At 57.6% G+C, this 55082-nt stretch carries 53 protein-coding genes, 2 tRNA genes and 1 pseudogene (1 of these 56 running past the window's edge); 22 read left to right on the top strand and 34 right to left on the bottom strand.

Annotated features, from left to right (window positions below):
- The 6 genes from ACF8EA_RS25165 to ACF8EA_RS25140 form a co-directional block, all read right to left on the bottom strand.
- Nucleotides 1-970, bottom strand: partial view of a cupin domain-containing protein gene (locus ACF8EA_RS25165; RefSeq protein WP_019750912.1) — the 5' portion only. The gene continues 197 nt to the left of window position 1, outside the view; 970 of the gene's 1167 nt are visible here — the first part of the coding sequence; it begins with the start codon at nt 968-970; its stop codon lies off the left edge, out of view.
- Between the two features lie 81 nt (nt 971-1051).
- Nucleotides 1052-2422: an adenylosuccinate lyase gene (purB, locus tag ACF8EA_RS25160; protein ID WP_003251234.1), complete on the bottom strand. Its 1371-nt coding sequence runs from the start codon at nt 2420-2422 to the stop codon at nt 1052-1054.
- A 216-nt stretch (nt 2423-2638) separates the two neighbouring features.
- Nucleotides 2639-3265 carry a high frequency lysogenization protein HflD gene (gene hflD / locus ACF8EA_RS25155; protein ID WP_086978344.1) on the bottom strand — a complete coding sequence of 209 codons (627 nt, stop codon included), beginning with the start codon at nt 3263-3265 and terminating at the stop codon, nt 2639-2641.
- The gene (mnmA, locus tag ACF8EA_RS25150; protein ID WP_021782148.1) at nt 3262-4386 is read right to left on the bottom strand and encodes a tRNA 2-thiouridine(34) synthase MnmA; all 1125 of its coding nucleotides are present in this window, start codon (nt 4384-4386) and stop codon (nt 3262-3264) included. The genes hflD and mnmA overlap by 4 nt, the downstream gene beginning before the upstream one ends.
- A gap of 59 nt (nt 4387-4445) precedes the next feature.
- Nucleotides 4446-4886, bottom strand: coding sequence for an NUDIX hydrolase (locus ACF8EA_RS25145; protein ID WP_101196162.1), 441 nt, complete (start codon nt 4884-4886; stop codon nt 4446-4448).
- A gap of 202 nt (nt 4887-5088) precedes the next feature.
- Nucleotides 5089-7314, bottom strand: coding sequence for an NADP-dependent isocitrate dehydrogenase (locus ACF8EA_RS25140; protein ID WP_103469819.1), 2226 nt, complete (start codon nt 7312-7314; stop codon nt 5089-5091).
- Nucleotides 7315-7728: 414 nt separating this feature from the next.
- Between ACF8EA_RS25140 and icd the strand changes: the two genes are divergently transcribed.
- The gene (gene icd / locus ACF8EA_RS25135; protein WP_021782151.1) at nt 7729-8985 is read left to right on the top strand and encodes an NADP-dependent isocitrate dehydrogenase; all 1257 of its coding nucleotides are present in this window, start codon (nt 7729-7731) and stop codon (nt 8983-8985) included.
- Nucleotides 8986-9056: 71 nt separating this feature from the next.
- Here icd and cspD read toward each other — a convergent pair whose 3' ends face one another.
- The gene (cspD, locus tag ACF8EA_RS25130) at nt 9057-9323 is read right to left on the bottom strand and encodes a cold shock domain-containing protein CspD (RefSeq protein ID WP_103469817.1); all 267 of its coding nucleotides are present in this window, start codon (nt 9321-9323) and stop codon (nt 9057-9059) included.
- Between the two features lie 230 nt (nt 9324-9553).
- Between cspD and clpS the strand changes: the two genes are divergently transcribed.
- Complete coding sequence (gene clpS, locus ACF8EA_RS25125; protein WP_003251220.1) at nt 9554-9916, top strand: ATP-dependent Clp protease adapter ClpS; 363 nt, start codon at nt 9554-9556, stop codon at nt 9914-9916.
- Nucleotides 9917-9946: 30 nt separating this feature from the next.
- Nucleotides 9947-12217, top strand: a complete 2271-nt coding sequence (gene clpA / locus ACF8EA_RS25120) for an ATP-dependent Clp protease ATP-binding subunit ClpA (RefSeq protein ID WP_012051826.1) — start codon at nt 9947-9949, stop codon at nt 12215-12217.
- A gap of 86 nt (nt 12218-12303) precedes the next feature.
- Here clpA and infA read toward each other — a convergent pair whose 3' ends face one another.
- From infA to aat, 3 genes are all read right to left on the bottom strand, one after another.
- Complete coding sequence (gene infA, locus ACF8EA_RS25115) at nt 12304-12522, bottom strand: translation initiation factor IF-1 (protein WP_002553999.1); 219 nt, start codon at nt 12520-12522, stop codon at nt 12304-12306.
- Between the two features lie 101 nt (nt 12523-12623).
- Nucleotides 12624-13331, bottom strand: coding sequence for an arginyltransferase (locus tag ACF8EA_RS25110; RefSeq protein ID WP_392523637.1), 708 nt, complete (start codon nt 13329-13331; stop codon nt 12624-12626).
- 56 nt (nt 13332-13387) lie between these two features.
- Nucleotides 13388-14068: a leucyl/phenylalanyl-tRNA--protein transferase gene (gene aat, locus ACF8EA_RS25105; RefSeq protein WP_021782154.1), complete on the bottom strand. Its 681-nt coding sequence runs from the start codon at nt 14066-14068 to the stop codon at nt 13388-13390.
- Between the two features lie 395 nt (nt 14069-14463).
- Between aat and ACF8EA_RS25100 the strand changes: the two genes are divergently transcribed.
- The 6 genes from ACF8EA_RS25100 (at nt 14464) to cysG (ending at nt 22054) form a co-directional block, all read left to right on the top strand.
- Complete coding sequence (locus ACF8EA_RS25100) at nt 14464-16956, top strand: DNA translocase FtsK 4TM domain-containing protein (protein ID WP_392523635.1); 2493 nt, start codon at nt 14464-14466, stop codon at nt 16954-16956.
- Nucleotides 16957-17018: 62 nt separating this feature from the next.
- Entirely contained in the window at nt 17019-17642 is a 624-nt protein-coding gene (gene lolA / locus ACF8EA_RS25095; protein ID WP_021782156.1) for an outer membrane lipoprotein chaperone LolA, read from the top strand.
- 12 nt (nt 17643-17654) lie between these two features.
- The gene (locus ACF8EA_RS25090; protein WP_010954809.1) at nt 17655-18980 is read left to right on the top strand and encodes a replication-associated recombination protein A; all 1326 of its coding nucleotides are present in this window, start codon (nt 17655-17657) and stop codon (nt 18978-18980) included.
- Nucleotides 18977-19351 carry a fluoride efflux transporter CrcB gene (crcB, locus tag ACF8EA_RS25085; RefSeq protein WP_021782157.1) on the top strand — a complete coding sequence of 125 codons (375 nt, stop codon included), beginning with the start codon at nt 18977-18979 and terminating at the stop codon, nt 19349-19351. Before ACF8EA_RS25090 ends, crcB begins: the two co-directional genes overlap by 4 nt.
- Before the next feature lie 30 nt (nt 19352-19381).
- The gene (gene serS / locus ACF8EA_RS25080; RefSeq protein WP_101196159.1) at nt 19382-20662 is read left to right on the top strand and encodes a serine--tRNA ligase; all 1281 of its coding nucleotides are present in this window, start codon (nt 19382-19384) and stop codon (nt 20660-20662) included.
- Entirely contained in the window at nt 20663-22054 is a 1392-nt protein-coding gene (gene cysG, locus ACF8EA_RS25075; RefSeq protein WP_392523634.1) for a siroheme synthase CysG, read from the top strand.
- A gap of 33 nt (nt 22055-22087) precedes the next feature.
- On the opposite strand, the gene ACF8EA_RS25070 is transcribed toward cysG, so the two are convergent.
- The 7 genes from ACF8EA_RS25070 to ACF8EA_RS25040 all read right to left on the bottom strand — a co-directional run bounded on the left by ACF8EA_RS25070 (nt 22088) and on the right by ACF8EA_RS25040 (nt 26995).
- Entirely contained in the window at nt 22088-23047 is a 960-nt protein-coding gene (locus ACF8EA_RS25070) for a glutathione S-transferase family protein (RefSeq protein ID WP_392523632.1), read from the bottom strand.
- A 93-nt stretch (nt 23048-23140) separates the two neighbouring features.
- A complete protein-coding gene (locus tag ACF8EA_RS25065; RefSeq protein WP_392523630.1) occupies nt 23141-24142 on the bottom strand; it encodes a glycosyl transferase family protein in 1002 nt (333 codons plus the stop codon).
- Nucleotides 24139-24474, bottom strand: coding sequence for a TusE/DsrC/DsvC family sulfur relay protein (locus ACF8EA_RS25060; protein WP_021782162.1), 336 nt, complete (start codon nt 24472-24474; stop codon nt 24139-24141). The genes ACF8EA_RS25065 and ACF8EA_RS25060 overlap by 4 nt, the downstream gene beginning before the upstream one ends.
- A complete protein-coding gene (gene tusB, locus ACF8EA_RS25055; RefSeq protein WP_021782163.1) occupies nt 24471-24767 on the bottom strand; it encodes a sulfurtransferase complex subunit TusB in 297 nt (98 codons plus the stop codon). Before tusB ends, ACF8EA_RS25060 begins: the two co-directional genes overlap by 4 nt.
- The gene (tusC, locus tag ACF8EA_RS25050) at nt 24767-25126 is read right to left on the bottom strand and encodes a sulfurtransferase complex subunit TusC (RefSeq protein WP_021782164.1); all 360 of its coding nucleotides are present in this window, start codon (nt 25124-25126) and stop codon (nt 24767-24769) included. The genes tusB and tusC overlap by 1 nt, the downstream gene beginning before the upstream one ends.
- A gap of 1 nt (nt 25127) precedes the next feature.
- The gene (tusD, locus tag ACF8EA_RS25045) at nt 25128-25520 is read right to left on the bottom strand and encodes a sulfurtransferase complex subunit TusD (RefSeq protein WP_021782165.1); all 393 of its coding nucleotides are present in this window, start codon (nt 25518-25520) and stop codon (nt 25128-25130) included.
- A 95-nt stretch (nt 25521-25615) separates the two neighbouring features.
- On the bottom strand, nt 25616-26995 hold the full coding sequence (locus ACF8EA_RS25040; protein ID WP_392523629.1) for a nucleobase:cation symporter-2 family protein: 1380 nt from the start codon (nt 26993-26995) through the stop codon (nt 25616-25618).
- Between ACF8EA_RS25040 and ACF8EA_RS25035 the strand changes: the two genes are divergently transcribed.
- Nucleotides 26986-27162, top strand: a complete 177-nt coding sequence (locus ACF8EA_RS25035; RefSeq protein ID WP_392523627.1) for a hypothetical protein — start codon at nt 26986-26988, stop codon at nt 27160-27162. The genes ACF8EA_RS25040 and ACF8EA_RS25035 overlap by 10 nt on opposite strands.
- 542 nt (nt 27163-27704) lie before the next feature.
- Here the strand turns inward: ACF8EA_RS25035 and ACF8EA_RS25030 are convergent.
- Complete coding sequence (locus tag ACF8EA_RS25030; RefSeq protein WP_003251184.1) at nt 27705-28376, bottom strand: Bax inhibitor-1/YccA family protein; 672 nt, start codon at nt 28374-28376, stop codon at nt 27705-27707.
- A 133-nt stretch (nt 28377-28509) separates the two neighbouring features.
- On the opposite strand from ACF8EA_RS25030, the gene ACF8EA_RS25025 reads away from it, so the two are divergent.
- Nucleotides 28510-28595 (top strand) — tRNA-Ser (locus tag ACF8EA_RS25025).
- Nucleotides 28596-28632: 37 nt separating this feature from the next.
- Nucleotides 28633-28722, top strand: a tRNA-Ser gene (locus ACF8EA_RS25020).
- A 448-nt stretch (nt 28723-29170) separates the two neighbouring features.
- Here ACF8EA_RS25020 and ACF8EA_RS25015 read toward each other — a convergent pair.
- The 3 genes from ACF8EA_RS25015 to ACF8EA_RS25005 form a co-directional block, all read right to left on the bottom strand.
- On the bottom strand, nt 29171-29581 hold the full coding sequence (locus tag ACF8EA_RS25015) for a hypothetical protein (RefSeq protein WP_392523626.1): 411 nt from the start codon (nt 29579-29581) through the stop codon (nt 29171-29173).
- Between the two features lie 141 nt (nt 29582-29722).
- Nucleotides 29723-30067 carry a hypothetical protein gene (locus ACF8EA_RS25010; RefSeq protein ID WP_392523625.1) on the bottom strand — a complete coding sequence of 115 codons (345 nt, stop codon included), beginning with the start codon at nt 30065-30067 and terminating at the stop codon, nt 29723-29725.
- 742 nt (nt 30068-30809) lie between these two features.
- Entirely contained in the window at nt 30810-31424 is a 615-nt protein-coding gene (locus ACF8EA_RS25005) for a hypothetical protein (protein ID WP_392523623.1), read from the bottom strand.
- A gap of 315 nt (nt 31425-31739) precedes the next feature.
- Here ACF8EA_RS25005 and ACF8EA_RS25000 point away from each other — a divergent pair, with 315 nt between their 5' ends.
- Nucleotides 31740-32123 (top strand): hypothetical protein, encoded by a 384-nt coding sequence (locus ACF8EA_RS25000; protein ID WP_392523622.1) that lies wholly within the window; start codon nt 31740-31742, stop codon nt 32121-32123.
- Between the two features lie 891 nt (nt 32124-33014).
- Nucleotides 33015-34772, top strand: a complete 1758-nt coding sequence (locus tag ACF8EA_RS24995) for a hypothetical protein (protein WP_392523620.1) — start codon at nt 33015-33017, stop codon at nt 34770-34772.
- A gap of 45 nt (nt 34773-34817) precedes the next feature.
- Here ACF8EA_RS24995 and ACF8EA_RS24990 read toward each other — a convergent pair whose 3' ends face one another.
- Nucleotides 34818-35630, bottom strand: coding sequence for a hypothetical protein (locus tag ACF8EA_RS24990; RefSeq protein ID WP_392523618.1), 813 nt, complete (start codon nt 35628-35630; stop codon nt 34818-34820).
- A gap of 653 nt (nt 35631-36283) precedes the next feature.
- On the opposite strand from ACF8EA_RS24990, the gene ACF8EA_RS24985 reads away from it, so the two are divergent.
- Entirely contained in the window at nt 36284-36796 is a 513-nt protein-coding gene (locus ACF8EA_RS24985) for a hypothetical protein (RefSeq protein ID WP_392523617.1), read from the top strand.
- A gap of 245 nt (nt 36797-37041) precedes the next feature.
- Here the strand turns inward: ACF8EA_RS24985 and ACF8EA_RS24980 are convergent, their stop codons facing one another.
- The 3 genes from ACF8EA_RS24980 to ACF8EA_RS24970 form a co-directional block, all read right to left on the bottom strand.
- On the bottom strand, nt 37042-37815 hold the full coding sequence (locus tag ACF8EA_RS24980; protein ID WP_392523615.1) for a hypothetical protein: 774 nt from the start codon (nt 37813-37815) through the stop codon (nt 37042-37044).
- A gap of 7 nt (nt 37816-37822) precedes the next feature.
- Nucleotides 37823-38461, bottom strand: coding sequence for a hypothetical protein (locus tag ACF8EA_RS24975; protein WP_392523614.1), 639 nt, complete (start codon nt 38459-38461; stop codon nt 37823-37825).
- 152 nt (nt 38462-38613) lie between these two features.
- Nucleotides 38614-39753 carry a toll/interleukin-1 receptor domain-containing protein gene (locus ACF8EA_RS24970; RefSeq protein ID WP_392523613.1) on the bottom strand — a complete coding sequence of 380 codons (1140 nt, stop codon included), beginning with the start codon at nt 39751-39753 and terminating at the stop codon, nt 38614-38616.
- Between ACF8EA_RS24970 and ACF8EA_RS24965 the strand changes: the two genes are divergently transcribed.
- From ACF8EA_RS24965 to ACF8EA_RS24955, 3 genes are all read left to right on the top strand, one after another.
- Nucleotides 39752-40084 carry a hypothetical protein gene (locus ACF8EA_RS24965; protein ID WP_392523611.1) on the top strand — a complete coding sequence of 111 codons (333 nt, stop codon included), beginning with the start codon at nt 39752-39754 and terminating at the stop codon, nt 40082-40084. The genes ACF8EA_RS24970 and ACF8EA_RS24965 overlap by 2 nt on opposite strands.
- Nucleotides 40078-40476, top strand: coding sequence for a hypothetical protein (locus ACF8EA_RS24960; protein ID WP_392523610.1), 399 nt, complete (start codon nt 40078-40080; stop codon nt 40474-40476). Before ACF8EA_RS24965 ends, ACF8EA_RS24960 begins: the two co-directional genes overlap by 7 nt.
- A gap of 192 nt (nt 40477-40668) precedes the next feature.
- Nucleotides 40669-41670: a tetratricopeptide repeat protein gene (locus ACF8EA_RS24955; protein ID WP_392523609.1), complete on the top strand. Its 1002-nt coding sequence runs from the start codon at nt 40669-40671 to the stop codon at nt 41668-41670.
- Between the two features lie 1165 nt (nt 41671-42835).
- Here the strand turns inward: ACF8EA_RS24955 and ACF8EA_RS24950 are convergent.
- Entirely contained in the window at nt 42836-44617 is a 1782-nt protein-coding gene (locus tag ACF8EA_RS24950; protein ID WP_392523608.1) for an SIR2 family protein, read from the bottom strand.
- A gap of 276 nt (nt 44618-44893) precedes the next feature.
- On the opposite strand from ACF8EA_RS24950, the gene ACF8EA_RS24945 reads away from it, so the two are divergent.
- Both ACF8EA_RS24945 and ACF8EA_RS24940 read left to right on the top strand, forming a co-directional pair.
- Nucleotides 44894-45733: a hypothetical protein gene (locus ACF8EA_RS24945; protein ID WP_392523607.1), complete on the top strand. Its 840-nt coding sequence runs from the start codon at nt 44894-44896 to the stop codon at nt 45731-45733.
- Nucleotides 45734-45775: 42 nt separating this feature from the next.
- Nucleotides 45776-46357, top strand: coding sequence for a toll/interleukin-1 receptor domain-containing protein (locus ACF8EA_RS24940; RefSeq protein WP_102682625.1), 582 nt, complete (start codon nt 45776-45778; stop codon nt 46355-46357).
- A gap of 366 nt (nt 46358-46723) precedes the next feature.
- Here ACF8EA_RS24940 and ACF8EA_RS24935 read toward each other — a convergent pair whose 3' ends face one another.
- Genes ACF8EA_RS24935 through ACF8EA_RS24915 form a run of 5 tightly spaced genes read right to left on the bottom strand, consistent with a single transcriptional unit; the run spans nt 46724 to nt 50220 of the window.
- Nucleotides 46724-47140 (bottom strand): hypothetical protein, encoded by a 417-nt coding sequence (locus tag ACF8EA_RS24935; RefSeq protein ID WP_102682624.1) that lies wholly within the window; start codon nt 47138-47140, stop codon nt 46724-46726.
- A gap of 12 nt (nt 47141-47152) precedes the next feature.
- Nucleotides 47153-47908, bottom strand: coding sequence for a hypothetical protein (locus ACF8EA_RS24930; RefSeq protein ID WP_102682623.1), 756 nt, complete (start codon nt 47906-47908; stop codon nt 47153-47155).
- A gap of 11 nt (nt 47909-47919) precedes the next feature.
- Nucleotides 47920-48516 (bottom strand): hypothetical protein, encoded by a 597-nt coding sequence (locus tag ACF8EA_RS24925; RefSeq protein ID WP_392523604.1) that lies wholly within the window; start codon nt 48514-48516, stop codon nt 47920-47922.
- Entirely contained in the window at nt 48513-49667 is a 1155-nt protein-coding gene (locus ACF8EA_RS24920; protein WP_392523602.1) for a toll/interleukin-1 receptor domain-containing protein, read from the bottom strand. Before ACF8EA_RS24920 ends, ACF8EA_RS24925 begins: the two co-directional genes overlap by 4 nt.
- 34 nt (nt 49668-49701) lie before the next feature.
- Nucleotides 49702-50220: a TIR domain-containing protein gene (locus tag ACF8EA_RS24915; RefSeq protein WP_207238334.1), complete on the bottom strand. Its 519-nt coding sequence runs from the start codon at nt 50218-50220 to the stop codon at nt 49702-49704.
- A gap of 395 nt (nt 50221-50615) precedes the next feature.
- On the opposite strand from ACF8EA_RS24915, the gene ACF8EA_RS24910 reads away from it, so the two are divergent.
- Both ACF8EA_RS24910 and ACF8EA_RS24905 read left to right on the top strand, forming a co-directional pair.
- Nucleotides 50616-51590 carry a toll/interleukin-1 receptor domain-containing protein gene (locus ACF8EA_RS24910; RefSeq protein ID WP_392523600.1) on the top strand — a complete coding sequence of 325 codons (975 nt, stop codon included), beginning with the start codon at nt 50616-50618 and terminating at the stop codon, nt 51588-51590.
- 303 nt (nt 51591-51893) lie between these two features.
- Nucleotides 51894-52259: a histone-like nucleoid-structuring protein, MvaT/MvaU family gene (locus ACF8EA_RS24905; RefSeq protein WP_392523599.1), complete on the top strand. Its 366-nt coding sequence runs from the start codon at nt 51894-51896 to the stop codon at nt 52257-52259.
- An 83-nt stretch (nt 52260-52342) separates the two neighbouring features.
- On the opposite strand, the gene ACF8EA_RS24900 is transcribed toward ACF8EA_RS24905, so the two are convergent.
- The 3 genes and pseudogenes from ACF8EA_RS24900 to ACF8EA_RS24890 all read right to left on the bottom strand — a co-directional run.
- A complete protein-coding gene (locus ACF8EA_RS24900; protein ID WP_392523597.1) occupies nt 52343-53182 on the bottom strand; it encodes a hypothetical protein in 840 nt (279 codons plus the stop codon).
- A gap of 61 nt (nt 53183-53243) precedes the next feature.
- Entirely contained in the window at nt 53244-53741 is a 498-nt protein-coding gene (locus ACF8EA_RS24895) for a toll/interleukin-1 receptor domain-containing protein (RefSeq protein WP_392523595.1), read from the bottom strand.
- A gap of 685 nt (nt 53742-54426) precedes the next feature.
- Nucleotides 54427-55082 (bottom strand): annotated as a pseudogene (locus ACF8EA_RS24890) (hypothetical protein); the annotation flags it as partial.

Here is a 55082-nt window from a genome sequence, read left to right as displayed (position 1 = left end):
ATTCGGACCAGGCCAGGCGTGCGCTGGGGTTGCGGATCAGGATGGCGCCCTGCTCAAGAGCGTCGATCAGTTCTTCCTCGCTCAGCTCTTCGCCAACGATCTGCTCGGGGTAGCGCGGCTCGGTCATGAACTGGCCGAACCAGGTCAGCAGCAGGTCCTTGTCGCCCATGTGCTTGTCGAGCAGCGCCTTGAGGCGGTCGAGGGCATCGTGCTGGATCTGGTGCGGGTCGCTGACCGGCTGGGCGTCGGCGTCGCTGTAGCGCTCTTCGTCGGGCAGGAACTGGCCGAGGAAGTCGGTGAAGTGGGTCAGCACTTCGGCAGCGCTCGGTGCGCGGAAGCCGACCGAGTAGGTCAGGCAGTCATCCACGGCTACGCCGTAGTGGGCCAGGCGCGGTGGCAGGTAGAGCATGTCGCCGGGCTCCAGGGTCCACTCTTCACTCTGCTCGAACTCGGCCAGGATACGCAGGTCGGCGTGCTCCAGCAGCGGGCTGTCACTGCTGCACATCTGGCCGATCTTCCAGTTGCGCTGGCCGTGGCCTTGCAACAGGAACACATCGTAGTTGTCGAAGTGCGGGCCGACGCTGCCACCCGGGGTGGCGAAGCTGATCATCACGTCATCGATACGCCAGCTGGGCAGGAAGCGGAAGTTTTCCAGCAGTTCGGCCACTTCCGGAACGAACTGGTCAACGGCCTGTACCAGCAGTGTCCAGTCTTTTTCCGGCAGTTCGGCGAAGGTGTCTTCGCTGAACGGGCCGCGGCGCAGCTCCCACGGGTGCGCGCCGTGTTCCAGCACGATACGCGACTCGACTTCGTCTTCCAGGGCCAGGCCAGCGAGTTCATCGGGGTCGATCGGGCTGATGAAGTCCGGGAAGGCCTGGCGCACCAGCAGCGGCTTCTTCTGCCAGTAGTCGCGCATGAATTCGCGGGCCGAGATGCCGCCGAGCAGCTGCAGTGGAGTATCAGGATTCATGTTCAACCTATTGAAAAAACGTAATTTTCGTACGGGAATAAAAACGCCCGGCCAGGCCGGGCGTTGTACGCGACGCTCAGCTTAGATGCGTTTGGCCTGGGCTGCCGCGTTACCGATGTAGGTAGCGGGGGTCAGCTGCTTGAGCTCGGCCTTGGCTTCGGCTGGCATGTCCAGGCCGTCGATGAAGGTCAGCAGCGCTTCTGGGGTGATGCCCTTGCCACGGGTCAGCTCTTTGAGCTTCTCGTAAGGGTTTTCGATGTTGAAGCGGCGCATCACGGTCTGGATCGGCTCGGCCAGCACTTCCCAGCAGGCGTCCAGGTCGGCGGCGATGCGAGCCTCGTTGACTTCCAGCTTGCCGATGCCTTTCAGGCTGGCCTCGAAGGCGATCACGCTGTGGGCAAAGCCCACGCCCAGGTTGCGCAGCACGGTGGAGTCGGTCAGGTCACGCTGCCAGCGCGAGATCGGCAGCTTGCTGGCCAGGTGCTGGAACAGCGCGTTGGCGATACCCAGGTTGCCTTCGGAGTTTTCGAAGTCGATCGGGTTGACCTTGTGCGGCATGGTCGACGAGCCGATTTCGCCGGCGACGGTCTTCTGCTTGAAGTAACCCAGCGAAATGTAGCCCCACACATCACGGTCGAAGTCGATCAGGATGGTGTTGAAGCGGGCGATGGCGTCGAACAGCTCGGCGATGTAGTCGTGCGGCTCGATCTGGGTGGTGTACGGGTTGAACTGCAGGCCCAGTTCGTCTTCGATGAAGGCGCGGGCGTTTTCTTCCCAGTCGATCTGCGAGTAGGCCGACAGGTGGGCGTTGTAGTTGCCCACGGCGCCGTTGATCTTGCCCAGCAGCGGTACGGCGGCAACCTGGGCGATCTGGCGCTCCAGGCGATACACGACGTTGGCCAGTTCTTTACCCAGGGTGGTCGGCGAAGCCGGCTGGCCGTGGGTGCGCGACAGCATTGGCACTTCGGCGTGGGCGTGGGCCAGGGCGCGGATGGCGTCGGCGACCTGGCGCATCAGCGGCAGCAGCACTTCGTCGCGGCCGGCGCGCAGCATCAGGGCGTGGGACAGGTTGTTGATGTCCTCGCTGGTGCAGGCGAAGTGGATGAACTCGCTGACCTTGGCCAGCTCAGGCAGCTTGGCGGCCTGCTCCTTGAGGAGGTATTCAATGGCCTTGACGTCGTGGTTGGTGGTGCGCTCGATTTCCTTGACGCGCTCGGCGTGCTCCAGCTTGAAATCGTTGGCCAGGCTGTCCAGCAGGGCGTTGGCTTCGGCGGAGAACGCCGGCACTTCGCCGATTTGCGGGTGGGCGGCCAGGCGCTGCAGCCAGCGCACTTCGACCAGAGCGCGGAAACGGATAAGGCCGAATTCGCTGAAAATGGGGCGCAAGGCCTGGGTTTTGCCGGCATAACGGCCGTCTACAGGGGAAACCGCAGTGAGCGAAGAAAGCTGCATGGGGTGTTCTCGGACAGTCAGGCTTTTGGAAGGGCGCATATCATACATGAAAAATGCGCCCAGGTCGGGTGGCTGACCAAAGGTCGGCCCAAATTTGGATCGGGTGGCAGACCCTGTGGGAGCGGACATGCCCGCGAACACCGGCGTAGCCGGTGCCATACACCGCGTCGCCTGCTTCGCGGGCAAGCCCGCTCCCGCAACGGGCAGTTCAGCCCGTCAGCTGGGGCTGCGCATCATGTCGTACAGTTCGTTCAGCAACTTGCGCCGACTGAACACCAGCTGCCAGCGGTGCCCGCCCAGCTGCCGCCACAGGCGCGCGGCGCGGATGCCGGCCAGTAGCAGGGCGCGGATCTTCGAGGCGTTGTTGGGCTGCTGCAGGAAGCGCATGTCGCCGTGCACCTGGATACGTTGGCGCAAGGTGCTCAGGGTGTCCTGGTACAAGGCTCCACTGGAAGCGATGACGTTTTCGTGAACCAGGCCGAAATGATCGGCCTGCGACTGGATTTGCGGCAGGCGGTTGCCGATGGTGTCCAGCAGGTCGCCACGCTTGTTCAGCTGGCGCTCCAGGCCCAGCATCGACAGGGCGTAGCGCAGCGGCTCACGTTGCAGGCTGTTGGGGTCGCGCTCAAGGGCGCCGATCAGCGCTCGGTAGCCGTCGCGCAGGTTCAGGTCGTCACCGCCGAACACCTCCAGGGTGTCCTTGGGGTCGCGCACCAGCAGGCTGCCCAGCATGCAGCCGATATTGGCTTCACTGGCCTGGCCGGTGCGGGCGATGCGGTCGACCAGCACGGCGGCCTGGAACACGCCACCCAACGCAATCAGCTGCTCCTGCAGGTTGCTCATGCGCGCGGGCTCCACGGCTCGGCAGCCTCGATCACGCCGCCGCCCAGGCACACTTCGCCATCGTAGAACACCACGGACTGGCCAGGCGTAACGGCGCGCTGAGGCTCGTCGAACACGGCGCGGTAGCCGCTGGCGGTGCGCTCCAGGGTGCATCGCTGGTCGCTCTGGCGGTAGCGCACCTTGGCAGTCAGCTGACGTGGGTTGCCGAGGTCGACCGGGTTGACCCAGAAAATTTCCGAGGCCAGCAGGGCGCGGGAGAACAGCCATGGGTGCTCGTTGCCCTGGCCGACCACCAGCACGTTGCGAGCCAGGTCCTTGTGCAGCACGTACCACGGCTCGTCACTGGCATCCTTCAGGCCGCCAATGCCCAGGCCCTGACGCTGGCCGATGGTGTGGTACATGAGGCCATGGTGGCGACCGATCACTTCACCTTCGGTGGTTTCAATATCGCCCGGCTGGGCCGGCAGGTACTGCTTGAGGAAGTCGCTGAAGCGGCGTTCGCCAATGAAGCAGATGCCGGTGGAATCTTTCTTCTTGGCGGTGGCCAGGCCGTGTTTTTCGGCAATGGCACGCACTTCGGGCTTTTCCAGTTCGCCGACCGGGAACAGGGTGCGGGCAATTTCCTGGCCGCCGACGGCGTGCAGGAAGTAGCTCTGGTCCTTGTTCGGGTCCAGGCCCTTGAGCAGTTCGGTGAGCGCACCGGTATCGCGGCGGCGCACGTAGTGGCCAGTGGCGATCAGGTCGGCACCCAGCGACAGGGCGTAGTCGAGGAACGCCTTGAACTTGATTTCGCGGTTGCAGAGGATGTCGGGGTTGGGGGTGCGGCCAGCCTTGTATTCCTCAAGGAAGTGCTCGAACACGTTGTCCCAGTATTCGGCAGCAAAGTTGGCGGTGTGCAGCTTGATGCCGATACGGTCGCACACGGCCTGGGCGTCTGCCAGGTCTTCACGGGCGGTGCAGTATTCGGTGCCGTCGTCCTCTTCCCAGTTCTTCATGAACAGCCCTTCCACCTGGTAGCCCTGCTCGATGAGCAGAAGGGCTGAGACGGAAGAGTCCACGCCGCCGGACATGCCGACGATGACGCGGGTCTTGGCGGGGTCTTTAAGTGCTGGGCTGGTCATGGGTACCGGTGTGTATCAAGGGGGAAAAACGCCGATTCTATCAAACCCGTGGCGCCGCGTCAGTCGCGTAGCAGGTCGAGGCTGTGCAGCGGGCCGTTGAGGTAGTCATCCAGGCAGCGTGGCACCAGCTCGCTGCGCCAGCGGGTTGGGTCGGCCAGCAGTTCGTCGCGGGTCAGCCACACGGCGCGGACGATGTCGCTGTCCAGTGCCAGGTCGGCATGATGGCGCACGGGGCGGGCGGCGAAGCAGACGCGCTGGTAGGTCACGCCGTTGCTGGGGGCGGTGTACAGGTAGATGCCGACCACACCGGTCAGCTCGACTTCCCAGGCAGTTTCTTCCAGGGTTTCGCGCAGGGCGGCCTGGGGCAGGGTCTCGTTGGGCTCGAGGTGGCCGGCAGGCTGGTTGAAGACGTGCTGGTTGGCTTTGAACTCCTCGACGAAGAGGAACTTGCCTTCGTGCTCGACGATGGTCGCTACGGTGATGTGGGGTTGCCAGGTCATTTGCCATGTCCTTTCAGGTTGCCGGGACCGCCTTGCGGTCCTTCGCGGGCTCGCCCGCTCCCACAGGTGCTGTGCAGGTCTTGCTGGCAGCACCTTTCCTGTGGGAACGGGCAAGCCCGCGAAGGGCTGCGCAGCGGCCCCGATCCAGAAAGCACAAACCCCGGTGCGTGGCCGGGGTTTGTGCTGTTACTTCAAGCGAACCTTACAGGGCAGCAATGGCGCTGTTCAGGGTCTGGCTTGGGCGCATCACCTTGGCGGTCAGCTCGGCATCCGGGGCGTAGTAGCCGCCGATGTCGGCTGGCTTGCCCTGAACGGCGTTGAGCTCGGCGACGATGGTCGCTTCGTTCTCTGCCAGGGTTTTGGCCAGCGGTGCGAAGCGTGCCTGCAGGGCAGCGTCGTCCGACTGAGCAGCCAAGGCCTCGGCCCAGTACAGGGTCAGGTAGAAGTGGCTGCCGCGGTTGTCGATGCCACCGACTTTGCGCGACGGCGACTTGTTGGTGTCGAGGAACTTGCCGGTAGCCTGGTCCAGGGTGTTGGCCAGAACCTTGGCGCGCGGGTTGTCGTAGGTGTTGCCCAGGTGCTCCAGGGAAGCGGCCAGGGCCAGGAATTCACCCAGCGAGTCCCAACGCAGGAAGTTTTCTTCAACCAGCTGCTGTACGTGCTTCGGAGCCGAACCGCCGGCGCCGGTTTCGAACAGGCCGCCGCCGCTCATCAGCGGCACGATCGACAGCATCTTGGCGCTGGTGCCCAGTTCCATGATCGGGAACAGGTCGGTCAGGTAGTCGCGCAGCACGTTGCCGGTCACCGAGATGGTGTCCTTGCCTTCGCGGATGCGGGCCAGGGAGAACTTGATGGCATCGACCGGTGCCAGGATGCGGATGTCCAGGCCGGTGGTGTCGTGATCTTTCAGGTACTTCTGCACCTTCTCGATCATGACGCCGTCGTGGGCGCGGGCCGGGTCCAGCCAGAACACCGCCGGGGTGTTGCTCAGGCGAGCACGGTTGACGGCCAGCTTGACCCAGTCCTGGATCGGTGCGTCCTTGGTCTGGCACATGCGGAAGATGTCACCGGCTTCAACGCTTTGCTCCAGTACCACGTTGCCCTTGCCATCGACCACGCGCACGACGCCATCGGTGTTGATCTGGAAGGTCTTGTCGTGGGAGCCGTACTCTTCGGCCTTTTGCGCCATCAGGCCAACGTTCGGCACGCTACCCATGGTGGTCGGGTCGAAGGCGCCGTTGGCCTTGCAGTCTTCGATGGTGGCCTGGTAGATGCCGGCATAGCAGCGGTCCGGGATCACGGCCTTGGCGTCTTGCAGTTCGCCTGCGGTGTTCCACATCTTGCCCGAGTCACGGATCATGGCCGGCATCGAGGCGTCGACGATCACGTCGCTCGGCACGTGCAGGTTGGTGATGCCTTTGTCGGAGTTGACCATGGCCAGGGCCGGGCGCTCGGCGTACAGGGCCTGGATGTCGGCTTCGATCTCGGCCTGCTTGTCGGCTGGCAGGTCCTTGATACGGGCGTACAGGTCGCCGATACCGTTGTTGGCGTTGAAGCCTACTTCGGCCAGGGCAGCGGCGTGCTTGGTCAGCACGTCGTTGTAGAATTCTTCGACGATGACGCCGAACATGATCGGGTCGGAGACCTTCATCATGGTGGCTTTCAGGTGCACGGACAGCAGCACGCCGGCGGCCTTGGCATCGGCGATCTGCTCGGCGATGAAGGCTTTCAGGGCCTTGCGGCTCATGGTGGCGCAGTCGATGACTTCGGCGGCTTTGACGGCGGTCTTTTCTTTCAGCACGGTGGTGCTGCCGTCTTTGCCGACCAGCTCGATGCGCAGGCTGTCGTCAGCTTCGATCAGTGCGGCTTTTTCGCTGCCGTAGAAGTCGCCCTGGGTCATGTGGGCAACGTGCGACTTGGAGTCAGCGGCCCAGGCGCCCATCTTGTGCGGGTGCTTGCGGGCGTAGTTCTTGACCGACAGCGGCGCGCGGCGGTCGGAGTTGCCTTCGCGCAGCACTGGGTTCACGGCGGAGCCCTTGATGCGGTCGTAGCGGGCACGGGATTCTTTTTCTTCCGCGGTGGCCGGCTCGTCGGCGTAGTCAGGGATGTTGAAGCCCTTGCCTTGCAGTTCCTTGATCGCGGCTTTGAGCTGCGGTACCGAGGCGCTGATGTTCGGCAGCTTGATGATGTTGGCTTCAGGGGTGGTAGCCAGCTGGCCCAGTTCCGCCAGGTGATCGCCTACTTGCTTCTCTGCGCCCAGTTGCTCCGGGAAGGCGGCAAGGATACGGCCAGCCAGGGAAATGTCGCGAGTTTCGACAGCGATGTCAGCCGAAGCGGTGAACGCTTCGATGATCGGCAGCAGCGAGTAAGTGGCGAGGGCGGGGGCTTCGTCGGTGAAGGTATAGATGATCTTGGAACGGGTGGGCATGCGGGTTAACTCTCTGTGTGCTGAGCGTGCTCGAGTCTCGTGGTGCGCAGGGTAGGCGCATCGCCCTGGCAGCGCCATGAGCGGAAAGTCGAGAGGCTGCGAGCGGTGATGGTGGATGCATCAGTCGAGCGTCAAGTGCTGGGGTGCGGTAACAACCCAGGCTTAGTGGCCATTCATGGCCTAGGGCGGTCCGCATTTTCCTGGGATTCGCCCCGATGACCCTTCGGTCGCGGCGGAGTATACCAAACCATTTGGGCTAATCAGCAAGGCCAAGTGATATCGGCCCATTTATAAGACCAAAGACTAAGCGGCAATGTGGCGGGTTGTCGCATGCCTTGCAGGTCGGCAGATGTGGTTTAGGCTCAGTGGATCGCACGATGTCCAAACCACACCCGACAGCGGAGTAGTGCAAGCATGGGATACCAGAAAATCAAGGTTCCGACCGACGGCGCCAAGATCACCGTCAATGCAGATCATTCGCTTAATGTGCCTGATCATCCGATCATTCCTTACATCGAGGGCGACGGGATCGGCGTCGATGTCTCGCCGGTGATGATCAAGGTGGTCGATGCCGCCGTGGAGAAGGCCTACGGCGGCAAGCGCAAGATTGCCTGGATGGAGGTGTACGCTGGCGAGAAAGCCACCCAGGTGTATGACCAGGATACCTGGCTGCCACAGGAAACTCTCGATGCCGTGCGGGATTATGTGGTATCGATCAAGGGGCCGCTGACCACCCCGGTCGGTGGTGGCATCCGCTCGCTCAACGTGGCCCTGCGCCAGCAACTGGACCTGTATGTGTGCCTGCGGCCGGTGCTGTGGTTCCAGGGTGTACCGAGCCCGGTGAAAAAGCCTGGCGACGTCGACATGGTGATTTTCCGCGAGAACTCCGAAGACATCTATGCCGGCATCGAGTGGAAAGCCGGATCGCCCGAGGCGGACAAGGTGATCAAGTTTCTTAAAGAGGAAATGGGTGTCACCAAGATCCGCTTCGACCAGGACTGCGGCATTGGTGTCAAACCGGTGTCGAAGGAGGGTACCAAACGACTGGTGCGCAAGGCCCTGCAATACGTGGTGGATAACGACCGCGAATCGCTGACCCTGGTGCACAAGGGCAACATCATGAAGTTCACCGAGGGGGCCTTCAAGGACTGGGGGTACGAGGTGGCGCGTGACGAGTTCGGCGCTGAACTGCTCGATGGCGGCCCGTGGATGAAGTTCAAGAACCCCAAGACCGGCCGCGAGGTCATCGTCAAGGACGCCATTGCCGACGCCATGCTGCAGCAGATCCTGCTACGCCCGGCCGAGTACGACGTGATCGCCACCCTCAACCTCAACGGTGACTACCTGTCCGATGCCCTGGCGGCGGAAGTGGGCGGTATCGGCATTGCGCCGGGCGCCAACCTGTCCGACACCGTGGCCATGTTCGAGGCCACTCACGGCACTGCGCCCAAGTATGCCGGGCAGGACAAGGTCAACCCGGGCTCGGTGATCCTCTCGGCAGAGATGATGCTGCGCCACATGGGGTGGACCGAGGCTGCGGACCTGATCATCAAGGGCACCAATGGCGCCATTGCGGCCAAGACCGTGACCTACGATTTCGAGCGGCTGATGGACGGCGCCAAGCTGGTAAGCAGCTCAGGCTTTGGCGACGAAATGATCAAGCACATGTAAAGCAACAGAAAACCGGCCGCCTCCTGTAAAGAAGCGGCCGGTTGTTTCGTATACCGGCACAGTGCAGGCAGTCAGGCTTTTACGGTTTCGCTTTGCGGCTCGCCGATGGATCTGGCAGCCTCTGCCGCGGCGGCCGCGGCATCCTTGATTTCGATGGCGTGCAAGCCTTTGGGGCCCTGGACGATGTCAAATACCACGGCCTGGCCTGCCTTCAGGGTTTTGTATCCGTCCATTCGGATGGCGGAATAATGGGCGAACAGGTCATCGGATTTACCTTCCTCATTGATGAATCCATAGCCCTTGGCATTGTTGAACCACTTGACTTTACCGCTTGCCATCCCTATGTCCCTCTGCAAAGGACTCCATCACTGGAGTATCATCCACTTCATCCGCATACGAACCTTGCGAAAAATCTGGTTGACTGCGCGGATCTTTATCGCCCACGGTGGGTTCTTATTGGTTGTAACACCGTTTTGCCGATAGTCAAGGTCACGCGGCGCCTGCGCTGGCGGTGGCCTGTGCAGTCAACCCGCAACCTTAACCTGACGCTCATGATGAAATTCTTTCCATGCATGCACCTAGTGAGATTCGACTAACATTCAATCAGGATCGCCCGCAATCGAATGAGGACGACGGCTCAGGTCTTGCAGTCCAGGAAGCCAAGCCGATCCTGCAGGCGCCACCGATGTACAAGGTGGTTTTGTTCAACGATGACTACACGCCAATGGATTTCGTCGTCGAAGTGCTCGAGACGTTCTTCAGTCTGAACCGCGAGCTGGCGACCAAGATCATGCTGACCGTCCATACCGAAGGGCGGGCAGTGTGCGGATTGTTTACCCGTGACATCGCCGAAACAAAGGCTATGCAGGTCAACCAATACGCCAGGGAAAGCCAGCATCCGCTACTCTGTGAAATCGAGAAGGACGGTTAATCGCCGACCACTTGGGTATGAGGTGAAGCTATGTTAAACCGCGAGCTCGAAGTCACCCTCAATCTTGCCTTCAAGGAGGCCCGTTCGAAGCGTCATGAGTTCATGACCGTCGAACATCTGCTGCTGGCACTCCTTGACAATGAGGCTGCCGCGACCGTTCTGCGCGCCTGTGGCGCCAATCTCGACAAGCTCAAGCACGACCTGCAAGAGTTCATCGATTCCACCACGCCGTTGATCCCTGTGAACGACGAAGACCGTGAAACCCAGCCGACCCTGGGCTTCCAGCGCGTGCTGCAGCGTGCCGTGTTCCACGTGCAAAGCTCTGGCAAGCGCGAAGTGACCGGCGCCAACGTGCTGGTGGCGATCTTCAGCGAACAGGAAAGCCAGGCCGTGTTCCTGCTCAAGCAGCAGAGCGTGGCCCGTATCGACGTGGTCAACTACATCGCCCATGGCATCTCCAAGGTGCCAGGGCATGGTGCGCAATCTGAAAGCGACCAGGACATGCAGGACGAAGAGGGCGGTGAAACCTCCTCTTCGAGCAACCCGCTGGACGCCTACGCCAGCAACCTGAACGAGCTGGCCCGTGCCGGCCGCATCGACCCGCTGGTCGGTCGCGAGCAGGAAGTGGAGCGTGTGGCGCAAATCCTGGCCCGCCGGCGCAAGAACAACCCGCTGCTGGTGGGTGAGGCAGGCGTGGGCAAGACGGCCATCGCCGAAGGCCTGGCCAAGCGCATCGTCGATGGTCAGGTGCCCGACCTGCTGGCGCAGAGCGTGGTGTACTCCCTCGATCTGGGCGCCTTGCTGGCCGGTACCAAATACCGTGGTGACTTCGAGAAGCGCTTCAAGGCGCTGCTCGGTGAGCTGCGCAAGCGTCCGCAGGCCATCCTGTTCATTGACGAAATTCACACCATCATCGGTGCCGGTGCGGCGTCGGGCGGGGTGATGGATGCCTCCAATCTGCTCAAGCCGCTGCTGTCGTCGGGTGAAATCCGCTGCATCGGTTCGACCACGTTCCAGGAGTTTCGCGGCATCTTCGAGAAGGATCGCGCCCTGGCGCGTCGCTTCCAGAAGGTGGATGTCAGCGAGCCATCGGTCGAAGACACCGTGGGCATTCTGCGCGGCCTGAAAGGGCGTTTCGAAAGCCACCACAACATCGAGTACAGCGACGAAGCCCTGCGCGCCGCCGCCGAACTGGCCTCGCGCTACATCAATGACCGGCACATGCCTGACAAGGCCATCGATGTGATCGACGAGGCTGGCGCTTACCAGCGCCTGCAGCCGGAGGCCAATCGCGTCAAGCGCATCGATGTGCCGCAAGTGGAGGACATCGTCGCCAAGATTGCGCGTATTCCGCCGAAGCATGTCACCAGTTCCGACAAGGAATTGCTGCGTAACCTTGAGCGCGACCTGAAACTGACCGTGTTTGGCCAGGACCAGGCAATCGACTCGCTGGCCACCGCGATCAAGCTGTCCCGTGCCGGCCTCAAGTCGCCAGACAAGCCGGTGGGTTCGTTCCTGTTCGCCGGCCCTACCGGCGTCGGCAAGACCGAAGCGGCACGGCAGCTGGCCAAGGCGCTGGGTGTGGAGTTGGTGCGTTTCGACATGTCTGAGTACATGGAGCGTCACACCGTGTCGCGTTTGATTGGTGCGCCGCCGGGTTATGTCGGTTTTGACCAGGGTGGCTTGTTGACGGAGGCGATCACCAAACAGCCGCACTGCGTATTGTTGCTCGACGAAATCGAGAAGGCCCACCCGGAAGTCTTCAATCTGCTGCTGCAGGTGATGGACCACGGGACCCTGACCGACAACAACGGGCGCAAGGCCGACTTCCGTAACGTGATCCTGATCATGACCACCAACGCCGGTGCAGAAACCGCGGCGCGGGCGTCGATCGGCTTCACCCATCAGGACCATGCGTCCGATGCCATGGAAGTGATCCGCAAAAGCTTCACGCCAGAGTTCCGCAACCGTCTGGACACCATCATCCAGTTTGGCCGCCTGAGCACGGAGACGATCAAAAGCATCGTCGACAAGTTCCTTATCGAACTGCAGGCGCAGTTGGAAGACAAGCGTGTGCTGCTGGAAGTCAGCGATGAAGCGCGCGGTTGGCTGGCGGTGTCGGGCTATGACGTGCAGATGGGTGCGCGGCCAATGGCGCGGCTGATCCAGGACAAGATCAAGCGGCCTTTGGCCGAGGAGATCCTGTTTGGCGAGCTGGCCGAGCACGGTGGCGTGGTGCACGTCGACCTGCGCGATGGCGAACTTGTGTTCGACTTCGAGACTACGGCTGAGGTCGCGTGATGTGCAGGGGCTGCTTGGCGGCCCCTTGCAATTTCATAAGGCACAAAAAAGCCCGGCACCTGGCCGGGCTTTTTCATGGCTTGAGCTTAGCGCGCACGGTAGGTGATGCGGCCCTTGCTCAGGTCGTACGGCGTCAGCTCGACGCGGACCTTGTCGCCAGTGAGAATACGGATGTAGTTCTTGCGCATCTTTCCGGAGATGTGCGCGGTTACGACGTGCCCGTTTTCCAACTCCACGCGGAACATGGTGTTGGGCAGGGTGTCGACGACAGTACCTTCCATTTCGAAGCTGTCTTCTTTCGACATGCAGTTGAGCCCTCGGATCCAGTGTTAGCCCGACGCATATCCGCACCGGGCAAAAAAGTGGCGTGGATTATGCCGGAAAACTGCGTGTCAAGCCAATGCTTTCAGTTGAGGGTGACCCAGCGCTGGTTTATCAGCAGCTCGATAGGCCGGTACTGCGTCTTGTAGTTCATCTTCTTGCAGTTCTTGATCCAGTAGCCCAGGTAAACCGCGTCCAGGTTCTGGCGCAGCGCTTCGGTGATCTGCCAGAGAATGGCGAAACGGCCAAGGCTGCGGCGCTCCTCGTCCGGCTCGTAGAAGGTGTATACCGCCGACAGGCCATTGGGCAGCAGGTCGCACACTGCCACCGCCATCAACCGGCCTTCCAGGCGAAACTCGTAAAACCAGCAGAACGGCAGGTCGCGCACCAGGAAGGTGGAAAACTGATCGCGGCTGGGCGGGTACATGTCGCCATCGGCGTGGCGCGTTTCGATATAGCGCCGGTACAGCTCGAAAGACTCTTCCCTGAACGCCGGGCGTGCCGCGGTTACGGTCAGGTCGGCGTTACGCTTGAGAATGCGCCGCTGCTGGCGGTTGGGGATGAAGCGCGCCGCCGGGATGCGCGCCGGCACGCAGGCGTTGCAGTTCTGGCAGTGCGGGCGGTACAGGTGGTCGCCACTGCGACGAAAGCCCATTTCCGACAAATCGGCGTACACATGTACGTCCATCGGCTGGCTGGGGTCGAGGAACAGTGTGGTCGCCTGCTCTTCCGGCAGATAGCTGCAGGAGTGGGGCTGAGTGGCATAGAACTTCAACCGCGCCAACTCTGTCATGATCAACCCCTTCGGTGAGACTTTGTTTTAAGTGTAAGCCAGCTACGGGAACTCGCCTAGGCAACCCATGAAGCGCTGTTGGGCTGGTCAAGGTGGCGTGCCAGGTAGTTGGCGAACTCGGCACGGCTGATGGCGTGGGCGCCCAGGCTGTGCAGGTGGTTGGTGGGCATCTGGCAGTCGATAAGCACGAAGCCGGCGTCTCGCAGGTGGTTGACCAAGGTCACGAAACCGACCTTGGAGGCGTTGTCGGCGCGGCTGAACATCGATTCGCCAAAGAACAGCTGGCCCATGGCCAGGCCATAAAGGCCTCCGACCAGTTCGCCGTCCTGGCGAACTTCAACCGAATGAGCGATGCCGCGGCGGTGCAGCTCGCAGTAGGCGTTGCGCATGGTGTCGGTGATCCAGGTGCCGTCAGCGTAATCGCGTGGTGCGGCGCAGGCGGCGATCACGCCCGGGAAGTCGGTGTCGAAGCTGACCTGGTAGCGGCCTTGGCGCATCAGCTTGGCCAGCGAGCGCGACACATGCAACTGGTCAGGCAACAACACCGTGCGCGGGTCAGGTGACCACCACAGGATCGGTTGGCCGTCTTGGTACCACGGGAAGCAGCCGTGGCGATACGCCTGCACCAGGCGCTCGGGGCTCAGGTCACCGCCGGCGGCCAGTAGGCCGTTGGGGTCGTGCAGCGCCTTTTCCAGGGGTGGGAAGGTCAGCGAATCGCGGGTCAGCCAGGTGAGCATGGTCTATCGTGCGGTGGGGGAGGGGAGAGGGCAGCATGGCTTGGGTCAAAAGCGGGGTCAATCTCTTTGGGGGCCTCAACGCCGGCGCGGTACCCTGCACAAGGCTACCCCTACAGAGGGGCACGGCAATTTAGGCAATTTCCTACACATTCATCAAACCGCAGGCACCATCCGCTACATTTGCTGTCACACCTGTGCAAAAACACAGCATAAGCCTTTGTCACAAAAGAAAATGCGTGCTCAAATTGCAGCTATACGAATTCGCCTCCGGCCAAACCCCCATACGGCGTGCCGCCATGGCGGCTGGCGGGCAGTAATGTTAAAAGTAGTGGTTCGTTGGTCGCGCAGCGGCCGATCACTATTGGACGCGCACCACGCGCAGGAATAGACGCGTTTTGAAGAAATCCACCGCAACTCCAGCTCCATTGCCTGTGCCACTGTGGCGGCAGCAGCTGCATTATCGCCTCAAGGAAGGTGCGTTGATCGCTGTCGGCGCCCTGTGCCTGTACCTGTGGATGGCGCTGCTGACCTACGACACCTCGGACCCGGGCTTCAGCCACACCAGCAACGTCGACCAGGTGCAGAATGCTGCCGGGCGTGCCGGTGCCTACTTTGCCGACATCCTGTTCATGGTGCTGGGTTACTTCGCCTATATTTTCCCGCTGCTGCTGGCGGTCAAGACCTGGCAGATTTTCCGCGAACGCCACCAGCCGTGGGACTGGAGCGGCTGGCTGTTCTCCTGGCGGCTGATTGGCCTGGTGTTCCTGGTGCTGTCGGGGGCGGCGCTGGCGCATATCCACTTCCACCCGTCAGCCGGCCTGCCGTTCTCCGCCGGTGGTGCGTTGGGCGAAAGCCTGGGTGATCTGGCGCGCAACCTGCTGAACGTGCAGGGCAGCACGCTGATGTTCATTGCCCTGTTCCTGTTCGGCCTGACCGTCTTCACCGACCTGTCGTGGTTCAAGGTGATGGACCTGACAGGCAAGATCACCCTCGACCTGCTCGAACTGGTGCAGGGCGCGGCCACCCGCTGGTGGGATGCGCGCAACGAGCGCAAGCGCCTTGAGGCACAGCTGCGCGAGGACGAGCCGGTGTTCAAGGCTGCGCCAATGGCTGCCGAGACGCGCGAGCCGGCCAAGCCGTCGCTGCGCGAGCGCATCCTCAAGCGTGAAGAAAAACCCGCCCAGCCGATTGAGCCGACCCTTGCACGCGAACCGATAGTACCTCCGCGTGAAGCGGCGCCTGAGGCATTGGCGCCGCGTGAAACCGTGGCGCCCCGCCAGCAGCACCCAGCGCCCACCATTGTGCCGCCGTCAGCCGCCAGGGCGCCGGAGCCGAGCAAGCGGGCGATGAAGGAAAAGCAGGCGCCGCTGTTCGTCGACAGCGCCGTGGAGGGCACCTTGCCTTCGATTTCCATTCTCGACCCGGCCGAGCAGAAGAAGATCGAGTATTCGCCAGAATCCCTGGCCGGCGTCGGCCAGTTGCTGGAAATCAAGCTCAAGGAGTTCGGTGTTGAAGTGACGGTGGATTCGATCCACCCCGGCCCGGTGATTACCCGTTACGAAATTCAGCCGGCCGCCGGCGTGAAGGTCAGCCGCATCGCCAACCTGGCCAAGGACCTGGCGCGCTCGCTGGCCGTGACCAGTGTGCGAGTGGTCGAGGTCATCCCTGGCAAGACCACGGTGGGTATCGAGATACCCAACGAAAACCGCCAGATGGTGCGCTTCTCCGAAGTGCTGGCCACGTCGCAGTACGACGAGCAGAAATCGCCCGTCACGCTGGCGCTGGGCCACGACATTGGCGGCAAGCCGGTGATCACCGACCTGGCCAAGATGCCCCACCTGTTGGTAGCCGGTACGACCGGCTCCGGTAAGTCGGTGGGTGTGAACGCGATGATTTTGTCGATCCTGTTCAAGTCCAGCCCGGAAGACGCGCGGCTGATCATGATCGACCCGAAAATGCTTGAACTGTCGATCTACGAAGGCATCCCGCACCTGTTGTGCCCGGTGGTCACCGACATGAAGGACGCCGCCAACGCCCTGCGCTGGAGCGTGGCGGAGATGGAGCGGCGCTACAAACTGATGGCGGCCATGGGCGTGCGTAACCTGGCCGGTTTCAACCGCAAGATCAAGGACGCCCAGGAAGCAGGCGAAATCATCCACGACCCGCTGTATCGCCGTGAGAGCATGGATGATGAGCCGCCTGCATTGAAAACCCTGCCGACCATCGTGGTGGTGGTGGACGAATTCGCCGACATGATGATGATCGTCGGCAAGAAGGTCGAAGAGCTGATCGCCCGTATCGCGCAGAAGGCGCGAGCGGCGGGTATCCACCTGATCCTCGCCACCCAGCGCCCGTCGGTGGACGTGATCACCGGCCTGATCAAGGCCAACATCCCGACCCGTATGGCGTTCCAGGTGTCGAGCAAGATCGACTCGCGTACCATCATCGATCAGGGCGGTGCCGAACAGCTGCTGGGCCATGGCGACATGCTGTACATGCCGCCGGGCACCAGCCTGCCGATCCGGGTACACGGCGCGTTCGTGTCCGACGACGAAGTGCACCGCACGGTCGAGGCGTGGAAGCTGCGTGGTGCCCCGGACTACAACGACGACATTCTCAACGGCGTCGAAGAAGCCGGTAGCGGCTTTGATGGCGGCGGCGGTGGTGGCGACGGTGACGATGCCGAAACCGACGCGCTGTATGATGAAGCGGTGCAATTCGTGCTCGAGAGCCGTCGTGCCTCCATTTCTGCCGTGCAACGCAAGCTGAAGATCGGCTACAACCGTGCCGCGCGCATGATTGAGTCGATGGAGATGGCCGGCGTTGTCACCCCGATGAACAGCAACGGCTCGCGGGAAGTGATAGCCCCGGGCGGCCCGCGCGACTGATGAACACCCTGCCGGGCGCCAACGGTGGCGCCCGGCCTTTTCAACGCTCAATGAGGATTCCCATGCGCGCGATTCGCATGCTGTTGGTTTCTGCCCTGACCCTGGGCTCGGTTACTGCTTATGCCGGTGAGCAAGACGTACAACGCCTGACCCAGTTGCTGGAAAAGTCGCAGACCATCGAGGCCAACTTCTCCCAGCTGACTCTGGGCGCCGATGGCGTCAGCCTGCAGGAAACCTCGGGCAAGATGACGGTCAAGCGCCCAGGCCTGTTCTACTGGCATACCGATGCGCCACAGGAGCAAGTGGTGGTGTCGGACGGCAAGAATGTCACCCTGTGGGACCCGGACCTGGAACAGGCCACCATCAAGAAGCTCGACGTGCGCCTGAACCAGACCCCAGCCCTGCTGTTGTCCGGTGACGTGTCGAAGATCAGCCAGAGCTTTGATATCGCGTCCAAGGAGCAGGGCGAAGTGATGGACTTCACCCTCAAGCCAAAGACAAAGGACACCCTGTTCGACTCGCTGCGCGTGTCGTTCCGCAAAGGCCTGATCAATGACATGCAACTGATCGACAGCGTCGGCCAGCGCACCAACATCCTGTTCAATGGCGTCAAGGCCAACCAGGCGGTACCGGACAGCAAGTTCAAGTTCGACATCCCCAAGGGCGCGGACGTGATCAAGGAGTAACCAGAGCTCGCCATGGACCTGTTTCGAAGCGAACCCGTCGCCCAGCCTCTGGCCGCCCGCCTGCGCCCGTCCAGCCTGGATGAGTACGTCGGCCAGGAGCACCTGCTGGCGCGCGGCAAACCGCTGCGCGAGGCCCTGGAACAAGGTGCGCTGCACTCGATGATCTTCTGGGGGCCGCCCGGGGTCGGCAAGACTACGCTGGCGCGGTTGCTGGCGCAGTTCTGTGATGCGCACTTCGAAACGGTGTCGGCGGTGCTGGCCGGGGTGAAAGAGATCCGCCAGGCGGTGGAGGTGGCCAAACAGCAGGCTGGCCAGTATGGCCGTCGCACCATCCTGTTCGTTGACGAGGTGCACCGCTTCAACAAGTCGCAGCAGGACGCCTTTTTGCCCTATGTCGAGGACGGCACCCTGCTGTTCATCGGTGCCACCACCGAAAACCCCTCGTTCGAGCTGAACAATGCGCTGCTGTCGCGGGCGCGGGTGTATGTGCTCAAGAGCCTTGACGAAGCGGCCCTGCGCAAGCTGGTCAACCGTGCGCTGACGGAAGAGCGTGGCCTGGGCAAGCGTAACCTGCGGGTGGGCGACGACGCCTTCAAGATGCTGATGGCCGCCGCCGACGGCGATGGCCGGCGCATGCTCAACTTCCTTGAGAACGCCTCGGACCTGGCTGAAGACGGCAGCGAGATCGACGTCGAGATGCTGCAGAGCCTGCTGGGTGACAGTCGCCGCCGTTTCGACAAGGGTGGCGAGGCGTTCTACGACCAGATATCCGCGCTGCACAAGTCGGTGCGCGGCTCCAACCCCGATGGCGCCCTGTACTGGTTTGCCCGCATGCTCGACGGCGGCTGTGATCCGCTGTACATCGCCCGCCGCGTGGTGCGCATGGCCAGCGAGGACATCGGCAATGCCGACCCGCGTGCGCTTAGCCTGTGCCTGGCAGCCTGGGATGTGCAGGAACGCCTTGGCAGTCCAGAGGGCGAGTTGGCGGTGGCCCAGGCCATCACCTACCTGGCCTGTGCGCCCAAGAGCAACGCGGTTTACGTGGGCTTCAAGACTGCCCTGCGCGAAGCGGCCGAGCACGGTTCGCTGGAGGTGCCGTTGCACCTGCGCAATGCCCCGACCAAGCTGATGAAGCAGTTGGGCTATGGCGACGAGTACCGCTATGCCCACGATGAGCCCGACGCCTACGCTGCTGGTGAGGATTACTTCCCCGACGAACTGGAGCCACGCCAGTACTATCAGCCGGTGCCCCGAGGCCTGGAACTGAAAATTGGCGAGAAGCTGCGCCACCTGGCCGACCTTGACCGCAACAGCCCTCGTCAGCGGAGAAAACCGTGATTGCACTCATCGCCGCGGTCAGCGCGGGAGGTATCGCCGGCACCTTGTTGCGCTTTGCTACCACCAACTGGGTAGCGGCACACTGGCCACGGCACTTCTATGTCGGTACGCTGGCGGTCAACCTGGTTGGCTGCCTGCTGATCGGCTTGCTCTATGGTTTGTTCTTGCACAAGCCGTTGGCGCCGGTCGAATTGCGCGCCGGCCTCATTGTCGGCTTTCTCGGTGGCCTGACGACCTTTTCCTCCTTCTCGCTCGATACCGTGCGCCTGATGGAAAGCGGGCAAGTGCCCCTTGCCTTGGGCTATACCAGTATCAGCGTGGTGGGCGGGCTGCTCGCAACCTGGGCTGGCCTGTCCCTGACCCGATTCTGAACCAACACCTACATATAACGAGAGAACGATATGCTCGATTCCAAACTGTTACGCGGCCAACTTCAGGAAGTGGCGGACCGCCTGGCCTCCCGTGGCTTCAGCCTGGATGTCGCGCGCATCGAATCACTGGAAGAGCGCCGCAAGGCGGTGCAGACCCGCACCGAACAACTGCAAGCTGAGCGTAACGCCCGTTCCAAGTCCATCGGCCAGGCCAAGGCCAAGGGCGAAGACATCGCCCCGCTGATGGCTGATGTCGAGCGCATGGCCAACGAACTGACTGCCGGCAAGGCCGAGCTGGACGCCATTCAGGCCGAGCTGGATGGCATCCTGTTGACCATTCCCAACCTGCCGGACGCCAGCGTACCGGTCGGTGCCAGCGAGGACGACAACGTCGAAGTGCGGCGTTGGGGCACGCCGAAGGCGTTCGACTTCGAAATCAAGGACCATGTGGCCCTTGGTGAAATCAGCGGTGGCCTGGACTTCGAAGCGGCTGCCAAGCTGTCCGGCGCCCGTTTTGCTGTACTGCGTGGTCCGGTTGCCCGTCTGCACCGCGCCCTGGCGCAGTTCATGATCAACCTGCACACCGGCGAACATGGCTACGAGGAACACTACACCCCGTACATGGTGCAGGCCCCGGCGCTGCAGGGCACTGGCCAGTTGCCGAAGTTCGAGGAAGACCTGTTCAAGATCACCCGCGAAGGTGAGGCTGACTTCTACCTGATCCCGACCGCCGAAGTGTCGCTGACCAACCTGGTGGCGGGTGAAATCCTCGACGCCAAGCAGCTGCCGCTGAAACTGGTTGCCCACACCCCCTGCTTCCGCAGCGAAGCCGGCGCTTCCGGCCGTGACACCCGCGGCATGATCCGCCAGCACCAGTTCGACAAAGTCGAGATGGTACAGGTAGTAGAGCCGGCCAAGTCGATGGAAGCCCTGGAAGGCCTGACCGCCAACGCCGAGCGCGTACTGCAGTTGCTTGAGCTGCCATACCGCGTGCTGGCCCTGTGCACTGGCGACATGGGCTTTGGTGCGGTGAAAACCTACGACCTGGAAGTGTGGGTGCCAAGCCAGGACAAGTATCGCGAAATCAGCTCGTGCTCCAACTGCGGCGACTTCCAGGCGCGCCGCATGCAGGCTCGCTGGCGCAACCCGGAAACCGGCAAGCCGGAGCTGGTACATACGCTCAACGGCTCCGGCCTGGCCGTAGGCCGTACCTTGGTTGCTGTGCTGGAAAACTACCAGCAGGCCGACGGTTCGATCCTGGTGCCGGAAGTGCTGAAACCGTACATGGGCGGCGTCGAGGTCATCCGCTAAATGGATTACCTGCCGCTGTTCCACAAGCTGCAGGGCGGCCGCGTGCTGGTCGTCGGTGGCGGTGAGATCGCCTTGCGCAAGGCGCGCCTGCTGGCCGATGCCGGCGGCGTGCTGCGCGTGGTGGCGCCGGACGTCGACGGCCAGTTGGCCGCGTTGGCCCGGGAAGGTGGCGGTGAGGTGCTGGTGCGTGGCTATCAGGCAGCCGACCTGGTCGGTTGCCGGCTGGTGATCGCGGCCACCGACGACCCAGGGCTGAATGCCCAGGTGTCGGCTGATGCGCAGGCGCTTAGCCTGCCGGTCAATGTGGTGGATGCGCCGGCCCTGTGTACGGTGATCTTCCCGGCGATCGTAGACCGCTCTCCGCTGGTTATTGCTGTTTCCAGCGGCGGTGACGCCCCGGTACTGGCGCGCCTGATTCGAGCCAAGCTCGAGGCGTGGATCCCTTCGGCCTATGGTGAGTTGGCCGGGCTGGCGGCACGCTTTCGGCACAAGGTCAAATCCCTGTACCCGGATGTCAACCAGCGTCGCGGCTTCTGGGAAACCGTATTCCAGGGGCCGATCGCCGAGCGTCAGCTGGCCGGGCAGGGTGCTGAAGCCGAACGTCTGTTGCAGGCGATGGTAGACGGCGCACCGGTGCAGCAGGGCGGTGAGGTGTATTTGGTTGGTGCAGGCCCGGGTGATCCGGACTTGCTGACCTTCCGTGCCTTGCGCCTGATGCAGCAGGCCGACGTAGTGCTGTACGACCGCCTGGTTGCGCCCGCCATCATCGATATGTGTCGTCGTGATGCCGAGCGCATCTATGTAGGCAAGCGCCGCGCTGACCATTCAGTGCCGCAGGCCCAGATCAACCGCCTGTTGGTCGACCTGGCCCGGCAGGGCAAGCGGGTGCTGCGCCTGAAGGGTGGCGACCCGTTCATCTTCGGCCGGGGCGGCGAAGAGATCGAAGAGCTGGCCGAGCATGGCATTCCGTTCCAGGTGGTGCCGGGCATTACGGCGGCCAGCGGCTGCTCCGCGTATGGCGGCATTCCGCTGACTCACCGCGACTATGCCCAGTCGGTGCGCTTTGTCACCGGGCACCTCAAGGATGGCACCAGCAACCTGCCGTGGAATGACCTGGTGGCGCCGGCGCAGACCTTGGTGTTCTACATGGGGTTGGTGGGCTTGCCGACCATCTGTGCCGAGCTGATTCGCCACGGGCGTGCCGCGAGTACCCCGGCGGCGTTGGTGCAGCAGGGGACCACGCGTAATCAGCGAGTATTCACCGGTACCTTGGCGGACTTGCCAGACCTGGTGGCCCAGCATGAGGTGCATGCGCCGACCCTGGTGATTGTGGGGGAAGTGGTGCAGTTGCGTGACAAGCTGGCCTGGTTCGAAGGTTCGCAGAACAGCTGAAATCGTTGGGGCTGCAAAGCAGCCCCGGCTTTCTCAAGCCTGCCAAATCCCTTTGCCCACCAACCGCTCTCGATCATGCGGCAAGCCAAAGTCCTGCAATGGCCCTTTAGGCACAATCCCGTTCGGGTTGATGGTCTTGTGGCTCATGTAATAGTGCTTCTGGATATGCTCCATGTTCACTGTACCTGCCACCCCAGGCCATTGGTACAGCTCACGCAGCCAGTTCGACAGGTTGTGGTAGTCGCTCAGGCGGCGCAGGTTGCACTTGAAGTGCCCGTGGTACACGGCGTCGAAGCGCACCAGTGTAGTGAACAGGCGTACATCAGCCTCGGTCAGGTACTCACCCGCCAGGTAGCGATTGCGGCCTAGCAAGGCTTCCAGGTAATCCAGCTCGTTGAACACATCGTCAAAGGCAGCCTCGTAGGCGTCTTGCGTGGTGGCAAAGCCTGCGCGGTACACACCATTGTTCACCGCCGGGTAGATGCGCTCGTTCAATGCTTCGATGCTCGGGCGCAGCGATTCGGGGTAAAGGTCCAGGGTATTGCCAGTCAGCTCGTTGAATGCGCTGTTGAATATGCGGATGATTTCCGCCGACTCATTGTTGACGATGCGCTTCTCTTTCTTGTCCCACAGCACAGGCACCGTCACGCGCCCCGTGTAGTGCGGGTCATCCTGGGTGTAGCGCTGGTGCAGGTAGTGCAGCGCGTCTAGGTGGTCCCCGCTGGAGCCTTGCTGCTGATCGAAGGTCCAGCCATGGTCCTGCATCAGCCAGCTGACCACCGACACGTCGATCAATGGCTCCAGGCCTTTCAGCGCGCGAAAGATCAGGGTGCGGTGGGCCCATGGGCAGGCCAGCGACACGTACAGGTGGTAGCGGCCTGCCTCGGGCGCGGGCAACTGATTGCGGCGCTGGGCGTTCTCTCGCTTGAACGTGCCGTCTTTGCCGTTTTCATACCACTGGTCGTGCCAGCGGCCATCGATCAATAGGCCCATGGTGAGCTCCTGAAACAAGTTGTTTGTCGTTGGAGCCCAGTCTAGGGAAAATCGTTCGAAGAAATAGCGCAAAGATCGGGGTTCTATTATCGGCTAAATCGATCTATCTCGAGTGTCCCAGTAGCCTTGCGCTGTTACGAACGCCTGCTCACGGTGCTGTCCCAAACCACGCAGGGCCAAGGCCATGGTCGCGATCAGGGCCTTTTCGCCATAACTGTCTTCTACTTCGCCACGCCAGAACGCCAGCAAGTGTTGGGCCTGCAAGCTGGGCGGCTTGACATGGCGGCGTTCGCTTAGCGCTGGCCACTCTTCATCCCACGCTTCACCTGCCGTGGTGCCGTAGAGATGGCTGATGACATCGGGGTTGACCTCGATTTCGCCGCCATCCCCCTTGATCACCACGGCATGGTCACCCAGCAGGCGGCTGGCCTCGCGGTGTACTGCCTGGTAACCAGGGTGAAAGATACTCTGCAATCCACAGCGAGCGCCCAGCGGGTTGAGCACTCGCGCCAGCGAATGTATGGGCGAGCGCAGGCCCAGGGTGTTGCGCAGGTCGATCATGCGTTGCAACTGCGGCGCCCAGTCGTGCAGCGGAAAGAATGCCAGTTGATGCTGGTCCAGCGCCTTGCCGACGGCGGCCCAGTCGCGGCACAGCGGAATCTGCAGCAGGCCGAGCAGTTGCTCTGTGTACATACGCCCGGCAGTGTGTGCGCCGCCGCCGTGCATCAGGATGCGCACGCCATTGTTGGCCAGGCACTTGGCCGCCAGCAGGTACCAGGGCAGGTGACGCTTCTTGCCGGCGTAAGTGGGCCAGTCCAGGTCAACGGCGATGCGCGGCGCCTGCAGGTGGGCGCGCAGGGCCTCGGTGAAGCCGGCCAGCTCTTCGGCGCTTTCTTCCTTGTGCCGCAGCAGCATGAGGAACGCACCGAGCTGGGTGTCTTCGACCTTGCCTTCCAGCAGCAGGGTCATGGCTGCGCGGGCCTCTTCGCGTGTCAGGCCGCGCGCGCCGCGCTTGCCTTTGCCGAGAATGCGCACGAATTCGGCGAACGGGTGTTCGGCAGGGGGTTCCAGAGTGAGGGGACGAGGTTCGGTCATATGCAGTTGGTCGGCTTGGGCAGGCCCGCCAGCTTGGCGGCAAGTTTGGCGGGGGTGCCGTTGAACAGGCGGTTCAGGTGCGGGCTGTTGCCCTTTTCAGGGCCCAGCTTGAGGGCCGTGTACTTGATGAGCGGGCGCGTGGCCGGAGACAGCTGGTATTCCTGGTAGAACTGGCGGAGCAGTTCGAGGATTTCCCAGTGGTCTGCCGTCAACGGGATACCTTCGCGCATGGCTAAAGCCTCGGCGGCGTCCCGGGACCAGTCATGCAGGTCGACCAGGAAGCCATCCTTGTCCAGGGCGATCGCCTGATCGCCAACGGTGAGCGTATTCATAGCCAGCTGTTGACCTTGTCGTATTGCAGCGACAGTTCGACGAACCCGGCGTAGTCCACGGTCTTTGCCAGGTCGTTGCCGACCGCGCGGGCCTGTACATCCTCGTCCAGGGCGAACAGGCGCTGGGCCAGGCCGGCGGCTTGCAGAGTGCCATACGGCTCGCTGCCGCTGCGCAGGGCATACACGGCATCACCGCACAGCAGCAGGGCATCTTCGGCTCCGAGCAGGCGTAGGCAGCTGGCCAGGCGCTCGTCGCCAAACGGGGAATGGGCAATTACATGCAGGGTCTTCATCAGAGCGTTACCACCTGGTCAAAGCGAGCTATCAGCGCGGCCAACGCTGCGTCATCGAGCACTTGCACCGGCAGCGCCAGGGTTTCGGCTGCCAGGCCCCGGCGGGCCAGGCTGTGGTTGCAGGCGAACAGTTCTTCGACGCCGAACATCGGCAGCGCCTGCAGGTTGGCGGCCAGGTTCTTCTGTTGCACGGCAGCGGGTTGCTGGTCCGGCGCGAGCTGGAACACACCATCGTCGAGGAACAGCATGCCCAACGGCAGGTCGAACGCGCCGCCGGCCAGGGCGATGTCCAGCGCCTCGCGGGCAGATGGGCCATTCCACGGTGCCTGACGGCTGATAATCAACAAGGACTTGGCCATATCAGTCGCCTCCGAAGCAGACAAGGCGATCGGCCACTTGCGCGGCCTCGTGCAGTTGGCCTAGCCCCGACAGTTCCCAGGGTTTGGGCAGGTTCACGGCCGGGCGCTGGTAGCGGTTGGCCTCGGCTTCGTCGAGCACGCCACGGCGCAGGGCGGCGGCGATACACACCACGGCGTCCAGCTGGTGGGCCTGTATGAACGTGCGCCACTGGCCAGCCACGTCCAGTTCGTCCTGGGGGGCGACCACGTTGGCCGAGGCACTGTGCACCCCGTCCTGATAGAAGAACAGCCGGGCAATCTCATGCCCGCCGGCCAGCACCGCCTCGGCGAAACGCAGGGCGCGCCGCGAAGAGGGCGCGTGGGCCGGGGAGAACACCGCGATAGCGAATTTCATGGCTAACTCATGCAAAGGAATGGTGCCATGATAAAGCAAAAAAGCCCGCGCCCGCTTGTGCAAGCGGGCGCGGGCCAGTCATTCACGCTCAAGGTTCAAGCCTGCTCCTTGCCCTCCGGCAAGAACCAGTTCAGCACCAGCGCACAAATCCCCCCGGTAGCCACACCCGACTCCAGCACATTGCGAATTGCCGCCGGCATGTGCGCCAGGAACTCCGGCACCTGCGCAACACCCAGGCCAAGTGCCAACGACACCGCAATAATCAGCAGCGCCCGACGGTCCAGCCGGGTGCTGGCCAGAATATTGATCCCCGACGCCGCAACCGCGCCAAACATGACCATCGCCGCGCCACCCAGCACCGGCTCCGGCACAGCCTGAATCACCCCAGCAACGCTCGGGAACAACCCCAGCAGCACCAGCATTACGGCAATCCACATACCGATATGACGGCTAGCGATACCGGTCAGCTGAATCACCCCGTTGTTCTGGGCAAAAATCGAGCTAGGGAAGGTGTTGAACAGACCGGCCAGCAGCGAGTTGGCGCCGTTGACCAGCACGCCCCCCTTGATCCGCTGCATCCAAACCGGCCCTTCGACCGGCTGGCGCGACACCTTGCTGGTGGCGGTAACGTCACCGATGGCTTCCAGCGAAGTGACCAGGTAAATCACCAGCATCGGAATGAACAGCGCCCACGAGAAGCCTAGGCCAAAGTGCAGCGGTGTCGGCACCTGGAATAGCGCGGCCTCGTGCATGCCGGTAAAGTCCAGGCGGCCCAGGAAACCGGCCAGCGCATAGCCGACCGCCAGGGCGATGACGATGGCGCAACTGCGCATCCACACCACCGGGGTACGGTTGAGAACGACGATGATCGCCAGTACCACGCCCGACATCAGCAGGTTTTCGCCATTGGCAAAGGTGCCATTGGCCATGGCCCCAAAGCCACCGCCCATGCTGATCAGGCCGACCTTGATCAGCGTCAGGCCGATCATCAACACCACGATGCCAGTCACCAGCGGGGTGATCAGGCGTTTGACGAAGGGCAGGATGCGCGACACGCCCATCTCGACGAACGAGCCTGCGATTACTACGCCAAAAATGGCTGCCATTACGCCCTCAACCGGCGTGCCTTGCTTGACCATCAGCGCACCACCGGCAATCAGCGGGCCGACGAAGTTGAAGCTGGTGCCCTGAACGATCAGCAGCCCCGCGCCAAATGGGCCGAAGCGCTTGCACTGGACGAAGGTGGCGATACCCGAGATCACCAGCGACATCGAAACGATCAAATTGGTATCACGTGCAGATACACCCAACGCCTGGCAGATCAGCAGGCCAGGGGTGACGATAGGTACGATGATCGCCAGCAGGTGCTGCAGGGCTGCCAACAGGCCGATCAACAGCCGTGGCTTGTCCTCCAGACCAAGCACCAGTTCGTTGGCAGGCGCCGCTGCGCCTGGGCTGTGTTCGTGTGAGCTCATTGCTGAAAGCTGCCCCGGAAGAAAAAAGGAGCGCATTCTACGGGGTGATGATGGATAGCGGTAGAGAAAAGCAGGATGTCAGCATGATCGGCGACCATTTGCCTGATTATCTGACTTTTTGGTCAGTTATTGCGGTTGCAGGCATAATTGGCTTGAAACTGATGTAGGTCCGCTGTTGGCGGTCAAGCTTTTCTGAGGTGTTCTACACTCGTTTGTGTCAGGGCGGCAAGGCGCCTGCCTTGGTTTTTGTGGTGTTGCGTAGATCGAGCGCCGCCCGCGCGGCGCATCGCGAGCAAGCTCGCTCCTACATTTGTTTCGGGCCAATTATTTCTGGGGCAGACGCGCACGCCCCCTTGGCGCTCACCTCGAAATCGTGGGGAACAGACAGGGCGGTCGCGCGCAGGCACAGCATCGCGAGCAAGCTCGCTCCTACATTTGTTTCGGGCCAATTATTCCTGGGGCAGACGCGCGCGTCCCCTTGGCGCTCACCTCGATATCGTGCGGGACAAACAGGGCGGTCGCGCGCGCAGGCACAGGCGATACTGGCCCGAAACAAATGTAGGAGCGAGCTTGCTCGCGATGCGCCGCGCGGGCGGCGCTCGATCTATCAGGCGCTGAACCTCTTCCGGCGAACATCCCGCAACTCAACCCATTTCCAACGCCTACAAAAAAGCCCGCCGAAGCGGGCTTCTTGCGGCACGGCAATCAATCAGTCATCACGACCCATGATGCCAAACAACTGCAGCAGGCTGACAAACAGGTTGTAGATCGACACATACAGGCTGATGGTCGCCATGATGTAGTTGCGCTCGCCACCATGAATGATCGCGCTGGTCTGGAACAGGATGCAGACCGACGAGAACAGCACGAAGCCAGCGCTGATTGCCAGTTGCAGGCCGCTGATCTGGAAGAAGAAGCTGGCAACGACAGCACCCAGTAGGACGAAGAAGCCAGCAGTGATGAAGCCGCTCAGGAAGCTCATGTCCTTGCGGGTGATCAACACGTAGGCCGACAGACCACCAAATACCAGCGCGGTCATGGCAAAGGCGGAGCTGACCACCTCGGCGCCACCGGCCATGCCGAGGTAACGGTTGAGGATCGGGCCAAGGATGAAGCCCATGAAACCGGTAAGCGCGAAGGTGGACACCAGGCCCCAGGCCGAATCACGCAGTTTGTTGGTAAGGAAGAACAGCCCGTAGAAGCCGATCAGCACCACGAACACGTTCGGGTAGCCGACGCGCATCTGCTGGGCAACGAAAGCCATGACACCGCTGAAGGCGAGGGTAAGCGCCAGTAGGCTATACGTGTTGCGCAGGACCTTGCTGATCTCCTGCTGCTCGACCTGCTGGCCGTGGTGGACGGCGTAATCCTGTTCGCGCATGGCGACACTCCTTGGTAAACCTGTGGTTTCGGACGTTCAGATGCTAGGAGTCTACCATTGCTCCTGCAACCCGCGACACAGAGAGTTTGACAGCGTGTTTCATTAAGGTATTATGGCGGCCGCAAAACGAGCTGGAAGCGTGGCCGAGTGGTTTAAGGCAACGGTCTTGAAAACCGTCGATGGGCAACTATCCTAGAGTTCTTATCTTAGGCGGTTCCCAGATGCGCACTACACCTTCCCCAGCTGTACCTGCATCGGGAAATTGGCAGAGTGGTTGAATGCACCGGTCTTGAAAACCGGCGAACGTGAGAGCGTTCCCAGGGTTCGAATCCCTGGTTTCCCGCCATCATTAATGAAATAAGGGCCTTGAGCGATCTTGGCCCTTTTTTCATGCCTGCTCTTCCCTTGCGGTTTATGACATTCAGTCCCCCTGGGAGGCTCAGAATCCAAAGAATGCAACTACTCAGCTGCGTACTACTGCCAACTGCTGCGCACTCTAAAAAGGGCTTGGCTCCAGCTGCATATTTGGGGAGGCCCCGAAATCTCTGGTCTCAAGGGGCGTGAGTCTCAGAGTTATCTGCGGGAAGAGATCTGTCAGGGCGGTTTCCTCTGAGCACCTGAGCGCGGCGATCACCACTCTCCCCATTCCGTCGTGGCAGAGCTCTTAACTACCCCCGCGGGCTGCTGACTGCCTAAACGACCTAGGTGGCTACCTTGCGCTCCAGTGAGTCGAAGTGGTGCCAATGGCTAAAGTCGAATCACCCCGAAAATTGTCGCTGCACCCCTCAGTACTCCTACAGACCCAGATCAGCCCCGAATTTGAAATCGCGGAGCTCTTTGGGCACATCCTCAAAAGCGATGTCGAGCAGGAGGTGTCGCGTAAATTGCCGGAATGGATGGAGGTCTATTGGAATGCCCATTCCGTCGTAGTCCGACAGGCGATCCATAGACGCGACCCCGAACCGAATTCCGTTGTCCTGCGAAACCTTCATGAAGGCATCGAATAGTGCTGCGGCATGCCTCTGAGGTAAAGCTGATAAGTCGAGTGATACATCCTGGCTTGGTTGATCATCAATAAAGTCGAAAAAGAACTCGCTGACCCTCAGTGCGATCGATTGCGGCGACAGAGATCTACAAGCGATTTCGATGATCTGCATGTCTTGCAGCACCACGCAGAGCTGCTCGCTCCGGACGTCCTGTACCATTACCTTTGCTCATTTGATGTGGGAAAAGTGAAGGCGGGTAGTGTACCTGATGAGTGCAATGGCTCAGGTTGATCAGGTGGCGTTAGCTGGCCAATACCTGTGCCTCCTGCAGGCCACGCCACCGACTCTAGGACACAGGGGCTAAATAGCCTTTAACGCTGGGTAGAGCGTTGCGGGCTGAGATACGACCGATCTCTCAACGATTTCGCTCATCATCGCATCGCTCCGGCCCGCGATGGCATTATTGAGCAGGCGGACAAGCACGGTAGCGCTGCTGATCCAGAGCTTGAAGTGCCTTTGCTCCACCATAGGATGCCTGGCAAGCAAGTCGTTGAGCTCCTCTTTGCCGTAAACGCTCACGGGGCAAGAGGCGCCATGCGCCGTGATCAGCTCTTCCTTCTTTAATTTCGAAAGCGGATGCGAGACCACCAGAATGTACCATTCGGGCTGAAGGGTAGCGACCTTGGGCGCTTCCGATGAACGCAAGTGCGCCACAAGTTTAGAAAAAGGCGTAGCAGTCCAGTGCTTGGCCTGGAGGATCTACTCGCCACCGTTAGGGCTGTGATAACGGCCATCAACCCCACCGTCTCGACCGGCTTTGAAACGCTCAAAAACGAACGCCTTCTTACACGCTCGACTACTGCGACAGCTGCTACAGCCCGGAGGGGCGTGCCCCATATTTTCGACTCGCTGCAGTCGTATAGAACTGACCCTGTGGGGCTGCTCAGCACCTGGGAGCATGCGCAGCTGGAAAAGCTGTTGAGCGACGCGTAGCCGACCATGGGAGACCGACTGGGGCTGGGTGAGCAGGGTGTTGTAGAAGCCTCGGCCTGAGCTCGAGAGCAATCCGACTCTTGCGTTTTGATAGCCATCGCGGCAGGGGCTGCAGGTAATTTCCGTCCCTACCGCGACGGCACCACATTCCAACCACGCAAGGCATTTTGGCGAACGCCTACACCAAATCCCCCATATTTTTTGGGTAATGATGGATAACGGGCAATTTGTGGCGTTACTAAAAAGCGCCATTGGTTACTGGAAGGGCGAGGCGAGCGTGAGGGCGCGACCACAAGGTATCCACTGTAGTGTCTCGTCGGTCGATTCTCGTGCTGTAGCGGTTGTCCTCAAGATATGAGGATAGCCCTCCACGACTGTCGCTCAAGTTAAGGCTGCCGGAGAATATATTCAGCAGCCTGATTCGATGACGCCCACGAAGTGCGCAGGGAGCCAATCATCGCTGCTCAGAGCGAATGTACTCGCGTAACTCAATCCCGACGTCGCACAGCTGAGCGAAGGCATGAAGCATCTCGCCTTGCTGCTTTTCGTTGATCAGCTGCATTGCAAGAAGCGCATATAAGAATCCAGCAAACTGCCGCCGGATGTCGTTTTGCGACCATTCGGCAGTGAGGTTATGCAAAATATTTCCCAGGATTTTTTCGGCGTTAGGGCCCTTCATCGTCCCCATCGCGGTAATCAGTGAGTTGATTATCTCAGCGCGCTTGGCTTCGTAGTGCTCACCGATTTCCACGACCTTTTTCTGGCGGAGCGCCTCGTCAGAGGGTCTTTCTGTGCCGCGCTCGTAGATCGGTACGCTGGTTCCGTCTGGCAGGTGCGCGGTAAGGCCACGAATTTCGATGCCCTCATACCATGTAGACGGCAGCTCTTTAGAGCCTCGACCGCGTGGAAGGGAGAGCTTGCCTTCGACTGCCTGGCGGTTACCGTGATTTCGGCCATTAATGTGGCCGTTTGCGGGTGCGGGACAAACCTTGCCATCATGCAACAGCAGGTCGTGCAGCAATGGGTGGTCGATACGGTAGTACTTGGTCGAGTCCATTTTTTGTTGCATGGTGGTTCCTTCACTAGTGTGACGCGACCCACTCGCGTCTTTTCAACGCGTAGGTGCTGTCGCAGGCGGTGGCAGAGCAACCGGGCTTTCACGCCCTGACATTCATGAGTTTCAGGCAGTCGGTACCATACCAAGCTGTCGATGTCGCTGGTGTGTTCCTTGGCTGTTTTGGACTGAGGTGTAAACCATTTTTTTGATGTGTAAACCTCTTTGCTTTACACGTCAAAAAATTGGTTTACAGGCTCCCGAGATGGCTAAGTCAGGTCGATACACGATCCACCCAGGGTGGCTAATAAAATCAGGCAAGGGGCGTACATGTTTGAAACTGTAATGGTCGAATGCCATGGCGAGCGCCATTCTGACTTTGATCTTCAACGTATCGTGAGGGCGAAAAACCAAGCTTTCGCCAAGCCAGTTACGGCGTACCTCACGGGCGTAATCATCCAGGCGCGAGCTGCCGTTGGCGTAGTATTCGGACATGTTAGACAGGACTCGCTAGGTCGTTTTGCAGATGGCCACATCATTCGCACATCCGATGTGGTGGACGTAGCAAAGGAGGGGCGGTTCTGGGTGATTACGACTGAAAACAGCCGGTACGTCATCGCTACATTTCGGTCTGATGGGGGGCGTCAGAGTCTGCGGGATTTTCGACGTCTGGCCGTCAAACTGACCTACCTCACAGCCAACAATCTGCATTGAAGCGGATCGCCAATGATCAACGTACGCCAGATAATTCTTCGGTATTCATACGCTTTGAGCACAAACGGAGGATTGTATCCCAGCAGCCGAGAATCATGAGCGAAGGTTTTGAACTTCAAGGTTATTGGGGCCTGACGAGCCACGTCGTCGGAGCTGGCAGCTTCGCCGTTGGGGTACGCCCCATCCCGTGAACCGATACAGGTGTGGCGAGACCGATTGTGCGGTATCGACAACCGGTTGCGGGCCCAAAGCACGGCCTGGAACAGACTATCTCCCTCGTCATCCAGGATAGGTTGAGCTTTCTTGATGATGTAGTTGCTTGCGGCGGCGGAAAGTCCGACCAAAAGCTCGGCCTCTTCGAACGACGGTACTTAGCCTTCACGCAGATGCCTGCTGTGTTCCGAGGCATACCCCCATGCTCTCGACACGGCCTGATCGAGGGGCTGGGGGGCAGTGATCCGTGTTTCGTTAGGATATCGCCTGGATTTGCTTTTTCATCGCCGGAGTATCGGCAAAAGCTGGTATCCACTGATGCCCAGTTGGCCCGTGTTGACCTGACGGCCAGAGAGCGTCGTCGTCTGGAACGTAACCGTGACGAGTTGCCCGATCGCTACCATCTGGTCACCTCTCCTGACGACACATACAGGAGGTGAACACAGTAGCGGCGCTGCTCAAAGCCGGCGCGCATGCCCTCAAAAATCTGTTCAAATAATCGTTCAGAACGTCAGTAAACCGATCTGCCGATAAACACTGCGCCTGCCATCGGCGGTAGCACCCACAGATACGGCATTCTTTCTGGCTGCTACTTCGGCTAGCCCTTGAAGCCGCGGCAGCGCGGCTTTTCGTCCGTGCTACTCTTGCCGCCGTGTGCAGTCGCTCCGAGTAATAGGGATGTTCAACCTACTGGTAGCCGGTCATAGCGAGATGTGGGAGACCCAGCCGTATTCGATGGGCCTGGGCCGTTTCAAGGAATACAGCGGGCTTGAGGCTGCGGACATCAACCCGGCTAACCCTGAATCATTACGTCGGCTGGAAGAAATCCCCGCTTTGCTGATGTATGAGGTGGGTGTCGGTGGCCCACATGCAAGGGTGGTTCGGCATGGGCGGATACGCAATATAGTTCGGAGAGGAAGCGAACTCGCCTTTGATTTTGAGCCCGACGAACAGCATGCCTACCTAGAAAGGGCAGGAGTTCTGAGCGTGTCCGATCAATTGGGCATGGCTCAATTTGAGCAGCATCGAACTCACTGGGCGGTCAAAGATGGAGATCTTCCCGCAGAGTTAATTGCGACCGGAACTCCTGAGCGCTTGGCCAGATCAGTCACTGTCGTTGCCGCTGAATACACTGAAACGCAACGTGAACGCTCACGTATGGCCCCCGCACTCGTTGAGGAGCTGGCAGATTTTCCCGCTTCGCTTGAGAAGGCAATGGCCTTGCTCCCCGCACGGATGTTTCGTGACCCTACACCTGAACTTTTTCCGATTCTGGGCATTGAGCCTCGAACAGCGGAAGGACGGCGCGCTCTGGAGGCCGTCCTACAGCGCGACGCCGCAGGGCAAAACCTACCTGAAGATTGGCAATTTTCCCTCGCGTGGTTCTTAAGTCTTTACGGCAGTCCAACTGAGAAGGAGCGTCTTGATGAAGCGCTAAGCTGCTGCGCTCGCCGCCTAATAGAGCTTGGCGGGGAAGAGGATCAGGGAGGCCGAATCGAAGACATTGGCCATGCGCTCTGGCGTTGCAGCCAAAGCCGTATAGTCGTGGCGCGCCTGCGTAGGGAGACTGCGGTTCTTACCGACCGATTGATCCGTCGACAAGACTTGTCTGGCTGTTGGGGGGCTGAGCCGGATCAGCCCGGAAGCGTTCGCATCACTGCATACGCTACTGTTGCTTTGCAGCGATTGGGCGATGACCGGTATCACGAAGCTATTGGCAAGGCTGTCGCTTGGCTACTCACACGTATCTTGCCGCATAGTCATAGCTTCCCTCGAAATGATGGCGACGAAGAGCCTGATCTAGTCAGTACTGTCCTCGCGCTGGAGGCTATTCGAAGATCGGATCAGTCAGGCGACGTTCCGCACGTGCTTGAAGCTGGTGAGTCTTGGCTGCTCTCACAGCAGTCAGATTTGGGAGAGTGGGAAGCAGAACCGTGGACGACCGATTTCACTGTCAGCGTGATTTTGTCCTACCTGACCACTAAGACGCAGATGCTTGCCCAGGTTGACGGTTTCTTGCTGATGGCTAGGGACTTTTTCAGGAAGGCCGAAGAGTTGCAGTGGGAGGGTGGCGCAAACAATCGCAGGCTTGCCGCCATTGCTACCGTCCACGCTGTCGAAATGTTCCTCTACGGATTATTTGAGCGGCGAGAGGATTTGGCGCTCTCAGCATTTAAGGAGAATGGTACCGAAACGCTTGGCCCCAGGGAGGCGCTGAGGGCGTTGCAGGATGCGCTCCAGCGTATTGGCGTGATAACAGCCCCCCAGCGTTTGCCGCATCGCGATCAGCTCAGTTCTTTGGTCGGTCGCCGAGATGGAATCATTCACCGCGCCCATGAGGTGAGCGCAGCTGAGCTATCTGATGGCATTCGAGATGCTCGAAAATTTATAGATCGCTTCTCCAAGCAGCTGCTGAATTTAGATTTGCTTCAATAAGTTTGGGGGCTACTGCCCCCTATTTTTAATTAGTGCTCACTCTTGTTAACAAAATATTCGAGTCCATGATTTTCTACGTATGGTGTCCGACTTCATCGCAAGTGAAAACACAAAAAATTCATATAGGTGGGGTATGACGGGTAGCTTCAATTGCTTTTCGTTCTCATACTCCATCGCCTCGTGAGCGATATAGCTTAAGGCGTCATACAGGGGCCTGATGAACTGGACGATTTCCCAGACTAGGTGCGGTGCGGTTTTCTGTATTACATGCATTCTCCAACAGTCGTCGAACAGTGTCATAGGGTGGCCGTCGAAATCGAACTTTGATGAGTAGCCTACTAATCCTGCTCGATCAAGCTGATGCATGACCTGTTCGGCTGATTTGTTGAGCTTCGAGTACCCTATCTTAGCTTCTGCGACCTCTATGCAGATGGAATACCAGTCTCCGAGCGGGCCGCGATCTGCGGTCGTGTTGTTTAGCTCGCGGAGGTTGTAATAGCGTGCCTTGTTAGCAAATTTCTCCAGGAAATCGAGAATTTTCTCCTCAATGCTGTCGGTTGTTGGTGCCTCCACTTTTCCGTGCCCCCATTTGTTTCTCACGGATAGTGCGTGCAGATAAGTAGGTTTAATATTGTGCCCGTATTTCTTGCGTAGCTCATCGTCAGTTGGAGGATTGTAGTTATTTTCAAGCATGTGATTTGTGATTATCACAAGCTTTAAAATTCGCTCTATACCAATAGTTAGCTGGAAAAATGCCGAATAAAAATTGCCTACTGTTCTCTCGTCTAGGTTGGCCTTTAGAAGCAGATCGATTCCTGAGAGGAGTGACGCTCTAGCTAAATGGCCTTCTTGCTGCAACAGCGTAAACGTACGACTGAAACGTAAATCTCGCATGGAGTCCATCCCAGGTTGGCAGTGGTTGCACTTGAGGGTAGTAGGTCGCGAGGCAGAAAATCCAGTTATCCATGCAGGATACCTTTCGTATCCGTTCGCCCGTTAAGGCAGTGGCTATATGTGTCAGCGGGGGAAGGCTGGTGCAAGGGTAATGATGCCCCAGGCGAAGCTCCAGCCAGCTTGAAGCAGAGCATGCGGCGCCGGAATTGATCTCAACGACGTATGTCGCAGTCAAACCACAGTCGCTGCAAGCCAGCCTCAAACGCCCCTCATAGCATTAGAGTACAAAGGTACTCTTTGCCTCCAAACCCCTGCATTGGCGCTTGATTGAACGGATCACCCGGCACCGCCATCAAGGCCTGATCAAGGCATCCTTAGCGCGCGGTGCTCCAAGGAGCAGATCTACAAGGCATTCAGAACCGATGCTCATTTTTTCGCGCAAATGCGAGAGCGTTCTCGGCTGGTGCAACAACGGGGAAGGGGCGAATAATGCCGTTCGCTTTGCGTGTCTTGCTGATTGCGTCGCCGCTTACTCCGCATGCAATCTAAAATAAGAGGCAGCTTCCCGTGAGGGAATAACGCGCCTAGAGATAATCTGCTAACAAGGAGGCATGAAAATGTCCGCCAACAATATACGTGCTCTAACTACCAAGGCTCGAGCGGACACGAATGTGTGGTTTATCAGAAGTCGTCTGTCCCCCGCCCACAAACGGCTCGTAAGGCTCAGTCAATTCCAGGCGATAGGTTGGTTTTTCACGGTGGTAGACTCTATGGCCAAAGGTTCCTACCTAGACCAGTTAAATGCGATGTACGCGTTTAACAGAGAGGTCGAACAATTTAATTTGGGAAATTTTGCTGAGTTCCATCTACTGACTTCCGCAACTTGGAGTGATAGAGTAGTTGCAGCTTGGTGTTTGATCGGTGCGGAACAGCGTGCGATTGCCAAGCAATTTGTGGCAGACGAGGCACACAACTTTTGGTCTGACACGCAGTTCTGTAGTCCTGGTTGGGACGAGTATGTTCAAGCGAGGGGCACCGCTATCAACGCAGGCGAGACGGAGCGCTCTCAGTTTGATATCGTCAGTTTTGTTGGTCAGCGTGCCCGTGCCCGTCTTGTTTTTGCGCAGTAGAAAATGATGCCGGTGATGTTGCTGTGCACTCAGCCGGAACGCCCTCTTCACCTGCGGACGGGAAGTCTCGTGATGGAGAACTGGCTCCCGCTGCAGTTTTCAATCTTGGACAGGATGATTGCCCAGGACGCCGGATATGTGGAGGGGCGGAGAATGCCGTCCGTTTTGGCTGGCCCACCGGGGCTTGAGATAGACACCAGATTGGGCGAACTGCTGCTAGGTTTTCCAGGCAGCTACCCCTGAGATCAAACCCTGCTTCGCAAGCTGTTGCCGCCATGCAGCTTTGAAAGCGAGTCAAGGATTTCCATTGAAGTGGATTGTGTTTCTTGCTCGCCAATCCAGCGTTGCAGCCTCAAACCAGTTAGCTCCTTGAGGTGACCTGTTTTAGCTTCATGGAATACGGGCACCGAGTCGAGAGCACGCGATTCGGTGGCGACCACCAACTCTTTGGCATGCTTGGCTTGCCAAATGAAATGGCTAAACATCAGCTCCATATGAATCCAAGGAGACCCCGTTTTGTCTTCGTCTTCGATCGAGTGCTGTGTGGACAGGGAGTGGTCGGTGTTCAAGAAGAACAGTGCGGTGGAATCGCTAATCATTTGCTGCAGAGCTGTCGCTAGGATCATGTACACATGGGCGGTCGAGCGATTGCGCAAGTTGTAGTGATAACTAGCTTCACCCTCGATTTTACAATGCTTCTCATCGATTGCCTTTAGAAGGTCGTATGCCGATCCCCAGACCGTAGAGTCGATGAAGGCTGTTATTCCTTTCTTTTTCAGCTCAAGCGCGAGTTGGATCGCCAGATCTTGATCCTGGTAGGAATGGGATATGAAGATGTCGCATCGTTGCGCCGGAAATAGGTGCTTGATGACGGTTTTGGCATCAATGCTGACGTTGTCTTTCAACAGGTAATCTTTGAGCTTGACCGTTGAGGCTTTAAGGTTGCTCTTGATGTCATTGACCTCCCTAGTGATAGGGAAGTGATTGGGGTTTATGTCAATGTTGAAGCCGTATTCCATTTAGTGGTTATCCTTTACCGAAAGTATTGTCTGGATCGTGCCTTGGTTTCGAAGGCTTCACTGACAGATTGCGTTCGCTGTTTAGCCCAATTCCCAGGCGATGGGTAAACAGGCCAACGTAGTCCAGCAGCTCGTCGTAATCTTTTTCGTCGGGTGGAAGGAAGCGATCAATCGTGGCGGAAGCGCCACCGGGGCTGCGGAGCGTGATCACATTTGCTTGGGGATGATCCCCCTTAAACTGCAAGTGCTCCGCGAGGATACCTTGTTGCCCGCCGATGAAGACCGCGGCCTCGAACTTGTGGTGGCTGAACATGGCTCTTCTCATGAGATCCAGACTCGACTGCCGGTCGCCAGTTGAATCTACTTCAATCAAGTTTTCAAACCTGAAATTCACCTTTGGAGCTACCTTTGCGAAGTATTTCGACTGGTAGATCGTCACGGCAGCTCTGTTGTCGACTCCTAGATCCTCGCAGACCGCGAGAATGAGAGGGGAGATTGTGGGATGACCACCAAATACGAGGTGTTTACGACCCACTACGGTGTACAGGAATGTCCGAAGCGCTGCCTGGATCAGCATCGGATCACATTGTTCATAGAAACTGTTATCGCTGCTTGGAACGCTGGCAGATAGGAAGATTTTGCCCATATAGTTGGCCTCAGAATTAGCTGTATAGAGGGATGCGCTGGTTCAGGCGTGTGCCCGATCTCAAGCTGTCGAGTGATCATTCACCATGATTGCCGGCGGAGACGCTTGCAGGTCAATCTCTGGAAGAATCCTGTCGAGCAGGCACGGGGTGCCTAGTACCAATCTTGGAATCGATGGCCAGCGGCGTTTGCCTTCACCAAGCGCGCATGCCCATCAAGCCTGTCTCCGAGCCATTGCATGTGGGCTTTCCAGGTTCTTTCTTCGATGCCTTCTTCGTTATAAATTACGGCAACTGGAGGGGCGTGCTCCTCCAGCGATGCCTCATAGAATGACTCGCTGGTTGGTACGCGAAGCTCTGGGTAAACAACGATTTCTTCATTTTTTACTGAGACCACCAATCCTCTTCGGGACGAAGCGCCGAGCACTTTACCGCCGGCGGCCTCTACCGAAGACGTTAGCTTCCCGACAAGATCCCGGTACCTGATCGAGACGCTTTTGCTTCGATAGAGCTCGATTTTCTCGAGAATCTCGGTCAAAGCATCCGACTGAATCAGTCGATCCGCACCGAGATCAGAGTCCTCCAACTGAACTTGCCCACTGATCAAATGGATGTTGGTTGCTTCAACTCGTGGCCACCCAATGCGAAGCATGGCGAGTTTCCTCAACGAAGCCCTTTCGAACTCCAGCTCTGTCCAGCGGCCCTCGAAGTACCCTGAGCTATCGAGGTAGACGAGTACGTCGGAGTCGCAGAGGCGCTGCCATAGCACCTCTTGAAAGTGCTCTCCAGGTAAAATCCCGTGGGTGTCGAGGAAAACGTCGTACTGCCTCGCACACAGTTCTGAATACAGTTGCAGAGCGGCCTCTGTGGACTCTTTGCGTCGATAGCTGAGGAACACCCGGCGCTGACGTGGGATCAGCGAGCTTGCCTCCAGGAGACAGCTCGCCAGGATAGCTGGGCTCTGGGTCATCGCAACGCCGTTCAATGCTCCAAGTTTTCCGGGAAATTCGGCTTTAAAAGTATCTGGATCCCGCGCAACCGGAACCAGTGGTACTCGGCGGTCAATGAAATGCTCAATGGTTGCCTCATCAGTGGCATTGATGCTTGCGCAAAGGGCTGCGCAGCAGCGATCAAACTTGGGTCGGAAGCGCCTGGGATCTCCCCGAAACAGTGTCACGTCTTCATGAAGCACTAATCCGAGTTCTGAAATTCGCTCCTCTAGAGCGGCCTCGATCTCATCGGCAATAGCAGTGGGAAAGTCCCCTAGTAGGGCGAGGGAGTAGCGGGCGTCCATGAAGCTTCCGAGCCTCTCTATATCGTTGGCGTACAAGTGGCGGGCCGGGCACTCCGCACACCCAGTCGCCTGGGTGCGCTCAGTTCTGCCGGTCAACATGCTAAAAGTGGCGATAGGCTATCAGGTATCCAACCCACATGCTCTTGAATGCTGCTGGAAAGGTGCGGCCCTTTCCGTGCTTTCGTCCAGTAATCTGCAGCAGACAGATCAGAGCCGTCTGGGGGCGCTGCGCAGCTCACAAATGGAAACCATAAAAGTCGAGATGGTCAGGCATGCTCCGTGCGAACATTGCCGCATCGCAGCGCTCTATCTCAAGGAAATCCAATGCTGATGAGATTCGACCCTCCAACCCGCATCACCTACATCGCGTTGACTTACGCGATACCATGCTTGGCGATGTTAGCGCTATGGATGCAAGACGATTTGACGAATCTAACTGCAGCTCTGACGCTGGGTGTGGCTGCAACCTTGTTTCTTCGAATGGAGTGGATTCAGAACTTCGTTCGGGCTAAGTGGCAACGTGAGTATCAGCAAAAACTGGCCGCCACGGATGCGGCATTAGCTCGGGATGATCTAACCGCTATAGAGCGTCGTCGGCTTCAGCGCTATCGTAACCAACTGGCTGATCGCTACCATCTGGTTACCTCTCCAGCGGTAACCTACAAGCCGATCAATGTCATGGGGTATGTGCTCAAATTCAGTGTTTACGCGTTCAAGAGCTAGGTCGAGCTTGCTGGATTCTTAGCCTGTGGTTTTTTCGCAAAGCCGCTACGCTGCTGGATCACGACTTCAAGCGCCGCGGGCTACAGGGCATGCTTTGAGAGTCGGGTGCAGGGTCAATTGAGTCACGCACTCAGTGTTCGAGATGGGCAGCAATGCTCACCTCGGCGCGCTCAAGCTTCGAAGGAGCAGGGAATGAGCATTTTTAGTTGGCTGTTCAAAAGGCCCAAGGCCGTCAACGCTGAAGCCGACTCCGGGTCTCCAAAGGGGTGTCGCTCAACGCTCCAGGTTTCGCGTGATAAACATTTTTTGACGGTGGAGTCGCTCGACTTTTACGGCTTATATCAGCTGTCTAAGTCAAAGCAGTGGGCGGTTGGGTGGCGCGACTCAGATCCTGCGGCGGGCCGAGGAGGGCATCGGGAGTCGGGCCTTGGAGCCTACGTTCTGGCGGATCTGAGCAGCGGTACGGTCAGTTGCCACGGAAGCATGGCAAGACCAAACAACGGTCACGTTTCGGATTCCGGTGTTTTCTGCTTGGAGGACTGGCATTTTGGCAGCTCTCTTTCTGGAACATTCAATGTCTTCGATCCCGCGGGAGCTGTAATCATCACCAAAGAGCTCACGGCCAATATCTTCACCAGCGGCATTTCACGGAACGGGAAGTACGCTTTCTGCGCAACAGCAAACAGTCCTAGTGAGCATGGCAACAAGGTCTTCCTGTTCGACCTGCTCAAGCGGGCAGAGTTGTATTGCGTCATACCAAAAGCCGGATGGCCCGAGAGCTATGAGGTCGACGAGAAAACGGGAGAGCTGATTGCACACTTCAAGGGGGTCGGGAGCTTCCGGTACGACATTGATGGCCAATTCCTAGATGGTGATCAACTCGAGGATGCGAACCTCACCTCGTCTCGGTTTGAGCGCATTCTCCTCTCAGCAGAGAAGGTGCTAGGGGAGGTCGATCTAACAAACGAGCGCGTCGTTGAAGTCCTGGATGCTGTCCAGCGTGCCAGGTCGCTTGGCGCAGACCAATATCCTGTTTGGAGAGCCACTGCCTTGAAAGTACAGGGGCTCGCGCACGAGCACCTGGGCCAGTACGCCGAGGCTGTCCAGGTTTACGAAGAAGCGCTTTCTCTGAACCCTAAAATCGGCGTGAAGCGTAGACTCGCTTCTGTGGTGAAGCGGATCAACACTAGATAGCAGGAATGGTCTCTCAGGAACGTTGGGCGCGGTTTGTGTAAAGGAAGCGACTCGGAGAACCTCGAGCAGCCCAGACTTCCATGGCACGCTGAACGATCCGGTGTGTACTGGCTAGATTGAGCGTATTCCGTTCAGGATGCCAAAGGGTTGGCACGAACCTTCTGTCTTGCGGCGAAAGAAAGACCTCGAATTCGCTGTAAATGAGGTCGGGGCCGCGCCCCTTCGAGTCCTGCAGAGCTCGGACTATCTGATCCTCTAGATTGAGAGCCTGCAGACGCATAGTGGAGTTGATGACCACGATGTGGTGGTCGTTCAAACTTTTGGCTAGTTCATGAGCCTCAAAGATGATGCTGTCCAACACTGCGACCTGGTGCACTTTATGCCTCCGTATTGATGCGACCCGCTGGCACCTTAGAAAATCTCTCTGCCGGCTACCTGATAAACCTCAAGCCCGGGAGGCTGACAGTCTCGCTGGGGCACGTTCATTTGCTGCATCAGGCTCAGTAACAGCGCGAACCAGCCCAGTCCGCCTGAAGAAGCACAAGCCATACACCCAAACTGGCTTGATTTTCTGTGTAAACGAATGACCAACGCCTCATAGCACTGAATGTAAACTGATAGCGCTTGAGCTTCAGCTGTAACGGCTGACTGCATGAGGATTTCTGAGCGTTTCATCAGTCCACGCGAGCCATACACATACCGCGAGTGCCATGCATGCATACTTAAGCACTCCCGCAGTTCCAGCGAAGCTCATGGATTCCACGTCTCGATAGCACCACACCATCAGGTACCCCATCATTGCGCCCAGCGCCGCGCGAAAAGCTGTCAGCAGGCTTCCACCGATGTTAACGAAGAACGAATGTACCTCGCGAGATTTCCGAATGAGGCGGTACGCCCGGAACGTCACTCTGAAAATGAAAACACTCACCAAGCCGAAGGCGAAAAGCAGTCAAAGGTAGTAAGACATCAGGGTAGGAGCCGCCAAGAGCGCGTTCACCAGGTCGCTGACCTCTTTGGAAGATGTGCACGCAAAGAAAGGCGGTGCGCCGAGGAAAAAGGCATAGGTCAGTTCTCTGCGGGCGCGTCGGATAAAACCAAATTTCTGGTCTCTTTTCTGTAGCAAGGTTACGGACTTCCTGTATGTGACGACTTGATCAGCTGATCATTAAAAGCGGAATCTTGCGAGCCCCAGTAGGCCTTCAAGCATCTGCGAGAGGTAGTTCTCAGAGCCGAAGGCGAATCCTGCGGCCAGGGTAGGGGCCTTGAATTCTTCGGTTGCGTACTCGTGAGCGAAGCGGTTGATGGTCTCCGAATGCCATGAGATCCGTCCGCCTGCGATGGTTCTGATCTTACGATTTTGAATGATGTCGATCAGCGATTCCTCGCTGATTAGGCGCGTTTCGCAGAAGAAAAGGAAAGAAAGAAACTCAAACCGTTCGTAGAGCAATCCTGCGTCGTGCAGACCTGCAAAATCTGGCGCCCAGCGCGGTGCCAGTACTTCAGCGAGGCGGTTGCAGAACGGTGTAGTGGAGCTGTCTTGCCCCTCGAACATTCGCCAGCGTTCGAACAGGCCGATGCCCGCTTCGACGTACAGCGGAGCGAACCTTTCCCCTATGGTGCTAGGGATTTCGTGGCGGGCAATTAGCGGAGTGCTGAACAGTTTACGGAGCTCTGTCAGGCGTTCAGCCCGGACTAACCCCATTCCGTACGCGTAGATGACCAACGTCGCGGGATAGCTCTTCAGTGAGACCCAATGCTGCCAGCCGGATTGCTCTTTTTGAGATGCGGCATACAGCCCTTTAATGGCGTCCAGTACCAATGGGTACTCGCCACCGCTTCCCCAGCGTCCCAAAACTGCGCAGAGGCGAGCGAGAGGTTCGATAGTGGCTTCGTAGCTGACGACCCGATCTGTGAAGTCTTTCGGTGCATCTCCTTGAGGCGGTGAAGTGAACAATGGTGTTAGCTGTGTGAGGGAGCGCTGAGTCTGTGCTGTGATCAGGTCATCCAGCTGGATCCTGTGTTCCGGCTTCGCCAAGAAACGCTTGGCCATTGCAAGCGTCAGTTCTATTCCTGCCGGGTTGGGTAGCCGGGACTGTTGGATGGTTTCTAGCTTAAAGCTCAAGCCCTCAAAGAACGTGTCGGCATCCAAGCCATTCACCACGGTCGCTCTGCGCTGCGTGATGAGCTCTTGGCCGCGTTCGCATGGGCGGCCACGAGCTAGCCAGTATGTAGGATAACGACGAGAGGGGGCTCTGATGAACGCGGCTCTCAGCGCATGATCCCACTCACCTGACCAACCCGCGACGATCAGCCCAAATTCATCGATGATGCGATCAAGGAGCGTATTGAATGCGGGTGGATAGTCTCCCAACTCATCATCCGTGTTGAGGATCCTGGCATCCTTGTAATCGCCATGGATTTTCATGATGTAGCAAGTCGAGTGGGTAAGCGGCTCCGCGCCGGCGAAGCTATCAGCCGAGCTGACCACAGTAGGTTCGATGCCGACATCCCTTAGCGCGTTTTCCATCAGGCGATCGAAGTTCGTTGTCACAATCACGCGGATGTGGCCCGTCTTGACCATGTTCGCGATAGCTCGGTGTGCACGTGTGGGCAGTTTGAGGCCGTCCTCGGCCTCCTGTTCATTTGGTTCGAGAAAGCCCTGAATTATGGCTCTGCGTTCGGTTTGGGTCGCCGCCAGGCGCTCAAGTAGCTTGGAGTAGTTGGGCTGCTCACTCGTCTGCGCTACATACCAGGAGACCCAGTCATCCTGATCGCCCGCTCCTGTGGCGATGCCCCAGCGTTTGACCAGTTCCATTGTGATCTCCCAGCCCGTCTGTATTCCTGCGGAGCGGGAGACGCCTGAGCCAACAAGGACTGCGTAGACGCCTTTGTTTTCGAACATGGAGAAAGCAATTTGAGCCGTGGCATCAGGGGCTGTTGCGGTCATGCGGAGTCCTCGGTCATTAAGCGTAATACGCTCATAGGCAGTCGTGCGTTTCAGTCCCTTGGTACCGAGCCGACGTAGGCATGAGCTCCATGCCGCAAGGATGCTCGCCTCAGTTCACCCCCGTCCAGTCCAAGTGCTGGCAATTTGCCGTGTTTGCGTTCAGAGTGCTGTTGCCTGCCTGCTTCTACACGGGTGTGCTTAGCATTGTCCGCTATGCGGATCAGGTTCAGGACGTTTCAAAAACTCGCAGAAACTACAGATCAGAAGGGATTCAGTATGTATGTAGGGCTTGAGTTGACCAGCTATGAAAGCTATAGCTCGGTACCCGCGTCGGAAATCCAGAAGTTCAAGGATCAGGTGCAAGGTCAGTTCGGTGAGGTGTCCGACTACTTGATCGATGTATTCGAAGGCAGGCGTCTGATCGACGCTAACCTGCTGTCGAGGCATATCTTCCCTCAGCAGCAGAGGACGCACGTGTTTCTCTCGCACTCCCATGCTGACGAGGATAGGGCTGTCGAGCTTGCAATTAAGCTCCGTAATTGTGGCGTCAACGTGTTCGTGGATTCCTGTGTCTGGGGGGCGTCACAGCATCTTATTGAGAAGCTGATGGCTTTTTACGCAGACCAGAAAGCAGACGGACAGCCACTGAGTGAGCGTGAAGTAAGCGATCTTTCGGCTGGCGTGCATCTGATGCTGGTAGGTGCGCTTCAGGAGATGATTGATAGAACGGAGCTTTTCGTGTTCCTGAACACTGAAAATTCCGTTCCCTTGAAGGCTTACGAAGGTTCAGATCGCACGTTCTCGCCCTGGATATATTCGGAACTTCAGTTCAGCGCAATGGTGAGACGTCGGGTGCCAGCTCGCCGCAGACGCCGTAGCCCAGAGGTCTTGTCGTTGGAACACGAGCAGGCCAAACGCTTGCTGCCAAATTTTGCTCACAAGGCACTCAACTCTCACCTGCCCAAAGTCGACGGTTCAGAGTTCAGTGGCTGGATTGAGTTTTTGCTCGAAAAGGGTGAGCACGCTCTTGACAGCTTGTATGGGCACTTCGAGATACCAGGCCAGTTCAGAAGGCTTCGGGCTCAGTCGGCTGCTAAGAGCAAAAAGCTCTTGTAAGAAGGCTCTTGGCGCCTTCTCAACACCTACATGGATTGAAAAATGGCATTTTTTACGAAATCTGAGGCGCGTGCCGCAGCAAAACGAGCGATGAGGAATCGCAGCCTCGGCGAGATGATGAGCGAATCGATGGAGTCCAGTAAGCGGGCGACCAGGTTCGACGTTTTCCTGTCCCACTCGATCAACGATGCTGAGTTAGTACTTGGGGTGAAGGTGCTGCTGGAGGAAATGGGCAAAAAGGTTTATGTCGATTGGGTAGACGATCCTGAATTGGATCGTAGCCAGGTGAACAAACATACGGCGGAACGGCTGCGAGGTCGGATGAAGCAGTCCGATACGCTTCTCTACATCGCTACCGAGAACGCTACGAATTCGAAGTGGATGCCCTGGGAACTGGGCTATTTCGACGGCCATAAACCCAACAAAGTCGCCATCCTCCCTGTCCTGGAAAAGGAAAACCAGAAATTTGAAGGGCAGGAGTACCTGGGGTTGTATCCGACGGTAGACAAAGACAGCTTGAGCGAGCCTCCTCGGCAGAGTCGAGACCCTCTCAGGGATCTGGAGGCCCTGCGCAGGGGGCTTCCGGGCGGGCCGCTCCCGGGGTTCGGTAAGATCTATCTTTGATCGATGACGTAATTTTCACAATGCGCAGCGTACCTTGAGATAGCTCCCTAATGATTGAGTCCAGCCCGCTCTCCCCATCGCGGGCTTTTTTTTGCCTCCGGTTTCGTGCCCAGAGAAGATTCTCGTTTCGTAGACACGCAAAGGGCGTCTTGTCCTCACGGCTGCCTGGCAACATTCGGGTTGTTGATCCACAGGAGCTGAACACACACGAGGTGCCATAGCGCACCTCGCCGAGCTGGGTTCGACCTACTGCTCGCAGTGTCACTTGATCGTGAGTTGTCCTGCGAGTAGCCAGCTCGTGCGAGCACGTCGGGATAGATCAACGGTGTAGGCCCTAGCTAGGCATTGCGAGTCCGGGCTCCTCCCTTACGCAGCCGTGTGGGAGTTGATGACGTAGACCACCACCACTGCAGTGATAGCCACCAACACCGCCCCATGGAAGACGATTAACGTTTTTGATAGCGTGGCTTTGAGCCAATTTTTCCACCCTTGGCCTTTATCGATCACCATCAGAAAGTCGATCTGGTCTTTGTCAGTCGCTCGAACCTTGTCGTAGAGCCTGCGGTAGCAACGCTCAAGCGCCAGGAAGTAGCCATCCAGCCCCCAAAACGCGATGCCTGGGATGTAGGCCAGCAGAGCGAAGCCCTTGTCAGAATCTTTGGCGGACAGTGCGAACAGCGCCGAGATCAGGATGATCGACCAACCTTTGAGCAGAAACGAGTTAGTAGAAAGGCGATTGACTACGCCTTGAACGAATTCAAGGTGTTTGAGCTTGGCATCCATGGGGTATATCCGTCAGAAGTTGCGGTATAAAAGATCGATGGCTTTCGAACCTCTAAGGGTGGACGCCTGTAGCATCCACTTTCGAAAATCGCTTTCTGCAATAGAGGTTAGGTGGCCGGTAGGGGCATCATGTACGACATTGAAATGCTCGTTAGAAACTACTTCGTCCATCGCACGTTTGCCCTCTATCGCCATTTTGTAACGTGAGCGACGCCGTACCAATGTACTGAAATTGAGCTCCATGTGTATCCACGGAGACAAGGTCTTTCGCTCTTCATTTACTGAATGCTTCAGCGAGATCGAATGCTCCGTGTTCATGAAGATGATCGTATCTGTCTGATCAATCATGCGCTGCAGGGCGGTGGTCAGGATCATGTGTATGTGCGCTGTCAAGCGATTACGCTCATCGTAATCGTAATCGATTTGACCTTGACGGCGGCGGTACTTGTCGATGGCCTTCAGCAAATCGTAGATCGAGCCCCAGACGCAAGAGTCAATAAATACATTCAGGCCGCACTTCTCTTGGAGCTCTAGTGCGATTTGGATCGCCTCGTTCGCGTCAGCGGAGGAATGAGACAAAAAAATGTCAGCCTTCACTGCCGGGAAGAGAGCCTCCAATATGAGGGACGCATCGAATGTGTCCTCGTCAATCATTAGCTGGGCGAGGTCGTCAACGCGCTTTTGGTTTGCATCTTTATAAGCATGGACTTTTGTGAAGTCTACGGGGTATGGGCCGGTGTTAATGCTCAGGTTGAAGCCGCGATCCATTAAACTCTTCCTTAATTACTAAAAATCCGTTCGCTGTTCGGATCGATGCCTAGAACGCTGTTGAACAGAGAGAAATAGTCCCCAGACTCTTCAAGCTCCTGAATGGCTGGGTCTGATTGCGTACAGGGAAGGGTCGCTGTAGCGCCGCCACCGGCTCGGACTGCGATCACTTTGGCGTCAGGGGATTTTTCTCTGAACATTTCATATTCGTCGACAATGCCCTTCATGCCGCCGATGAAAATACCGACCTCAAATTCGTTATCTTCCAGCATTCGCCGGCGCATAGACAAAATACTGTCTTTGAGTTCTGCTTCCTTGGGGATTACCCGAATGTCAGCAAATCCCTGATTCTCAAGAGGGAATTTGTCTTCAAAAAATGCGGACTGGTAAATGGTCACGCATTCAATGGTATTGAGCCCAAAGCTCCTGCCCGCGGCATAAACCATGGGTGTGATTGAAGGGTGCCCGCCAAATACCAAGCGCTGTCGTCCCAGTGCCAGGAGCAACAGTGATCTTACCGCTATTTGTATTTGATACGGATGGCAAGAATCAAAAAATTCTCTGCCATAGGTTGGCACGCTGGCGGATAGAAATATTGATTTCTTCATTTTCGCCAGTCCAGGAATCGCCAGCCCGAATTATAGGGTTCGACTAACCGCACGTCCTTTTCGAGGTAGTTGCTGATCCATTCCATATGTGTCTGCCACCTACGTTCTTCAATACCCGCATTATCATATACTACGGCTACTGGCGCAGGGTGATTGTCAAGGGTGGCGTCGTGCAGGGTGTAGGTCGTCGGCACGCCGAGCGCTGGATAGACGTAAATTGGCTCTCCACGTTTTGGCTTGACGGTGAGGCTGCGTCGGAGTGAATAGCCCTCGATTGTCGCTTGGGCACGCTCCAAGGAGGTACCGAATGCGTTCATCAGCAGGCGATAGCGGGTAGCGACGCCTTCTGCGCGCAGATCCTCAGCCGATCGGCAGATGTGTGCGAGGCATTGATTGGTGAGCGACACGCCATCCGACAAGAAATCGTCTTTGGTCAGGCGTAAATCCAACGTAGCTTGGCTTCGATCATCCAGATCTACTTCTGGCCAGCCAGCCCTGAGAATGGGAACACCTCGGAACACGGCGCGCCCAAACTCTGCTGTTGTCCAACGGCTGTCGAAGTAGGACGGGGTATCCAGGTAGATCATGACATCGCTGTCGCACAGCTTTTGCCACAGCACCTCCTGAAAGTGCTCCCCTGGCAAGATCTCATGCGTGTCGAGGAAAACGTCGAACAACCGTTCTGAAAGCGCCGCATAGAGCTGTAGCGCTGCGGTGGTTGATTCCGTTCGTCTGTAGCTCAGGAAAACGCGTCGTTGCCGAGGCAAGAGCGAGGCGCATTCTAGCAAGCAATTGACGATGGTCGGGATGTCCGATGAGTCCAGTCCTAGCCCGTTGAGGATTGATACTGACGGAGGAAACTCCGCGGCCAGATGCCCGAGCTTCGACGCCACTGGGATGACAGGCACACCATCCTTCATCAATTTCGTGATGTGTACGTCTTGGCCATTAGGGAGAGGGAAACACAGGGCTGCGGTGCATTTCCCGTTGGCAACGCGGTACTCGTCGGGCATACCTGTGTACCAGTCGACCTCAACGCCGAGGTTGAGTGACAGTACCGCGAGCTTCGCTTTCAAGGCTTCGTAGAATTCGTCAACGAAGCCTTCGGGAGGCGAGCCGAAAATAGCCAGGTAGTAAGAGGCGTGCTGCATGGTGTTACTCATTGGCAGAGTCGAGAGAGGGCGGTTAGTAACGCTTTCGGATCGCTATCGCTTCTTCGACCCACCTGCCAAGATTCTGAGAGATGGTGGCGTACCGTGTGGCGCTGTCATAGCCCGCTGGATCGTAAGTGCGAACGATGTTGGAAAGAGGGACATTGTCCACATTGAAGCCGGTGAACGGATTTGAACCGACTCTGGAGGTCTGGTTGTTGCGATCAGTTATGCCGTGAATGTAGACCCCGACCAGGCCCATGCCTTTGTTCCAGGCTTGCTCAATTTCGTAGTTGATCCATTTGCGTCCCGCAGTTTGTGAGCCGATTAGCACAATCGCGCAGGAGCAGCCGTTCATTTCGGCGGCAATCCAGTTTTTGATTGCCTGTTCGCTGCCATTTTTCACAGCTTCCCAGCCGTTGTCATAGGCCTCGCGGGCGCCATGGATAGCGCCGATCGAGCGAATCTTGGCCGCTCGCCAATTGTCGGCTTCGTAGTGAAAGCTGTAAAAGCAGTGGCGCATGATTCCATCTCCGCGCAGGTAATGCAGCACCGAATGCTCGGCGCTACGAGGACGTTGATATCATAGGGCCGCTACTCTTGGGGCGCTACATCACGATTGCAAAAAGGCTGCGTAGACTCAAGCGCTTGCGCTGGACGCGCGTGGTTGAGCGTGCGCAGTTCAAGTTACGCAGGTTGCTCGGCCTTACTGGCTTCCAAGCGCTCGTAAACGTTCTTGAGCGCTTCCCGGCGCTGCTGCGCATCTGGGGCCTCCACCTTCGCAAGAAGCCAATCTGCGGCTGCGTTTAGCTCCATCACGCCCAGATCCTCGCCTGGACGAGCCTCAATCTGGCCGTTTCGTCGAGCTCTGAGGTTAAATCGGCTCGCTACCGAGGCGGGTTCGAGTCGTGATAACGTCGGAGCCACGAATTCATAGGGAGCGCCGTAATGGCAAAAGTGTTTTTCTCATACAGTCATGATGATGAAGCACTGCGCAATCAACTGGAAAAGCACCTCGCCTCCCTGAGGTACGAGGGGCTGGTTGATTCGTGGCATGACCGGCGCTTGGTCGCCGGCGAGATGGTAGACAGTGCGATCGATGCGCAAATTGATGCTGCGGATATCGTGTTGCTGTTGGTCAGTGCCAGCTTCCTGAGCTCTCACTATTGCTATTCGGTAGAGATGCAACGCGCACTGGCCCGGCATGCTGCAGGGGAGTGCCGGGTTGTGCCAGTCATTCTGCGCGCGTGTGATTGGACTCATAGTCCGATGGGTAAGCTACTAGCGGTGCCTCAGGATGGGAAACCAATCACCAGTTGGACGAACCCTGATGAGGCTTTCACTGATGTGGTACGTCAGATTCGAGTACTGATCAAGGAAATATCGCCTGGCAATCCCGGACGTGGTGCAGTGGCTCAATCCCATCGACCATCTGCTGCCCATGGTGCCGCAGCGGACACGGTAATTTCGACGATGTTTGAGTCGGTGCGTTCGAGTAACCTGAGGCTTCGAAAAACCTTCACAGACTTCGAAATTGATCAGTTCGCTCATGATGGTTTCACTTACATCCAGCGTTTTTTCGAGAATTCATTAGCTGAGCTTCAGGCGCGTAACCCTGGGATTCAAGCAACATTGAGACGACTGAGTGACACGCGGTTCGCGGCTTCCATCTATCGGGACGGGAAGGTCGCTTCGGAATGTGCGATTGGGATGGGGGATGGTATCAATCGGAACGGTATCACCTACTCGGCTCAAGTATCCTCAAATGGATTTAACGAAATGCTCTCCGTGAGCACGGATGACCAGTCGATCTTCTTCAAGCCTCTGATGGGATTCTCTCGGAATACTCGTGATGAGAAGCTGAGCCACGAAGGTGCTGCAGAGGCGTTCTGGGCGAAACTTCTTGAGCCTCTCCAGCGCTAGGCCAGTTGACCTTATATTTTCCGCGCGCCGTGGAACGGGTTTACTTGGACTTTCCACGGATCAGCATTTTCGGAGCGTGAGGTCACTGCCTCCAATTTGCTCGGGGTATGCTGCCTGAGGCACTGTACTTCGGTGTTAAGACGTAGCGAATACGGGTGGACACTTTTACTCTTGCAGATTCAGTTCGCTATCAAATCGTCGAGCGCCTGATCAGATTTATAAAGTAGGTGAAGACAAGCCTAAGATATTGACCTAAGATATGTCTACTGTTCGTCTAGTGATCTCTCGTTTTAAGGAGTTTTTATGTCTCGTTTGGTAGAATTTCGGCAGTTGGAGCAAAAGCTAGCAGAGCAGCTCGCTGAACTTGAGGCGATGAAGGGGAGCTCTGAGCTTCAGCATGAAATTGAATTCGAGAAAAAGCTGAGGGATTTGCTAGCGAAGTACAACTATAGCTTGCGTGATGTCATCAATATACTCGACCCGCAAACTGGCCGTGTCAGTGTAGAGCCTAAAGCAGCTAAAGCAACACGAAAGGCACGTGAAGTTAAGGTGTACAAAAATCCTAATAACGGTGAAACCATCGAAACTAAAGGTGGTAATCATAGACTTCTGAAGGAGTGGAAGGCTAAGTATGGGGCAGAAGAAGTTGAGACTTGGGTTTCCAAGTGAAATATGTGATTTGATCTGAATGCCCGAAATAAAGCCCCGGTACATGGGGCTTTATTTTATTAAGCGCGTGAGTTTATGTCTGGCTATTCAAGCGCTAGATTGTCAATTTTATGTTCGTAATATCGATTGGTTATATGGCAGGTGGCATAGAGGTCGTCCAGAACCTCTCCAGCATCAGTAAATTTCTTCGCCGCTAGGTCATGGTACCACTTGCTGAAGTCTGTGCCTTTTACAGATGGCAGATGCTCCTTTGAAATTTTGAACGCCATCTCATACGGCTGTAATTGCTTTGACTCAGTCATGTAGCTCTCAAATCCAGCGACGCTCGGTAGAGATTTCTTATTTTTCAAGCGTGGCGGAAGCACCTGTTGAACCTGGGCGCTGAATTGAAGCTCGGCATAGATCCACGGGGAAAGGGTTCTATCGCTGACATCGTTTTCAAATGGTACTGATTTTTCCGTGCGTAGAAAAACAAAAGCTTCGGTACGCCAAATCATTTGGTGGATGGCGGCAGAAAGCAGCGTATGCACGGCTGCGCTCACTCTGACTATTTGAGAATCTCTCGTTTCGTTCTCGAGTGGGCCGGACTGATCAAGAATCAGTTCTATTAATTTCTCGGAGTGTCCCCAGACGCATGAGTCTACGAATACCCTGATCCCTTTATCTTTAAGAGAAAGAGCTAGCTCGATTGCTTTACTTTGATCGGCATGGGAATGTGAGAGGAAAATATCATAGTCTGATCGAGGAAATAGACTAGCGGAAATTTTCTCGGCATCGAGATGTTGAATGGTATGCGAAGTTGATGCAACATATTTGGCTAAGTCGTAGATATTTGCGTCGTTTAAAGCACTGAAGCTCCATACGTCGAGGTCGTCTTGGTGGGTTAGGCCTTGATAGTCTGTTAATTCGAAGCCAATAAACATGTTAAGTCCTTTATCAGTCCATTGTGGTGGTGGTACTTGAGATCTAATTGGCTAATCCTAGTTATTTCAGGAAGCGCACCCATTTCCCTTTACCTTGCGGGTCAAATAGGGCTAAACCCCCACCTGAGGCTCGGTCGACTTTGTTGTAGAGTTTTAGATGCTCGTTGCCGTAGTGGTGGCCGCTATTGTCGTTGGTAGAAATTATTGCAATTTTCTCGATTCGCTTTTTCCCATCGGCATACCCGATCTCCCAAGGGCACCAGTGAGAAGCCTGAGAGTTTTGAGTCGCGAGAAATAAAAACCAATCAGCGGCGACGATAGCATTCTTGATACGGCTAGCCGTTACTGCGTCGGGCGACTCAGGCATGGCTTGATCCTGCCAATCAATATACACATCCCAGCCCTCTCGACGTAGTGTCTCCTGGAGCCCCAACGCGAGCTTCATATCTTTGTGGCTATGGCTCAGAAAAGCAGTGGGTTGACCAGATCGTTTAGATACATGGCCCTGAGGGACACGTGTTGTAGCGCTGTAGAAAAGGTCAGATTGCCGAATCGCCATAGAGAAACGCCCTCAAAAAATAGAGGCAAAATGCCAGCTTTCTTGGGCTGCCACAACATGCTGATCTTAAGCAGGAAGGCGAATGCGTCTGCTGACGGTCTCACCACCAGCTCAGCAGCAACGTGATGAAGCCATCCGATTTGGCTACCGTTCGTCAGGTGTATTCGGCTTTAATAGCCATAAATTGACTTGTTAAAATAAAACAAGTTTCAAGAGTTAAGATCCGCGCTAGCGTTAACCGTAATCTCTTGATTTTTCTAGGCTTGGGCCATTGTTGCGTGTATAACTGTGGCTCAAAATGTGTATTGTGAAATATCATTATACCGTGGAAGCTTGTTTTATAGTTTAATTTTGATCGTCGCCCCTCTCGCTTGAAGGCCTTGAGCGCTCCTTGCATGGCTGCATTTTGCGGTTAAGCTGCGAGCACAGTAAATCATTTCATAGGGCCTTACATGGTGTCCTGGGAGGTGGCGTGTCAAAGAATAAATTAATTAGGATGCTTGCGATCGCAGTGTTTTTTCTGCTGATTAGTCTATGGTCGCATTCGGCTTATTGAGCCTTGGTTTGATAGCGTTCGCTTTAAGCCTAAGCGGACGTTGCTTTTTTGGAGTAATGGATGATGGACGCACGTATCGAAGGTCTGTGTGCATCAACGCGTATGCAGTGCTTATAAAGGGAGCCAGGTTTATTCTTGATTCTCTCTAGGTTTGAGCAGGTCGTTGTTGTGCAGATGCCTCAGAGATAATTCGGCTAGTATCTGTGCATAGCTCATCATGAGACTCAGCAGGTCGCTCAGATTAAAAGTTGAAAAAATGCCGTATGTTGGGTCGGTGTGGCCGAGAAGGAAAACGTGCGTTTCTTCGCTGCTTTTCAGCTTGCTGAAAAATTTATTGGCTTTTAGTGATAGTGCTGGTTTGTCTCTATCATTGATGCCGCAATCTCTAAAGATGCGTTCAATTACCTTCTCTTTATTTTTGACTACGCCTGAGTTATGTACGATCAAGTGACGCAGTTTCGATATTAAGCAGAGGTCAAAACCAACATGGCAGTCAAGTTTGTTTTTGGTTTCAATTTTTCTTAGTTCGTCGAATTTATTTCGGAAATATGCGAGGATGCTGTTTGGTTTGCTTTTCTTGATGGCTACTTGGCTTAAGAACCAGTCAAAGTCTTTCGTGGGTAAATCAGAGCGATGAGTGTTTTTGAAGTCTGAAACAGGCCAGAAATCGTAGTCGACGTAGCCCATTCCAGCGTAGAGGTTCTCAAGAAAATCTTCGAACCCCTCGTAAGCTTCTGCCAATACCCACTGGTAGTGTCGGTTTTTATGGATGTGAGCTGACCTAA

Origin of the sequence: Pseudomonas sp. YQ_5 (genome assembly GCF_043103305.1) — a bacterium.
GTDB classification, from domain to species: Bacteria; Pseudomonadota; Gammaproteobacteria; order Pseudomonadales; family Pseudomonadaceae; genus Aquipseudomonas; species Aquipseudomonas putida_Y.
Note: the sequence above shows the minus strand (reverse complement) of the source record. Positions and strands in the feature narration are given on the sequence as shown.

Bases quoted from the DNA above. Each gene is read 5' to 3' on its own strand.
- ACF8EA_RS24975 (WP_392523614.1), bottom strand. From the start codon at position 38,461: ATGGGCAAAATCTTCCTATCTGCCAGCGTTCCAAGCAGCGATAACAGT.
- aat (WP_021782154.1), bottom strand. From the start codon at position 14,068: ATGCTCACCTGGCTGACCCGCGATTCGCTGACCTTCCCACCCCTGGAA.
- tusC (WP_021782164.1), bottom strand. From the start codon at position 25,126: ATGGCCAAGTCCTTGTTGATTATCAGCCGTCAGGCACCGTGGAATGGC.
- icd (WP_021782151.1), top strand. From the start codon at position 7,729: ATGGGATACCAGAAAATCAAGGTTCCGACCGACGGCGCCAAGATCACC.
- serS (WP_101196159.1), top strand. From the start codon at position 19,382: ATGCTCGATTCCAAACTGTTACGCGGCCAACTTCAGGAAGTGGCGGAC.
- cspD (WP_103469817.1), bottom strand. From the start codon at position 9,323: ATGGCAAGCGGTAAAGTCAAGTGGTTCAACAATGCCAAGGGCTATGGA.
- ACF8EA_RS24985 (WP_392523617.1), top strand. From the start codon at position 36,284: ATGTCCGCCAACAATATACGTGCTCTAACTACCAAGGCTCGAGCGGAC.
- tusB (WP_021782163.1), bottom strand. From the start codon at position 24,767: ATGAAGACCCTGCATGTAATTGCCCATTCCCCGTTTGGCGACGAGCGC.
- ACF8EA_RS25000 (WP_392523622.1), top strand. From the start codon at position 31,740: ATGTTTGAAACTGTAATGGTCGAATGCCATGGCGAGCGCCATTCTGAC.
- ACF8EA_RS24955 (WP_392523609.1), top strand. From the start codon at position 40,669: ATGAGCATTTTTAGTTGGCTGTTCAAAAGGCCCAAGGCCGTCAACGCT.
- ACF8EA_RS24995 (WP_392523620.1), top strand. From the start codon at position 33,015: ATGTTCAACCTACTGGTAGCCGGTCATAGCGAGATGTGGGAGACCCAG.
- hflD (WP_086978344.1), bottom strand. From the start codon at position 3,265: ATGAGCAACCTGCAGGAGCAGCTGATTGCGTTGGGTGGCGTGTTCCAG.
- ACF8EA_RS24895 (WP_392523595.1), bottom strand. From the start codon at position 53,741: ATGGCGATTCGGCAATCTGACCTTTTCTACAGCGCTACAACACGTGTC.
- lolA (WP_021782156.1), top strand. From the start codon at position 17,019: ATGCGCGCGATTCGCATGCTGTTGGTTTCTGCCCTGACCCTGGGCTCG.
- cysG (WP_392523634.1), top strand. From the start codon at position 20,663: ATGGATTACCTGCCGCTGTTCCACAAGCTGCAGGGCGGCCGCGTGCTG.
- ACF8EA_RS25110 (WP_392523637.1), bottom strand. From the start codon at position 13,331: ATGACAGAGTTGGCGCGGTTGAAGTTCTATGCCACTCAGCCCCACTCC.
- clpA (WP_012051826.1), top strand. From the start codon at position 9,947: ATGTTAAACCGCGAGCTCGAAGTCACCCTCAATCTTGCCTTCAAGGAG.
- ACF8EA_RS24930 (WP_102682623.1), bottom strand. From the start codon at position 47,908: ATGGATCGCGGCTTCAACCTGAGCATTAACACCGGCCCATACCCCGTA.
- ACF8EA_RS24970 (WP_392523613.1), bottom strand. From the start codon at position 39,753: ATGGACGCCCGCTACTCCCTCGCCCTACTAGGGGACTTTCCCACTGCT.
- tusD (WP_021782165.1), bottom strand. From the start codon at position 25,520: ATGAAATTCGCTATCGCGGTGTTCTCCCCGGCCCACGCGCCCTCTTCG.
- ACF8EA_RS24980 (WP_392523615.1), bottom strand. From the start codon at position 37,815: ATGGAATACGGCTTCAACATTGACATAAACCCCAATCACTTCCCTATC.
- ACF8EA_RS25005 (WP_392523623.1), bottom strand. From the start codon at position 31,424: ATGCAACAAAAAATGGACTCGACCAAGTACTACCGTATCGACCACCCA.
- ACF8EA_RS24950 (WP_392523608.1), bottom strand. From the start codon at position 44,617: ATGACCGCAACAGCCCCTGATGCCACGGCTCAAATTGCTTTCTCCATG.
- ACF8EA_RS25060 (WP_021782162.1), bottom strand. From the start codon at position 24,474: ATGAATACGCTCACCGTTGGCGATCAGGCGATCGCCCTGGACAAGGAT.
- ACF8EA_RS24900 (WP_392523597.1), bottom strand. From the start codon at position 53,182: ATGTTTATTGGCTTCGAATTAACAGACTATCAAGGCCTAACCCACCAA.
- ACF8EA_RS24945 (WP_392523607.1), top strand. From the start codon at position 44,894: ATGTATGTAGGGCTTGAGTTGACCAGCTATGAAAGCTATAGCTCGGTA.
- ACF8EA_RS25030 (WP_003251184.1), bottom strand. From the start codon at position 28,376: ATGCGCGAACAGGATTACGCCGTCCACCACGGCCAGCAGGTCGAGCAG.
- ACF8EA_RS24910 (WP_392523600.1), top strand. From the start codon at position 50,616: ATGGCAAAAGTGTTTTTCTCATACAGTCATGATGATGAAGCACTGCGC.
- purB (WP_003251234.1), bottom strand. From the start codon at position 2,422: ATGCAGCTTTCTTCGCTCACTGCGGTTTCCCCTGTAGACGGCCGTTAT.
- ACF8EA_RS25065 (WP_392523630.1), bottom strand. From the start codon at position 24,142: ATGACCGAACCTCGTCCCCTCACTCTGGAACCCCCTGCCGAACACCCG.
- ACF8EA_RS25090 (WP_010954809.1), top strand. From the start codon at position 17,655: ATGGACCTGTTTCGAAGCGAACCCGTCGCCCAGCCTCTGGCCGCCCGC.
- clpS (WP_003251220.1), top strand. From the start codon at position 9,554: ATGCATGCACCTAGTGAGATTCGACTAACATTCAATCAGGATCGCCCG.
- ACF8EA_RS24925 (WP_392523604.1), bottom strand. From the start codon at position 48,516: ATGAAGAAATCAATATTTCTATCCGCCAGCGTGCCAACCTATGGCAGA.
- ACF8EA_RS25140 (WP_103469819.1), bottom strand. From the start codon at position 7,314: ATGCCCACCCGTTCCAAGATCATCTATACCTTCACCGACGAAGCCCCC.
- infA (WP_002553999.1), bottom strand. From the start codon at position 12,522: ATGTCGAAAGAAGACAGCTTCGAAATGGAAGGTACTGTCGTCGACACC.
- ACF8EA_RS24965 (WP_392523611.1), top strand. From the start codon at position 39,752: ATGAAGCTTCCGAGCCTCTCTATATCGTTGGCGTACAAGTGGCGGGCC.
- ACF8EA_RS25145 (WP_101196162.1), bottom strand. From the start codon at position 4,886: ATGACCTGGCAACCCCACATCACCGTAGCGACCATCGTCGAGCACGAA.
- ACF8EA_RS24960 (WP_392523610.1), top strand. From the start codon at position 40,078: ATGCTGATGAGATTCGACCCTCCAACCCGCATCACCTACATCGCGTTG.
- ACF8EA_RS24940 (WP_102682625.1), top strand. From the start codon at position 45,776: ATGGCATTTTTTACGAAATCTGAGGCGCGTGCCGCAGCAAAACGAGCG.
- ACF8EA_RS24920 (WP_392523602.1), bottom strand. From the start codon at position 49,667: ATGCAGCACGCCTCTTACTACCTGGCTATTTTCGGCTCGCCTCCCGAA.
- ACF8EA_RS24905 (WP_392523599.1), top strand. From the start codon at position 51,894: ATGTCTCGTTTGGTAGAATTTCGGCAGTTGGAGCAAAAGCTAGCAGAG.
- ACF8EA_RS24935 (WP_102682624.1), bottom strand. From the start codon at position 47,140: ATGGATGCCAAGCTCAAACACCTTGAATTCGTTCAAGGCGTAGTCAAT.
- ACF8EA_RS25070 (WP_392523632.1), bottom strand. From the start codon at position 23,047: ATGGGCCTATTGATCGATGGCCGCTGGCACGACCAGTGGTATGAAAAC.
- ACF8EA_RS25040 (WP_392523629.1), bottom strand. From the start codon at position 26,995: ATGAGCTCACACGAACACAGCCCAGGCGCAGCGGCGCCTGCCAACGAA.
- ACF8EA_RS25015 (WP_392523626.1), bottom strand. From the start codon at position 29,581: ATGGTACAGGACGTCCGGAGCGAGCAGCTCTGCGTGGTGCTGCAAGAC.
- mnmA (WP_021782148.1), bottom strand. From the start codon at position 4,386: ATGACCAGCCCAGCACTTAAAGACCCCGCCAAGACCCGCGTCATCGTC.